Annotated in this window: 50 protein-coding genes (1 of these 50 only partly in view); 25 read left to right on the top strand and 25 right to left on the bottom strand. The window is 60.2% G+C overall.

The genetic code is table 11. The features are described 5' to 3' along the window. The 4 genes from LGH70_RS10810 to LGH70_RS10795 all read right to left on the bottom strand — a co-directional run. Nucleotides 1-704: the 5' portion of a ferritin-like domain-containing protein gene (locus tag LGH70_RS10810; RefSeq protein ID WP_226185399.1), read on the bottom strand. Its footprint begins 103 nt before the window's first position; only the first 704 of its 807 coding nucleotides appear in the window; it begins with the start codon at nt 702-704; its stop codon lies beyond the left edge, outside the window. 13 nt (nt 705-717) lie between these two features. Further along, nucleotides 718-2,334, bottom strand: coding sequence for a DUF4153 domain-containing protein (locus LGH70_RS10805; protein ID WP_226185397.1), 1,617 nt, complete (start codon nt 2,332-2,334; stop codon nt 718-720). 82 nt (nt 2,335-2,416) lie between these two features. Continuing rightward, a complete protein-coding gene (locus tag LGH70_RS10800; protein WP_226185396.1) occupies nt 2,417-2,710 on the bottom strand; it encodes a winged helix-turn-helix domain-containing protein in 294 nt (97 codons plus the stop codon). After that, entirely contained in the window at nt 2,707-3,360 is a 654-nt protein-coding gene (locus tag LGH70_RS10795) for a hypothetical protein (protein ID WP_226185395.1), read from the bottom strand. Before LGH70_RS10795 ends, LGH70_RS10800 begins: the two co-directional genes overlap by 4 nt. Before the next feature lie 188 nt (nt 3,361-3,548). Between LGH70_RS10795 and LGH70_RS10790 the strand changes: the two genes are divergently transcribed. The 4 genes from LGH70_RS10790 to LGH70_RS10775 all read left to right on the top strand — a co-directional run bounded on the left by LGH70_RS10790 (nt 3,549) and on the right by LGH70_RS10775 (nt 6,372). After that, entirely contained in the window at nt 3,549-3,956 is a 408-nt protein-coding gene (locus LGH70_RS10790) for a hypothetical protein (protein WP_226185394.1), read from the top strand. A 14-nt stretch (nt 3,957-3,970) separates the two neighbouring features. After that, nucleotides 3,971-4,765 (top strand): class I SAM-dependent methyltransferase, encoded by a 795-nt coding sequence (locus LGH70_RS10785; RefSeq protein WP_226185392.1) that lies wholly within the window; start codon nt 3,971-3,973, stop codon nt 4,763-4,765. Nucleotides 4,766-4,798: 33 nt separating this feature from the next. Continuing rightward, nucleotides 4,799-5,677 carry a UbiA family prenyltransferase gene (locus LGH70_RS10780; protein ID WP_226185390.1) on the top strand — a complete coding sequence of 293 codons (879 nt, stop codon included), beginning with the start codon at nt 4,799-4,801 and terminating at the stop codon, nt 5,675-5,677. A gap of 62 nt (nt 5,678-5,739) precedes the next feature. After that, on the top strand, nt 5,740-6,372 hold the full coding sequence (locus tag LGH70_RS10775; RefSeq protein ID WP_226185388.1) for a hypothetical protein: 633 nt from the start codon (nt 5,740-5,742) through the stop codon (nt 6,370-6,372). A 10-nt stretch (nt 6,373-6,382) separates the two neighbouring features. On the opposite strand, the gene LGH70_RS10770 is transcribed toward LGH70_RS10775, so the two are convergent. Both LGH70_RS10770 and rho read right to left on the bottom strand, forming a co-directional pair. Further along, on the bottom strand, nt 6,383-7,051 hold the full coding sequence (locus LGH70_RS10770; protein ID WP_226185387.1) for a DsbA family protein: 669 nt from the start codon (nt 7,049-7,051) through the stop codon (nt 6,383-6,385). A 116-nt stretch (nt 7,052-7,167) separates the two neighbouring features. Further along, nucleotides 7,168-9,309: a transcription termination factor Rho gene (rho, locus tag LGH70_RS10765; protein ID WP_226185386.1), complete on the bottom strand. Its 2,142-nt coding sequence runs from the start codon at nt 9,307-9,309 to the stop codon at nt 7,168-7,170. A gap of 470 nt (nt 9,310-9,779) precedes the next feature. Here rho and serS point away from each other — a divergent pair, with 470 nt between their 5' ends. After that, complete coding sequence (gene serS, locus LGH70_RS10760) at nt 9,780-11,054, top strand: serine--tRNA ligase (RefSeq protein ID WP_226185385.1); 1,275 nt, start codon at nt 9,780-9,782, stop codon at nt 11,052-11,054. 79 nt (nt 11,055-11,133) lie between these two features. Here serS and LGH70_RS10755 read toward each other — a convergent pair whose 3' ends face one another. The 4 genes from LGH70_RS10755 to LGH70_RS10740 form a co-directional block, all read right to left on the bottom strand. Continuing rightward, nucleotides 11,134-11,397, bottom strand: coding sequence for a UBP-type zinc finger domain-containing protein (locus LGH70_RS10755; protein ID WP_226185384.1), 264 nt, complete (start codon nt 11,395-11,397; stop codon nt 11,134-11,136). 10 nt (nt 11,398-11,407) lie between these two features. Next, complete coding sequence (locus LGH70_RS10750) at nt 11,408-11,863, bottom strand: OsmC family protein (protein WP_226185383.1); 456 nt, start codon at nt 11,861-11,863, stop codon at nt 11,408-11,410. A gap of 93 nt (nt 11,864-11,956) precedes the next feature. Continuing rightward, nucleotides 11,957-12,940 (bottom strand): glycosyltransferase family 9 protein, encoded by a 984-nt coding sequence (locus tag LGH70_RS10745; protein WP_226185382.1) that lies wholly within the window; start codon nt 12,938-12,940, stop codon nt 11,957-11,959. Next, complete coding sequence (locus tag LGH70_RS10740; RefSeq protein WP_226185380.1) at nt 12,940-14,682, bottom strand: DNA polymerase/3'-5' exonuclease PolX; 1,743 nt, start codon at nt 14,680-14,682, stop codon at nt 12,940-12,942. Before LGH70_RS10740 ends, LGH70_RS10745 begins: the two co-directional genes overlap by 1 nt. A 207-nt stretch (nt 14,683-14,889) precedes the next feature. Between LGH70_RS10740 and LGH70_RS10735 the strand changes: the two genes are divergently transcribed. The 5 genes from LGH70_RS10735 (at nt 14,890) to LGH70_RS10715 (ending at nt 18,655) form a co-directional block, all read left to right on the top strand. Then, nucleotides 14,890-15,285, top strand: coding sequence for a hypothetical protein (locus LGH70_RS10735; RefSeq protein ID WP_226185379.1), 396 nt, complete (start codon nt 14,890-14,892; stop codon nt 15,283-15,285). An 80-nt stretch (nt 15,286-15,365) separates the two neighbouring features. Then, nucleotides 15,366-15,779, top strand: a complete 414-nt coding sequence (locus LGH70_RS10730) for a hypothetical protein (protein ID WP_226185378.1) — start codon at nt 15,366-15,368, stop codon at nt 15,777-15,779. Between the two features lie 115 nt (nt 15,780-15,894). Further along, entirely contained in the window at nt 15,895-16,302 is a 408-nt protein-coding gene (locus LGH70_RS10725; RefSeq protein ID WP_226185377.1) for an EVE domain-containing protein, read from the top strand. A gap of 197 nt (nt 16,303-16,499) precedes the next feature. Then, complete coding sequence (locus LGH70_RS10720; RefSeq protein ID WP_226185376.1) at nt 16,500-18,026, top strand: hypothetical protein; 1,527 nt, start codon at nt 16,500-16,502, stop codon at nt 18,024-18,026. A gap of 68 nt (nt 18,027-18,094) precedes the next feature. Beyond that, nucleotides 18,095-18,655 carry a DUF4252 domain-containing protein gene (locus LGH70_RS10715; RefSeq protein WP_226185374.1) on the top strand — a complete coding sequence of 187 codons (561 nt, stop codon included), beginning with the start codon at nt 18,095-18,097 and terminating at the stop codon, nt 18,653-18,655. A 397-nt stretch (nt 18,656-19,052) separates the two neighbouring features. Here the strand turns inward: LGH70_RS10715 and LGH70_RS10710 are convergent, their stop codons facing one another. Next, the gene (locus LGH70_RS10710; RefSeq protein ID WP_226185372.1) at nt 19,053-20,507 is read right to left on the bottom strand and encodes an OmpA family protein; all 1,455 of its coding nucleotides are present in this window, start codon (nt 20,505-20,507) and stop codon (nt 19,053-19,055) included. 298 nt (nt 20,508-20,805) lie between these two features. Beyond that, nucleotides 20,806-22,104: an aminopeptidase P N-terminal domain-containing protein gene (locus LGH70_RS10705; protein ID WP_226185369.1), complete on the bottom strand. Its 1,299-nt coding sequence runs from the start codon at nt 22,102-22,104 to the stop codon at nt 20,806-20,808. A gap of 174 nt (nt 22,105-22,278) precedes the next feature. Here LGH70_RS10705 and LGH70_RS10700 point away from each other — a divergent pair, with 174 nt between their 5' ends. The 8 genes from LGH70_RS10700 (at nt 22,279) to LGH70_RS10665 (ending at nt 33,521) form a co-directional block, all read left to right on the top strand. Further along, the gene (locus LGH70_RS10700; RefSeq protein WP_226185364.1) at nt 22,279-23,322 is read left to right on the top strand and encodes a glycosyltransferase family 9 protein; all 1,044 of its coding nucleotides are present in this window, start codon (nt 22,279-22,281) and stop codon (nt 23,320-23,322) included. Between the two features lie 253 nt (nt 23,323-23,575). Further along, nucleotides 23,576-24,808 (top strand): M16 family metallopeptidase, encoded by a 1,233-nt coding sequence (locus tag LGH70_RS10695; protein WP_226185363.1) that lies wholly within the window; start codon nt 23,576-23,578, stop codon nt 24,806-24,808. A gap of 7 nt (nt 24,809-24,815) precedes the next feature. Then, nucleotides 24,816-25,733, top strand: a complete 918-nt coding sequence (locus LGH70_RS10690) for a YDG/SRA domain-containing protein (protein WP_226185362.1) — start codon at nt 24,816-24,818, stop codon at nt 25,731-25,733. Nucleotides 25,734-25,743: 10 nt separating this feature from the next. After that, a complete protein-coding gene (locus LGH70_RS10685; RefSeq protein ID WP_226185361.1) occupies nt 25,744-26,505 on the top strand; it encodes a DUF4184 family protein in 762 nt (253 codons plus the stop codon). Between the two features lie 25 nt (nt 26,506-26,530). Continuing rightward, a complete protein-coding gene (locus LGH70_RS10680) occupies nt 26,531-27,172 on the top strand; it encodes an O-methyltransferase (RefSeq protein WP_226185359.1) in 642 nt (213 codons plus the stop codon). Nucleotides 27,173-27,263: 91 nt separating this feature from the next. Further along, complete coding sequence (locus tag LGH70_RS10675) at nt 27,264-30,194, top strand: TonB-dependent receptor (protein ID WP_226185357.1); 2,931 nt, start codon at nt 27,264-27,266, stop codon at nt 30,192-30,194. Between the two features lie 242 nt (nt 30,195-30,436). Continuing rightward, the gene (locus tag LGH70_RS10670; RefSeq protein ID WP_226185353.1) at nt 30,437-32,626 is read left to right on the top strand and encodes a lytic transglycosylase domain-containing protein; all 2,190 of its coding nucleotides are present in this window, start codon (nt 30,437-30,439) and stop codon (nt 32,624-32,626) included. Nucleotides 32,627-32,681: 55 nt separating this feature from the next. Beyond that, entirely contained in the window at nt 32,682-33,521 is an 840-nt protein-coding gene (locus tag LGH70_RS10665) for a LysM peptidoglycan-binding domain-containing protein (RefSeq protein ID WP_226185351.1), read from the top strand. A 72-nt stretch (nt 33,522-33,593) separates the two neighbouring features. On the opposite strand, the gene LGH70_RS10660 is transcribed toward LGH70_RS10665, so the two are convergent. Continuing rightward, nucleotides 33,594-34,664: a fatty acid desaturase family protein gene (locus LGH70_RS10660; RefSeq protein WP_226185349.1), complete on the bottom strand. Its 1,071-nt coding sequence runs from the start codon at nt 34,662-34,664 to the stop codon at nt 33,594-33,596. Between the two features lie 397 nt (nt 34,665-35,061). Between LGH70_RS10660 and LGH70_RS10655 the strand changes: the two genes are divergently transcribed. After that, entirely contained in the window at nt 35,062-35,511 is a 450-nt protein-coding gene (locus tag LGH70_RS10655; RefSeq protein WP_226185347.1) for a hypothetical protein, read from the top strand. Nucleotides 35,512-35,704: 193 nt separating this feature from the next. After that, on the top strand, nt 35,705-39,391 hold the full coding sequence (dnaE, locus tag LGH70_RS10650; protein ID WP_226185345.1) for a DNA polymerase III subunit alpha: 3,687 nt from the start codon (nt 35,705-35,707) through the stop codon (nt 39,389-39,391). A gap of 72 nt (nt 39,392-39,463) precedes the next feature. Here the strand turns inward: dnaE and LGH70_RS10645 are convergent, their stop codons facing one another. Both LGH70_RS10645 and LGH70_RS10640 read right to left on the bottom strand, forming a co-directional pair. Beyond that, nucleotides 39,464-40,342: a YsnF/AvaK domain-containing protein gene (locus LGH70_RS10645; RefSeq protein ID WP_226185344.1), complete on the bottom strand. Its 879-nt coding sequence runs from the start codon at nt 40,340-40,342 to the stop codon at nt 39,464-39,466. 44 nt (nt 40,343-40,386) lie between these two features. Continuing rightward, nucleotides 40,387-40,866 carry a YsnF/AvaK domain-containing protein gene (locus LGH70_RS10640; protein WP_226185343.1) on the bottom strand — a complete coding sequence of 160 codons (480 nt, stop codon included), beginning with the start codon at nt 40,864-40,866 and terminating at the stop codon, nt 40,387-40,389. A gap of 441 nt (nt 40,867-41,307) precedes the next feature. Here LGH70_RS10640 and trxA point away from each other — a divergent pair, with 441 nt between their 5' ends. Beyond that, nucleotides 41,308-41,637: a thioredoxin gene (trxA, locus tag LGH70_RS10635; RefSeq protein ID WP_135464677.1), complete on the top strand. Its 330-nt coding sequence runs from the start codon at nt 41,308-41,310 to the stop codon at nt 41,635-41,637. A gap of 88 nt (nt 41,638-41,725) precedes the next feature. Here trxA and LGH70_RS10630 read toward each other — a convergent pair whose 3' ends face one another. From LGH70_RS10630 to LGH70_RS10620, 3 genes are all read right to left on the bottom strand, one after another. Continuing rightward, a complete protein-coding gene (locus LGH70_RS10630; RefSeq protein ID WP_226185340.1) occupies nt 41,726-42,685 on the bottom strand; it encodes an energy transducer TonB in 960 nt (319 codons plus the stop codon). Nucleotides 42,686-42,983: 298 nt separating this feature from the next. Further along, nucleotides 42,984-43,448: an Lrp/AsnC ligand binding domain-containing protein gene (locus LGH70_RS10625; RefSeq protein ID WP_226185338.1), complete on the bottom strand. Its 465-nt coding sequence runs from the start codon at nt 43,446-43,448 to the stop codon at nt 42,984-42,986. A gap of 625 nt (nt 43,449-44,073) precedes the next feature. Continuing rightward, on the bottom strand, nt 44,074-46,269 hold the full coding sequence (locus LGH70_RS10620; RefSeq protein WP_226185336.1) for a protein-disulfide reductase DsbD family protein: 2,196 nt from the start codon (nt 46,267-46,269) through the stop codon (nt 44,074-44,076). Nucleotides 46,270-46,496: 227 nt separating this feature from the next. Here LGH70_RS10620 and LGH70_RS10615 point away from each other — a divergent pair, with 227 nt between their 5' ends. After that, nucleotides 46,497-47,825, top strand: coding sequence for a hemolysin family protein (locus tag LGH70_RS10615; protein WP_226185328.1), 1,329 nt, complete (start codon nt 46,497-46,499; stop codon nt 47,823-47,825). A 77-nt stretch (nt 47,826-47,902) separates the two neighbouring features. Here LGH70_RS10615 and LGH70_RS10610 read toward each other — a convergent pair whose 3' ends face one another. Next, a complete protein-coding gene (locus tag LGH70_RS10610) occupies nt 47,903-48,421 on the bottom strand; it encodes a gamma carbonic anhydrase family protein (RefSeq protein ID WP_226185326.1) in 519 nt (172 codons plus the stop codon). A gap of 105 nt (nt 48,422-48,526) precedes the next feature. Beyond that, nucleotides 48,527-49,510, bottom strand: coding sequence for a radical SAM protein (locus tag LGH70_RS10605; protein ID WP_226185324.1), 984 nt, complete (start codon nt 49,508-49,510; stop codon nt 48,527-48,529). A 127-nt stretch (nt 49,511-49,637) separates the two neighbouring features. On the opposite strand from LGH70_RS10605, the gene LGH70_RS10600 reads away from it, so the two are divergent. Continuing rightward, nucleotides 49,638-50,135: a hypothetical protein gene (locus LGH70_RS10600; RefSeq protein ID WP_226185321.1), complete on the top strand. Its 498-nt coding sequence runs from the start codon at nt 49,638-49,640 to the stop codon at nt 50,133-50,135. A 3-nt stretch (nt 50,136-50,138) separates the two neighbouring features. Here LGH70_RS10600 and LGH70_RS10595 read toward each other — a convergent pair whose 3' ends face one another. The 5 genes from LGH70_RS10595 to LGH70_RS10575 form a co-directional block, all read right to left on the bottom strand. Continuing rightward, nucleotides 50,139-50,897 (bottom strand): endonuclease III domain-containing protein, encoded by a 759-nt coding sequence (locus LGH70_RS10595; protein WP_226185320.1) that lies wholly within the window; start codon nt 50,895-50,897, stop codon nt 50,139-50,141. A gap of 134 nt (nt 50,898-51,031) precedes the next feature. Next, complete coding sequence (locus LGH70_RS10590; RefSeq protein ID WP_226185316.1) at nt 51,032-51,739, bottom strand: YiaD family glycine zipper/OmpA-like lipoprotein; 708 nt, start codon at nt 51,737-51,739, stop codon at nt 51,032-51,034. A gap of 483 nt (nt 51,740-52,222) precedes the next feature. Further along, the gene (locus LGH70_RS10585; protein ID WP_226185313.1) at nt 52,223-52,963 is read right to left on the bottom strand and encodes a YiaD family glycine zipper/OmpA-like lipoprotein; all 741 of its coding nucleotides are present in this window, start codon (nt 52,961-52,963) and stop codon (nt 52,223-52,225) included. A 223-nt stretch (nt 52,964-53,186) separates the two neighbouring features. Continuing rightward, the gene (accD, locus tag LGH70_RS10580) at nt 53,187-54,071 is read right to left on the bottom strand and encodes an acetyl-CoA carboxylase, carboxyltransferase subunit beta (RefSeq protein ID WP_226185311.1); all 885 of its coding nucleotides are present in this window, start codon (nt 54,069-54,071) and stop codon (nt 53,187-53,189) included. 152 nt (nt 54,072-54,223) lie between these two features. Continuing rightward, nucleotides 54,224-55,273, bottom strand: coding sequence for a class I fructose-bisphosphate aldolase (locus tag LGH70_RS10575; protein ID WP_226185308.1), 1,050 nt, complete (start codon nt 55,271-55,273; stop codon nt 54,224-54,226). Nucleotides 55,274-55,448: 175 nt separating this feature from the next. Between LGH70_RS10575 and LGH70_RS10570 the strand changes: the two genes are divergently transcribed. Together LGH70_RS10570 and LGH70_RS10565 are read left to right on the top strand one after the other, a co-directional pair. After that, complete coding sequence (locus LGH70_RS10570; protein WP_226185306.1) at nt 55,449-56,465, top strand: OmpA/MotB family protein; 1,017 nt, start codon at nt 55,449-55,451, stop codon at nt 56,463-56,465. 618 nt (nt 56,466-57,083) lie between these two features. Next, nucleotides 57,084-57,273, top strand: a 190-nt coding sequence (locus LGH70_RS10565) for a hypothetical protein (protein ID WP_226185305.1), incomplete at its 3' end; no start/stop codon positions are given.

The raw sequence follows: 57,273 nt of genomic DNA, 5'->3' as shown, positions 1-57,273 counted from the left end.
ATGGGTTCCGAGCCCGTCAGCAGGCGCTGGGCGCGGTCAAACTCGTCCCAGACGGCATCGGCAAAGGCCAGCAGCCCGAAGCCCCCGGCGCGCAGGGCGCGGTGGTAGGTCAGCCAGACGACCAGCGTGGTGCCCACCATCAGGCCCCGGTAGGCCAGCCGGATCAGCCAGTTGATCAGGCCCGAGCGATTTTGCTCCAGATGGCGCAGCGCAAAGCACTGGAAGTTGATGTGCATCTCCTCATCCTGAATAATGCGGCGGCAAATCTGCTGGAGCAAACCCGAAAACGTGGCTTGGTACAAGGCTTTGTAGTAGACGGCGGCAATGATTTCGGCCGTGAGCAGCACCCGGATGGTGTGCTCCAGCGTGGCCCACTGGCGCATACCGCGGAAGATTTCATCGAGCCAGTGGGTGCGCAGCTTCGGTATTTTCTGGCCCGCCATGTAGTCGCCCAGCACGCGGGCGTGGTCCTGCTCCTCCTTGATGAAGGAGCGGATGGCAGCCGTGTAGTCGGCGTTGCCGAAATCCTTCACCCGCTGGTAGAGGTGCTTGCCTTCCGAGCTTTCGCCCTTCTGGAAATGCTGCAGCGAGTGGCCTACCTGCCGCTTTTCACGGTCGGTGAGGCGGTAGGTATCGTCCCAGCTAAGCTGGTCGAGGTGGTTCTGATTCTGGCGAAAATACGTGGCCCAGTCCTGAAAAGTCATCGGTGAGAATTGGTTAGCGGTGAGCAAGGGAAGTAGTGGCGGCAGCAGGCGCGGCCGTGGCGGTTTGGGTGGGTTCGAGGCCAATAATGGCGTGGTAGGCGCGGCTGTCGAGGTAGGTGCGGCTTTGCCAGTGACGGCGCTGCTCCAGCTGCCGGAAAGCCCGCAGGCGCTCCTGCAGCCGGGCGTGGGCATCGGGCCAGGAAATGTCAATCCAGCGCCCGTTTACCTCACTGATCAGCTGGCGGCCGGGCATGGAGCCGGCGCGGGCGGCCAGCTCGGGCAGTACCCGGTCGGGCATAGCCAGCAGAAAGCCGTAGTCGACGCGCCGGAAGCGGGGCTGCAGGTTGTAGCGCGTCATCCAGCTTTCCCAATTGCCGGCGGCCAGCACCAGCAGCAGGCCGTAGGCGGCCAGGGCGTTGAGGCGCACCAGAGCGTAGGCCGAGCGGCGCTGCCAGATCTTGAGCAGAATAGTAGCCAATCCGAAGAAGGTCAGCAGCAGGAAGCCATACACGCCGATGCGCTTGTAAGCCAGGCCCGTGTGCAGAATGTAGTAGTAGTTGCGCAGCGCCACCGACACTGCCAGCACGCCGTTCTGCACCACCCACACCGTAGCCCCGATGCGCAGCCACCGCAAACCCGGCGCGTAGAAATTCAGGTTGCGGCGAAAAAACCAGAGCACGATGCCCATAGCCACCAGAATACTCAGAATCAGCACGTAGGTGCCTTCGTGCACAAACTGCGTGAGGTCGAAGCCGGGCGCGGGCGTGAAGCCGAACCAGATCCACTGAATGTCGATGAGGTTCACGACCAGCAGCAAGGCATTTACCAGCCCGAACAACCCCAGGGCCACGAGGTATTCCTTGCGCAAATCCAGGGCCCGGAAACTCTGAGGCTGGAAGTTGGGCCGGCGCACCGCAAACGACGCGACCCGGTCGCGCTGCCGACGCACAAACTCCCCGAAGCGCGACTCCTGGTCGGCGAAGAAATGCACGGGCACTACCAGCAGCGCCCCGGCTGTAAGCACCAGACCCAGCAAGAAAAACAGCAGGTGGGGCACCGATATATTGGGCAGCAGGGCCGCCAGCCACTCCTCTACCGCCACCCAGGCCCGCTGCGCATACTCGGCATAGCGTGGGTTGGCCAGGGCAAACAGCAGGTGAAACACGCCCAGTGCCACCACGGGCAGTACGAGCAGGCGGGCGTAAAAGCGGATACGCTGAGCTTTGGCTCCTACCTGCCGGGGCGCGCGCAGCATACGAGCCAGCACCGGCACCACGCGCAGCTGGTTGCCGAGGGCCGTCAGCAGGGCGTAGCCCACCAGCTTGAGGTGAGGCTGATTGACGTAGCCCAGCACCAGCGCCAACGACACCACGCAGGTCAAGTAGGCGGCAAACGAGCCGTACACGGCCACCATCAGGCCGCTGAAGATGGCGCCCAAAAACGCCGCCCGGAAATAGCCTGAGCGGAGCACCAATGATGTTTTAGGCAGCGTGGCCACTACAGCCGCCAGCACAAAGACGGTGTAGAGCAGCATGTTCAGCCCGGCCCGCTCCTGCCAGAACAGAAAGTCGAAGAGCACCGCGCCCAGGGGCAACAGCAGTTTTTGGAGAGAAGTAAGAGGAAAGCGCATGATGGGTACTGGTTAAAACGAACGAAACGTATTTTCTGAAAGTACTTTGCATTTCAAAGTTTAAGGGCAAAAAAAAGGCGGTTTACCCACGCAGTAATTTTTCCAGCGCATTCAGGTGCTCCTGGAAGGCTTGCTTGCCGCTGGCCGAGGCCGCATAGGTGGTGTTAGGCTTCTTGCCCAGAAACTGCTTGCTGACGTCCACGTAGCCCGCTTTTTCCAGGGCCGCCACGTGGCTGGCCAGGTTGCCATCGGTCAAGTCGAGGGCCTCCTTCAGCTCCGTGAAGCTTACCGAATCGTTGGCCAGCAGCACGGCCATCACGCCCAGCCGCACCCGGTGGTCAAAGGCCTTGTTGAGGGTATGAATGACGTGCTTCACAGTTGGGGCCGCGCGGTGCGTTCGTAGCGGTTGTACATCAGCAGGCCATATGCAATGTGGCCCAGCCCAAAACCCAGCGCGAAAAACAGCAGTCCGTAGCCGGGCAGCAGCAAAGCCACCAGCCCGAGCCCAAGCTGGGTGAGGCCCAGCAGGCGAATCTCGTCGAGCGTGTATTTGCTGGCATTGAGCAAAGCGACGCCGTAGAACAGCAGCATGCCCGGTACCACGAGGCTAGCCGCCCCGCGCAGGTAGAGCGCCAGACAAAACAAGCCGCCCGCCACCAAGGGAATAGCCAGGCTCAGGGCCAACCGCCGACCCAGGGCCGTCCAGACGGCCTGGCCCTGGCTGCGGGCCCGGCGCAGGGTGAAGTAGGTGGCAATAAGCAGCGCGGCGGCAATGGTGCCGGCGGCCAGCGCCAGCAGAAACGGCAGGGCTGCCTGCTGCTCTCCGGCCGAGCCTTCAACCAGCCGTAGGAAGCCGCCTTCCCCGTAATTTTCGCGCAGGTACCAGTGCCCGATACCAGCCCCCAGCAGGGCTACCACGCCTGCCCCTACCCCGGACAGCCCGCTAAGCGACAAAAAACGCGACGAGCGCTCCATAATGGCGCGAATCTCGGTAAGCTGAGCAAGTGGATCGGTAGCGGGCTTCATAGTCTCAGAGCACTTTGTGTGGCAAAGCTACTAAACGCGGGTTACAAACCAAGTGTTGTGTGATTAATGGCTGAGGCCCGGTCGGGCCATTTTCAGCGACTCTGCTCATGTCTGCTTTGTTTTCTCTGATGTCACCGCAGCTGCGGGAGTGGTGCCGCACCGTAGCAGCGGCCGGGTTGCAATGGCTCTTGGTGCTGACGCTGGGCAGCTGCGTATTTGCCTGCTTCTATTCGGAAATAGACTACGGGCTTTTTGCCACCAGCCTGCGCGGCGGCAACCTTCCATCCGGTTTATTCTTCCTGACGGCTATGGCCTTTTTTTCTTCAGTGCCCGCTTTCTTGCTATTCACAATTGTGCTGTGGTACCTGCGGTTGAGAGCTGCTGCTTTGCCCGCTGCAATCCGCTGGGGCGGACTACTGGCTGCCATAACGGTATGTGTGCTGCTTTCCCTTTCGAACGTTGGCTTCGATTTGCCGGACTTTGCCAACATCCAACTGCTGTGGCCGCTCGACGCAAGCTGGCCCTGGATTCTGGCCGCCTACGCAGCTATTCCGTGGGCCAACCGTAAGTACCTGCATATTGCCTCTCCTGCCTAGCTTAGCCCACCCCAATGCGCCTGCGCCTCCAGCTGTTCGAATTTGAAGACCTGCCCTGGTTTCCGGCCGTTATCCGGGCGGGCATGATGGACTACCTGCGCTTTATGATCAGTGGGCTCAACACCTACCAGCCCATTGTGCCGCTGCTGCGGGAGGCACTGCTGGCTACCGGGCAGCAGCAGGTGCTGGAGGTGTGCGCCGGCGCCGGCGGGGGCACCGAGGGCGTGGCCCTGGCCTTGCGCCGCTTCCCCGAGCTGGCCCAGCTGCGCGTTACCCTCACCGACCTTTACCCCCAGCCCGCCGCCTGGCAGCTGCTGAGCAACCAAACTTCCGGAGTCATTGGCTTCGAGCCGGAGCCCGTCGATGCGCTGGCCGTGCCACCCCACCTGCCCGGATTCCGGACGGTGTTTTCGGCCTTCCATCACTTCCCACCCGCGGCGGCCGAGGCGCTGCTACGGGATGCCGTGCGGCAGGGCGTGGGCATTGGCGTGTTTGAGGGCGCGGGCAAGCACTGGCTGGAAATCTTGCTGGCCTGGACGGTGCTGCCCGTGGCCCAGCTGCTGATTACGCCCTTTATTCGGCCCTTTCGCCTGAGCCGGCTGTTTTTCACCTACATCGTGCCCCTGATTCCGCTGTTCACCATCTGGGACGGCACCGTGTCGATTCTGCGCATGTACCCGCCCGAGCAGCTGCTGGCCCTGGCCCACCGCGCCGACCCCGAACAGCATTTCCAGTGGCAGGCGGGCAAGGTGCGCCACGCCTGGGGCCCGGAGGTAACCTACCTGACTGGGCGGCCCCGAACGGCTTAGCCGCCGTTAGCCCCGAACGTCTACATTTGCTCTATGCTGCTTGCTTACCGCCGGGCGCTGCCGTTGCTGCGCATTCCGTTCTCCATTTACCTGATGCCCGTGTACTGGTTTGGGCTCAGCGCCCTGCGCGGCCCCATCGACGTAGCGCGGGCCGTCGGCGTGTTCGTGGTGCTGCACCTGCTGGCCTACCCGGCTTCCAATGGCTACAATTCCTACTACGACCGGGACGAAGGCAGCATCGGTGGGCTGAAGCGGCCTCCCAAAGTTTCCGAGGAGCTGATTCATCTGGTCTGGCTTTTTGATACGCTGGCCGTGGTGGGCGCGGCGCTGCTGTCCCCGCTTTTTGCCGTGCTGGTGGCCGTGTACCTGCTCGTTTCCAAAGCCTACAGCTACGAGGGCATCCGGCTGAAAAAATACCCGTTTCTGAGCACGGCAGTGGTGGTCGTGTTCCAGGGCGCCTTTACGTTTCTGATGACGCAGGTAGGCGTATGCGCTTCCCAGGCCACTATTCTGGAGCCTACCAATCTGTTGCTGGCCCTGGTCAGCACGCTGTTTTTGTGCGGCTCCTACCCGCTCACGCAGGTGTATCAGCACCAGGAAGACCGGCAGCGCGGCGACCAGACGCTGAGCCTCTGGCTGGGAATCCGGGGCACGTTCGTTTTTGCGGCCGTGGGCTTGCTGTCGGGTGCCGTGCTGATGGGGGTGGCGTACTGGCTGCGGGACGAAATCCGGAATCTGCTGATTTTCCTGGTGGCTACCGGGCCGGTAGTGTTCCTGTTCACGCGCTGGGCCTGGGCCGCGTGGCACCACCCGGCCGCCGCCGACTACGAGCGCACGATGCGCATGAACCAGGTGTCGTCCTTGTGCCTGAGCGCCGCTTTTGCCCTGATGCTGTTGCTGGCACATCTGTAGGCCTGAACCTAACAGAATGCCTCGCAGCTGCGTATTCTGCAGCGTTAAACCGCCAGTATCCTATGATCCGCCTTCCCGCCTTAGTTACCCTGCTGGCCCTTGCCAGCGCCTGCTCCTCCACCGATTCGCCCCAGAATAGCGGCACGGCCACCTCGGGTGCCGACTCGGCCGCCGCGGCGCCCCTCGAACCCATGGATACCACCCGGGCCCGCACCGTCACGGCCCAGACCGACACGCTGAAAGTAGTGCGGCAGCGCCACCGGTTTTCCGCGCCCGGCACGCCCGATCTGTTTACCGTCGTGCTGCGCGGCCAGTCGGTGCTGACGGGGGAAGTGACCTTTACCATCACCGATGCAGCGGGCCAGACTATTTTCCGCGAACTGCTGACGCCCGCCGATTTGGAAGCCTCGATGGTGTATGAGATGAAGACGCCGACGGCCACCCAGGCCGAGCGCGAAGCCTTCGTGCGCCGCCGCCTCGACACTTTCTTTGCCGAAGCCAACTTTCACCAGCCCGCCCTGGGCCCGAAGGAAACTTACGCGCCCGGCGAGCTGGACCGCGCCACCTGGGACGACCTGCGCCAGCGCCCCGACGCGGTGAGCTTTCATTATTTGGTGGGTAAGGAAGACCGGCGGCGCATCGTGTGGGCCCCGCTGAAAAAGCAGGTCGTGCGCCTGCCCGGCCTCGGCGGCTAACGGCGACTGTTTACTTCGTACCCTCTTCAGTGGCCTGCTGCAAGGCCTGCTCGATGCTGGTGGCAAAGGCGTCGTAGGGCATGAAGCCACGCGCCAGCAAGTAGCCTTGGTTCCCAACCCGCAGGATGGTTGTTGGGAAGCCCTGGACGCCGATTTTAGCTACGGCCGCAAACTCGTGCCGGGTCGCCTGGGCGGTTTCGGGCAGCTCCAGACGCCGGGTAAACTCCGCTACGTTCAGGCCAAAGTCAGCGGCCAGCACCTGGTAGGTAGCCGGGTCGTTCAGGTCCTGACCATTCAGGAAGTAGGCCTGTTGCAGGGCGTGGGCAAAGCTGGCGGTCTGGTTGTAGGGGTCGAGCTGGCGGAAAACGGTCAGGGCCCGGCACGGCGGCTCCGAATCCTGAATGTAGCTCCCTTCGGCGCCCAGCTCCCGAAACGCCGCGCCAAACGTGACACCGGCCACTTTCTCTACCTGCTCCAGCGCCCCGCTGATGTACTCCCAGTCATTGCGAATCGGCCCCACGTTCACGCCCGTCACCATGCCCCCGCTCAGGACTGATACGGTAAGGCGGCCCGCAAATTCGCTTTGCACCTGCTCCACCACCGGGCTCATGCCGTAGCACCAGCCACACAGCGGGTCGAAAATGTACAGCAGCTCGGGCAGGTCGGGAGTTTGTTCCATGGTGTTTCGGCAAAGCGTTAAGACCGGCAAAGAACTTAAAAGTTTGGCCGGCATAAAACGAAAAAGCCAGTGAAACGTGGTTTCACTGGCTCTTTCGATACAAAAGCGAACTGGCCCTAGCCGTTCATCGACATCAGGAACTCCTCGTTGTCCTTGGTGCCTTTCATGCGGTCCTTCAGGAACTCCATGGCCTCCGAGGCGGTCATGTCGGCCATGAACTTGCGCAACACCCAGATACGGTTCAGTTCGTCCTTGCTCATGAGCAGGTCTTCGCGCCGCGTACCGGAAGCCGGCACATCGATGGCCGGGAAGATGCGCTTGTTGGCCAGCTTGCGGTCCAGCTGCAGTTCCATGTTGCCGGTGCCTTTGAATTCCTCGAAGATAACCTCGTCCATTTTGGAGCCGGTTTCGATGAGGGCCGTGGCAATAATGGTCAGCGAGCCGCCATTCTCCACGTTGCGGGCCGCGCCGAAGAAGCGCTTGGGCTTGTGCAGGGCGTTGGCGTCTACACCACCCGACAGAATCTTGCCCGAAGCCGGCTGCACCGTGTTGTAGGCGCGGGCCAGGCGGGTAATTGAATCGAGCAGAATCACCACGTCGTGCCCACACTCTACGAGGCGCTTGGCTTTTTCCAGCGCAATGCTGGCAATTTTCACGTGGCGGTCGGCCGTTTCGTCGAAGGTGGAACTCAGCACCTCGGCTTTCACCGAGCGGGCCATGTCCGTTACTTCTTCCGGGCGCTCATCAATCAGCAGAATGATGAGGTAGACCTCGGGATGGTTTTCGGAAATCGAGTTGGCAATTTCCTGCAGCAGCACCGTTTTACCGGTTTTGGGCTGGGCCACAATCAGGCCTCGCTGGCCCTTACCGATGGGGGCAAACAGATCCAGAATGCGGGTGCTCAGTTGGCTCGACTTGGTCGAGAGCTTCAGGCGCTCCTCAGCAAACAGCGGCGTGAGGTTCGTGAACGGGATACGGTCCCGGGCTTCCTCCAGCGTACGGCCGTTAATGCCTTCCACACCGACTAGGGCGAAGTACTTCTCACCTTCGCGGGGCGGACGAATTGTGCACTTTACCGTGTCGCCGGCTTTCAGGCCAAACTGCTTAACCTGCTGGGGGGCTACGTAAATATCGTCGGGTGAGGCGAGGTAGTTATAGAAAGGGGAGCGAAGGAAGCCGTAGCCACCGTCGGGCATCATTTCCAAAGTGCCTTCACTGGGAATTACAATGTCGAAATCGTTGCGAGGGCGCTGCTGGGCCTGGTCGCCCTGGCGGGACTCACCCTGCGGCCGGGCTTCGCCACCCTGGCGTAGCTGCCGCTGCTGGTCGCGGGCAGCAAAACGGTCTTCGCGGCGACCTTCGCGGCCTTCGCGCTCGGGGCGGGGCTCGCGCTGCTCACGGGGCGAATCGCGTAAGGAGCGCGGCTCGCGCAGTTCGCGGGGCACGTCGTTGCGGTATTCACGGGGGGCGTCGGCCCGCTGCTCCCGGGGTTCCCGCTGCTCACGGGGTTCCCGATTGTCGCGGTTTTCGCGGGGCTCCCGATTTTCACGGAGGTCACGCGGCTCGCGGCCTTCGCGCGGCTCACGGGGGTGGCCATTGAGCTGTTCGGGGCGCGGCTCGCGGATAATTGCGGGGGCTACAGCCGTTTCAGGAGATACTACAGCTTCGGTGGGGGCTGCTGGTGTTACCTCCGCAATAGTAGGATTATTCTGACCATCGGCCTCGGGAGCTGGTGCTTCCGCCGGGGCTTCTTCCGTGCGGCCCCGGCCTTCCGAGCGGGTGCGGCGCTCCGGGCGCTGGTAGGGCTTGATTGGGCGGGCAACGGCCTCAGCGGGAGCAGCTTGCTCAACGGCAACCTCAGCGGCTACCGGCTCAGCTACTGCCACGGGAGCCTCCGCAACGGCGGCAATGGCGGCGGCGGCCACCGGAGCGGCCGTATTACGGCGGGGTGGCGTGGTGCGCGGGGCCCGCGAGTTAGGACGCGGCGGGGCCGGTGCAACGGTGACGGCCGCAGGCAGTTCGGAGGGTACCGCAGCCACGGCAACGTCGGAAAAAGCCAGCGGTGCGGCCACAGGCTGCTCGTCGGCTGGTTTGATTTTTTTGGGGAGCTTGTCGGCTGGCGTGATGGCCTGCTGATCCAGAATCTTGTAAATCAGATCCTGCTTGCTGAGTTTCTTGAAGTTACCGACATTCAGCTCTTCCGCAATTTCCTTCAGTTCGGAAAGTAGACGGTCCTTCAACTCTTCAATATTGTACATACACTAAAACTGGGAGAAAAACGGGCGGGGCGAAACCGACACAAAGCAACACAGGCCAATCCGGGCAATGAAAGCAGCCGCAAAGCGGCGCGAACCACAGTAGTACGGAATGAAACGGGGGGTAATTACGAGGGGGAGGCGCTGGGGATAAATCGGGCCGTGCGCAATAGAGAATGGCTGCGGACCCGGCATCAGCGGCCGGCTTGCTTACGCAATGTTAGCGTAATACGCCCGAACCGCCAAATGAGATACATTTTTTTTAGATGAATAGTGCAAAGCCATTGTCGCTGCACCACCCACAGCTATTTCCAGCGGCCAATTGGTGCGCTAAGCCTTTGATGACTAACCAGTAGCAAACCACCTACCCGATTCAGCACTTCCTTTCCCGGGCGGCTTTATCGTGCTTTTATCCGAAAGCCTATTCAAAAAAACCTACTTTTGCCCTTGTTCAAAACCGCGTTTTCTGCCTTATGCTGCAAGTTTCTGTTCTGCGAGATAATACCGAGCTGGTCCTGGCGGGGCTGGCCAAAAAACACTATAAAACGGCGGAGGCGGATGTAGCCGCTATTCTGCAGCTCGACCAGCGCCGCAAGCAGCTGCAAACCGAGCACGACCAGGCCCAGGCCGAAGCCAACGACCTAGCCCGCCAGATCGGGGGCCTGATGAAAAGCGGCGACAAAGCCGGGGCCGAGACCCTGAAGGCGCGCACCGCCGAGTTGAAGCAGCAAACCAAAGCCCACTCCGATGAGTTGGTGCAGGTGGAAGAAGCCCTGCAGCAAACCCTGTACAAGCTGCCCAACCTGCCCCACAGCAGCGTACCGGCAGGCCGCACCGCCCAGGACAATGAGGTAGTGCGCGAAGGCGGAGTGAAGCCCGAGCTATCCGCCGGTGCCCTCCCCCACTGGGACCTGATTAAGAAGTACGACATCATCGACTTCGAGCTGGGCAACAAGATTTCCGGCGCGGGCTTCCCAGTATACAAGCGCCAGGGCGCCCGGCTGCAGCGCGCCCTGATCAACTTCTTCCTGGACCAGGCCCGCGACGCGGGCTACGATGAAGTACAGCCCCCGATTCTGGTAAACGAGGCCAGCGGCTACGGCACGGGCCAGCTGCCCGACAAGGAAGGTCAGATGTACCACGACGCCCAGGACAACCTCTACCTAATTCCGACCTCGGAGGTGCCGATTACCAATCTGTACCGCGACGAAATCGTGGCTACCGACCAGCTGCCTATTCGCAACACGGGCTACACGCCCTGCTTCCGCCGCGAGGCCGGCTCCTGGGGTGCCGACGTGCGGGGCCTCAACCGCCTGCACCAGTTCGATAAGGTGGAAATCGTGCAGATAACCCAGCCCGAGCACAGCTACGCCGCCCTGGATGGGATGGTGGCCCACATCGAAGGCCTGCTGCAGAAGCTGGAGCTGCCCTACCGCATTCTGCGCCTCTGCGGCGGCGACATGGGTTTCACCTCAGCCCTGACCTTCGACCTGGAGGTGTGGAGCGCCGCCCAGGGCCGCTGGCTGGAAGTAAGCTCGGCGTCGAACTTCGAAACATACCAGGCCAACCGCCTGAAGCTGCGCTACCGCGGGGAAAACAACAAAACCCAGCTGCTGCACACGCTCAACGGCTCGGCCCTGGCCCTGCCCCGCATCGTGGCGGCCCTGCTGGAAAACAACCAGACCGAGGACGGGATTCGGCTGCCGGAGGTGCTGCACAGCTACTGCGGCTTCAGCAAAATCGGCTGAGCCTAGCTTAGCCTAGGGCAAAACGCCCCGCTGTCGGCCGACAGCGGGGCGTTTTGCTTTTGCTGTTGAGCAAGGCTTCCTAGTACTCGGCCAGTTGGTTGTCGGCGTAGCACCAGGCCCACTGCTCGCCGGGTTCAGCAGATAGCACCACCGGGTGCTGGGTGGCCCGAAAGTGCTTGGTGGCGTGCCTGTTCGGGGAAGAGTCGCAGCAGCCGACGTGGCCGCAGCTCTGGCACACGCGCAGGTGCACCCAGGTGTCGCTCAGGGCCACGCACTCGGCACAACTGTAGTCGGCGGCAAGAATTAAAGTTTCCAGCGCCGCCAGGTGTTCACAAAGAGCCATAGAATATGGGTTAGGAATCCAGGAATTCGGTTTCGGCCACCAGCCGGGTGGTAATGCGCAGCCCGCTCGTCAGAGTTTTCTGCACGGGGCACTTCTGGGAAATAGCCTCCAGCCGCTGGCGCTGCTCCTCGGTAAGCGGGCCGATGAGGCGCAGCTCTTTGCGTACTTCCTCCAGCATCTGGCCGGCCTGCTCGCACATTTCGCAGTCCTGCTCATGCACGCGCTGGTGGCTCAGGCGCACTTCTATGCCTTCGAGGGGCCACTTTTTGCGGGTCGCATACAGGCGCAGGGTAATGGCGGTGCAGGCTCCCAGCGCGCTGAGCAGCAGGTCGTAGGGTGTAGGGCCGCGGTCCTGGCCCCCTACTTCGGTGGGCTCGTCGATGATATAGGTGTGGCGGCCAGCCTGCACATCAGCCTGCAGAGCTTCGGGGCCGACGCGCACGAGCACATGCTTATCTGGTAGCATACGGTTTGCTTAAAGCCCGGGCACTGGTTGCCTACGGGCAAACTAAAATAGTCATTTGCTTATCCATGTTCCAGCGCCCGGCAATAGTTCCGCCTAGCGTCCGTCGAGGGTAGGCGGCAGACCCAGGTCAAACTGGATGTCGCGCATGCACTTGAAGTGGCCCTGGGGGCACTTGCCATACCCGATTTTAGAGCAGGGCCGGCACGGCAGGTCGCGCACTTCCAGCACCCGAAACTCGGTGCGGTAAGGGTACATGCCAAACTCGGGTACGGTGTTGCCCCACACGCTGAAAATCTCCTTACGAAAGGCCGCCGCAATGTGCATCAGGCCCGTATCGTGGCTGACGACTAGCTGGGCCTGCCGCACCAGAGAGGCCGACTGATTCAGGGAGTAGTGCCCGCAGGCATTGTAAATGAGGACGCCGGGCTCGGCTTCCAGGGCTTGCTCCACGATGTGGCCGGTGCTTTCGTCCTCAGGGCCGCCGAGCAGCACGATGGGACGCTTGAGTTGGGCGCACAGCTCGATGATTCGTTCGGTGGGCAGGCGCTTGGTGGCGTGCTGGGCCCCGATGGCAAAGGCCACGTAGCCCCGCTGAAACCCGCTGGGCAGCGTGTGAAGGTCTACTTCCTGGTCGGGCGGGATGAAGTAGTCGAGGCCCTGCCGGTCGTCGTGCACGCCCAGGGCGGCGGCGGCGGCCAGGTAGCGCTCCACGATGTGGACCCGCGGCAGCAGATCCACTTTGGCATTCACCAGCAGCCACTTCTGCCAGTTCAGCTTGTCGAAGCTGGCCGACTTTACGCCCAGCCGCAGCTTGAGCAGGCTGGTGCGCAGGTTGTTATGCAGGTCCACGATGAAGTCGAACTGCTCAGCCTTCAGCTCGGCCACCAGCTCGCCGAGCGTGCCCGTGAGGTAATGCGCCTTGTCGACGTAAGGATTGGGCTCGATGATGCTGCGGTAGGCCGGCTTGGTGCAGAAATGTACCTGCGCGCCGGGCACCTGCTGCTTCAGGGCCCGCACCACGGGCGTGGTCAGCACGATGTCGCCGATGGAAGAAAAGCGCAGAACCAGAATCTTCATTACCCGAACAGCGAGTCTTTGTATTCCAGCGGCGGCTTGATGCTGGCCTTGCGCCCGGCAAAGTAAGCGGCCATTTCCTCGGCGCCCAGGGCGTTGAAGGTCATGTCCTTGGTCAGGCCGCCCTTGCGGCCCATCATCACACCGTAGCGCATGTCGGCGTAGCCGTTGGTGTGGTGGGCGTCAGGATTGATGCTGAGCTTCACGCCCTGGTCGAGGGCGTAGCGCACCCAGCGCCAGTCGAGGTCGAGGCGCCAGGGGTTGGAGTTGATTTCGATGATGACGTTGTGCTGGGCGCAGGCGTCGATAATGGCTTTGTGGTTGATGGGGTAGCCCTCCCGGCGCAGCAGCAGCCGGCCCGTGGGGTGGCCCAGCATGGTGGTATATGGGTTGGCAATGGCGCGCAAGAGCCGCTCGGTGGCTTTGCGCTCATCCATGCGCAGGTTGCTGTGCACCGAAGCCACGATGAAGTCGAAGCTGGCCAACATCTCGTTTGAGTAGTCGAGGCTGCCGTCGCCGAGAATGTCGCTCTCGATGCCCTTGAAAATGCGGAACGGCGCCAGCTCCTGGTTGAGCTGGTCGATTTCGCGCTGCTGCTGCCGCACCCGCTCGGGGCTCAGGCCATTGGCGTAGTGGGCGGCCTGCGAATGGTCGCAGATGCCCAGGTACTCGTAGCCGTTGTCGCGCAGGAACTCGGCCATCTGGCGCAGGGTGTGGGCCCCGTCGGAGTAGGTGCTGTGGTTGTGCAAAGAGCCGCGCAGGTCCGCATCTACGAGCAGTTCGGGCAGTTTTTTCGCCTCGGCCAGGGCTATTTCGCCCAGACCTTCACGCAGCTCGGGCTCCACGTATTGCAGGCCGGCCTTTTCGTAGATAGCCGTTTCCTGATAGAACTTCTCCCGCTTCACCAGTTGGCGTAGCGAGCCGGCCCGGCCGGTGGTCAGCGGCTCGGAGAGGTGAGCCTCAGCGGCCGAAAGCAGGAACAGCTGGTTCACGTAGTTTTCCTTGCTGGCCAGGTGCACCTCCACTTTCACGCCCGAAGCCGTGGCCGTACCGCGCCAGGCAAACGGCCCCGAGTGTTGCGCATCAGCCGTTAATCCTTCTAGGCTGTTCAGCAGCTCGTGGGCCTGCCAGGGCTGGGCAGTGGCGGCTACCAGCACAATGGTTTCCACGATTTCGAGGCGGCGGCGCACTTCCCCGGCCACGGCCACCGACTCGGTGCGCAACGCGGCCCGCAGGCGGCCCGTCAGGTCTTCGGCCAATTCTTCGGCCTGCGGATACAGCAGCTTGCCGCGGCTTTCCTGGTTGAACTCCAGGGCAGCCAGCAGCATATCCTGAGTTTTCTTACCGAAGCCTTTGAGCTTGCTCACTTCATCCCGCTCGGCGGCCTCGCGCAGCTGCTCGGGGCTTTCGATGCCCAGCTCCCGCCACAGCACCCGGATTTTTTTGGGCCCAATGCCCTTGATATTGAGCATTTCCACCACGCCGGGCGGCGTAATCTCCAGCAGCTTGCGCAGCTCCTCAAAGGTGCCCGTGTCGAGCATTTCGGCCACTTTGCCGGCCGCCGTCTTGCTCAGGCCGGTGCGGTCGGGCAGGCCGGTGCGGTCCATGTCGGCCACGGGCAGCTCCAGGCGCTCCAGCGTGGCGGCCGTGCCTTCGTACGCACGGATTTTGAACGGATTCTCGTCGTGCAGCTCCATGAGCGACGCGGCGAGGCGGAAAGCACGAATCAGGGCGCGGTTGTCCACGAGCAAGGCGGTTAGTGGTTTTTAGTTGGTGATTTTCAGAGGTGGTTTTGGGAGGTTGGCACGTAGCGAAACAGCCAAAAACGAAAAACCACCCGCCAAAAACCGGGAAGCGGCGGTGGGCCAAAGGTACGGGCCAAAGTTGTACATTCGCTCCTACGGCCCTCTGCGGGGTTCCGGCTACGTTTTCTTCCTTTTTCGTTTGTCTGTATGCGCTTACTCGTTCTGTTGGCTTCCATGAGTTTATTTCTGCTGGCTAGCACCTGCAATTCCGATTCGCGCGCCTCTTCGCCCAAGCTCAAGCAGCTGGAAGGCACCTGGCTGCACGCCCACGAGGAAGACCAGGGCGACGTGCAGGTGTACCGCCCCAACACCTACGCCTTTCCGCCTTCCCGCGGCCGCACCGGCTTTCAGTTCGACCACAACGGCCTGTTTACCCAGTACGACATTGCCCCTACCGATGGGCTGGAAGGCCATAAAGGCCAGTGGAAAACCGAAAACGGCTCCACCCTGCTCATCAGCCTCGACGACAAGAAGGAGCCCGACTACAAGCTCGAAATCGTGTCATTGGAAAACGGCCTGCTGAAGGTGCGCCGCGTTCAGTAAGAAAGTAGCGGCCCCTGGGTGCAACCTTTGGCGCAGGAATACTATCTGGCTTATATATCTGATGCCACATACTTGCCCCTATGCGCTTTTTCCTTTTCCTGGCTTCGGCCGCGCTGTTGCTCAGCAGCTGCAAAAAAGAGTCTGATTCGGCCAGCCCGGTTGTAACCCAGGCCACTTTCGAAGCCCAGGTACAGGGCCGCAACTGGCTTGAATCGTGGGAGGAAGAGCAGGCGGGCAGCGACGTGAAAATCTACCGGCCCGACACGTTTGCCTTTCCGACGGCCTGGCCCCGCAATGGCCTGCGCTTCGACCCCGACGGCGTGTTTGTGGGCCGTGGGCCCTCCCCTACCGACGGCATAGCCATCTACCCTGGCCTCTGGACTACGCAGGACCACCGCACCTACCGCATCACGCCCAGCGGGCAAAGCAGCAGCTACGGCCTGCAGCTGCTCTCCCTGCAAAACGACGTGCTGCAGGTGCGCCGGGTCGAGTAAAGCACGGCCGCGAACAACTATCGGAATTTCGGGTTAACAGCCCGGCAAAGGTGGAACTGAACATTTTTCAGTTTTCTTTTGCCGGGCTGTTCTTTGGCTTACCCTTTTGCTTTTTATGAATTACTGGCTTGTAAAATCTGAACCCAGCGCCTACTCCTGGGACGACTTCACCCGCGACGGCCACACCGACTGGACCGGTGTACGCAACTTCCAGGCCCGCAACTACCTGCAGCAGATGCAGCCCGGCGACCTGGTGCTGTTCTACCACAGCGTGACCAGCAAAACGGTGGTGGGCATTGCCGAAGTGGGGCAGGCCGCCGCGCCCGATGCCACGGCCGAAGCCGGCAGCGGCTGGGTGGCCGTGCAGCTGCGTCCCCAGCAGGCCCTGGCCCGCCCCGTGGCCCTGGCACAGATCAAGCAGGACCAGCGCCTGAACCAGATCGGGCTGCTGCGCCAGTCGCGCCTGAGCGTGATGCCCCTGCGGGCCGAGGAATTTGACGTGCTGCTGGAGCTGGGCAGCTAATACTTCTGGCCTACCCGAAAGCCCGGCACCACCTCAGGCGCCGGGCTTTTTTGCGTTTTGTAGCGCTGTTTGTCAGTGGTCTTGTGTGGAAACTCGCGCGTTGCTGCATCTGTTTAGCATCGGCCAGTGACTATCTGTTGGCTTCATCGTATCTTCCTTGGTCCGATGACGTTACGGCCGAGCTGACTTACCCCGCTATGAAACCAACCCTACTCAGCTTCTTTGTGCTCTTGGCCTGGGGCGTTTTTTGTCCGGGCCGAAGCTGCGCCCAGAGCCTGCCGCCGCAGGCTCCCACTCAAACGGCGCGGGTCGAGCTGGATTTGCAGTCCTCCTCGAGCGACGTGCAGGTGCTGGCCGTGCCCGAAGACAGCAGCGTGGTGCTGCTGGTGGAGCGAGAGCCCAAGTTCACGGGCAGAAGCTCCTTCACCTTTCAGAAGCTGGATCATCAGCTTGCCACCCGCTGGATTAAGCCCGTGGAGGTTCCCGACCGGTATTATCTGGCCCAGATGGCGGGTGAGGGCACGATGGTGTACGCCCTGTTTCACGACGACTTCCTGAGCAACAAGCTGTGGGTAGCGGCCCTGAACAGCCGCACGGGCGAAGTTCGCACTACCACCTACGACACCAAGCTGGAGCACGAAATCTACAGCATGAAGGCCTTGGACGGCAACTTGTTCGTGACGGTGCAGATAGAGCAGCACCTGACTGTGCTGCTGCTCAACCTGCGCTCGGGCGAGTTTACGTTTCTGCCGGCCGTGTACGAGCCCCTGGAAAGTCAGCTCACGTTTCTGGCCGATTCGGTTGCCAACCAGGTAAAGTTCGTGGTAAGCCAGACCAACGGGCTCAAGTCGCGCCTGCAGGTCAAGCAGATTTCGCCCCAGGGCAAGCTGGTGCACAGCGAGTTTGTGCAGGCCGAAAGCAACCGCAGCCTGCTCACGGCCCAGCTCAGCCCCGGCGACTCCTCACGCCTGATGACGGGCACCTACACCCTGCGCGACAACCGCTATTCCCAGGGCCTGTTTGCCACCAACCTCACCCAGGGCCTGACCACCACGGGCACCCGGCCACCGCTGCGCTTCTACGATTTTCTGCACCTGAAGCACTTTTTCGACTTTATGAGCCCCAACCGTCAGGCCCGGCTGCGGCAGCGCAGTGCCCGGCGGCAGGCCGCCGCCCGCGAGATGCGTCTGCACTACCGCCTGCTCATGCACGATTTGATACCCAGCCCCGAGGGCTACGTGCTGGTGGCCGAGGTGTATTATCCGCAGTACCGCTACAACAGCTACGGCTTCGGCATGATGGCCAGCATGCGCAACTTCGACGGCTACCGCACCACCCACGCCATTGTCTGCGGCTTCGACCGGTACGGCACCCTGCTCTGGGACAATACCTTTGTGCTGAAGAATGCCGAACGGTACCAACTGGAAGAAACCGTGCGCATCCGGCCCTTGGCCGACAACCGGCGCTACGCCCTCACCTACCTTGATGAGCACCGCATCTACTACAAAGTCATTGACCGCACCGCGGCCTCGCCCAACGATTTGCAGGTGCCCGTGCTGACCACGCTGACCCCGGGCGTGAAGGAAAAATCGACCAGCACCTCCCACACCGACATGCAGGCCTGGTACGGCAGCCGCTTCCTGGCCTTCGGCTACCAGCACGTGCGCGGTGCCAACTGGAACGGGCGGGACGTGTTCTTTATCAACACCGTGGATTTCAACTAAGCCCCAACGGCGGGCCCGGCCCTGCGTATGGAAAGAGCAGTTTGATCTTTTTGCTCTTTTTTTACGCTATGAAAAACAGAATCCTGACTCTCTGGGTGCTCGTTGTGCTGCTGGCTGCCAGCAGCTGCCGCACCAGTGGCCCCGGCACCCCCGCCCGCACTGTGGCCGAATTCTTCAGCAAGTATGAAAACCGCTCCGGCTTCAAAGCCACCGACTGGTCGGCGGGCCTCACCACCCGGCTGCTGCTCCTGAAGCTGGGCAACCTGGGCGGCGACAACGAGCTGAGCCAGGCCATATCCTCGGTGCGTAGCGTGAAAGTGCTGACCTTCTCGCCTACTTCCAACAGTGCCCGGGAGCTGGTAGCCGAGGGCCTGAACAAGGAGCTGGACGGCCTGCTGGCCAACGAGCGGTACACGCCTCTGCCCGTCACGAGCGAAGCCGGCACCACCGTGATGCGCTACTCCACCCGCCAATCGGGCGACAAAGTGAAGGAAGTAGTAGCCGCCGGCAACGTGCAGGGCGCCCCCGAATCGTTTATGCTCGTGGCCATTTCCGGCGACTTCACCCAAGGTCAGGTGGAGAAGCTGGTGAAGTTTCTGCCCAACGTAAGCGGCGAGCTGGCTAAGTAAGGCTCCGTTTACCTCTGAGCCGCAAAAGGCCGGTCCATAGCTATGGACCGGCCTTTTTTGTCTTCATACTCCTTGGCAAAGTACCTGCCCGGCCCCTCTTTCTCACAAGCTTTCTGCTCATGGCAGCAGGGCTATTTCAGAATATAAGATGAGTCCTGCGTGGCTGCCAGGCACTATTCCGGGTGCTGGCACGGTGCCCGGCCGCCGTTTCCCAATCCTCCAAAGTCCAGAGCATCTTCTGCCACGTGCAAGCGGCTGTTTCGGCCTCCGGAATAGGACGCGAAAGGCGCTGAAGCCACCGACTGCGGGCCTTCCCGCGGGTTTGCCTTCTCATAACCACAAAAAAAGCGTCTCCCCAGACCGGGGAGACGCTTTCATGTGTACCGACAACTACGATTTACATCGTGGGCGCGGGCGTTACGACGAACTCAAACTTGAACTCGACGCGGCGGTTTTTCGACATGCCGGCGGCCGACGTGTTCGGCGCGGCGGGCTCACCTTCGCCTCGGCCTTCGGTGATGACACGGGTAGCGTCGACCTGCTTGCCGGTGAAGTAGCGCTTCACCGATTCGGCGCGGCGCTCCGAGAGGCCCTGGTTGTACTCATCGGTACCACGGCTGTCGGCGTGGCCGATGATGCGCAGGCTATACTCGGGGTGGTCTTTCAGAGCCTGGGCAATACGGTTCATGGCCGGGTACGAGCTGCGCTCAATCACGGTGCTGTTGGTTTTGAAGCGCACGGGCACTTCCAGACGCTTGATGGCGGGGTCAACGACGAGAGGGCAGCCGTTCGAGTCGACGCGGGTACCAGCGGGGGTGTCGGGGCACTTATCCACGTTGTCGAGGATGCCGTCATTGTCTTTATCGAGCACCAGGGGGCAGCCGCTGGCATCTACCTGCGTACCGGCAGGGGTGTCGGGGCACTTATCGTCCTGGTCGCGCACGCCGTCGTTATCGGCGTCGGGGCAGCCTTTCAGTTCCGCTTTGCCGGCCGTATCAGGGCACTGGTCGTCGCCATCGCGCACGCCGTCGTTGTCACGGTCGGGGCAGCCTTCCAGGTTGGCCAGGCCTTTTTCGGTGGGGCACTTATCCTGGTAGTCCGGCACGCCGTCCTGGTCGCCATCAAGGGGGCAGCCGTTCTCATCCACGGCCACGCCGGTGGGCGTGTCGGGACACTTGTCTTTGCGGTCAGGCACTCCGTCGCCATCCGTGTCTTTGGCTTTGCCAAAAGCAATGGTCAGGCCCGCGGTGTGCTGCAGGTAGCGGTCATCAATCTTGTCGTCGTCGCGGTTCGGCTCGCCGTCGATGTTGGCGTTCAGCGGAATGTGCTGGCCGGTTTGCACGAACAGGCCTACCGCGTCGCTAATACGGAAGTTAATACCGGCCGCGCCGAAGGCATCGAAGTAGGTTTTGTCCTCGTCAATCCGCTGGCCGCGCACCGAGCCTTCGCGGCTGGTGTAGGCAATGCCGGGCGCCAGCAGCAGGTAGGGCTGCACCACGGCATCTTCCTTCAGGGCCCAGCCGTTGTTGAGCTTCAGCTTCAGGGCCAGGTTTACGTTTACCACGTTGGTATTAAAGAACGTGGCGGGGCTCTGGCTGTCTTTCAGCTCCACGTAGGCGCCCTGCAACCCCAGGTCGAGGCCGGGCGTGAGGTAGCGGTTGATGCTGATGCCGGGGCCGAAATGGTTGTTGCCGCTCTTAAAAAAGTCGGAGCCAAGGCTGCCTTTATACTGGTAGACGCTACCGTAGAGGCTCACCGCCGTCTTGCGGTCGGCCGTCTGGGCGTGCCCACGCGGGGCCGCCGCCAGCAGCGTCAGTCCCAGGGCCAGAGAATAGGTTAGAGAACGTTTCATAAGAACGGAATTAGGATGGAAAATCAGCCCCGTTGTGGATATAACGAAGACAGCCATGCGCAAACATAGCTACCCGCCTATACTTTTTAGCCCGCAGAAGGTTGCCCCTACATAGCGAAACTGCACTTTAGGAGGGGCTTACCCGATGCTTTCTGCCTGCTTTACAGGTAGTCGCGGGGCCTAAAAAAATTTGTAAAGAATCCGGAATATTTAACTCTACCCGGAACAGGCACAAACGAAAAGAGCCGCCCGGTACACGGGCGGCTCTTTGGATATTGGCAGGCATCAACCAGGACGATCAGCCCCGGTTCTGGCCCATCAGCTGCTCGATGTCGGCGGCTTCCAGCGGGATATTTTTCATCAGATCCTCATTGCCGGTTTGGGTAATGAGAATGTCATTTTCGAGGCGGATGCCCAGGCCCTCTTCCCGGATGTAGATACCCGGCTCGCAGGTATACACCATGCCCGGCTCGAACACGCGGTACTTGAAGCCCACGTCGTGCACGTCGAGACCCAGGTAGTGGCTGGTGCCGTGCATGAAGTACTTCTTATAGAGCGGCGCGGCCGGGTCCTGGTTCAGCACGTCGTTGGCATTCAGCAAATCGAGCTTGATGAGCTCCTGCTCCATGCTGCGGCCCACCTCGGCGTGGTAATCCTCGATGTTGTTGCCGGCCACCAGGCGGGAAGTAGCGAACTTCATGACGCGCAGCACGGCTTCATACACGTCGCGCTGGCGCTTGGTGAAGGTGCCGTTCACGGGGATGGAGCGCGACAGGTCGGCGGCGTAGTTGCCGAACTCGGCCCCGAAGTCCATCAGCAGCACGTCGCCGTCCTTGCACTCCCGGTCGTTGCTGACGTAGTGCAGAATGCAGGCGTTGGCGCCCGAGGCAATGATGCTGCCATAGGCCGGGCCGCGGCTGCGGTTGCGCACGAACTCGTGCAGGATTTCGGCCTCAATATCATATTCCCACACGCCGGGCTTGATGAAGCCCAGCAGGCGGCGGAAGGCTTTCTCGGTAATGTTGGCCGCCTCGCGCATCAGGCGGATTTCCTCCTCGCTCTTGATGGCGCGCAGCTGGTGCATGATGGGAGCCACGCGGCGGTACTGGTGCAGCGGGTAGGCGGCGCGCAGCTTTTTGCCCAGGCGGGCGTCGCGCGTTTCAACCTCCACCACGGCCCGGATGTGCTCGTTGGAGTTCAGATACACGTTTTCGGCCTCGTTCATCAGGGCCGGCAGCACCGACTCGAACGAGTCGACCCACATGATGGTGGCTACCCCGGACTGGGCGCGGGCCTCGGCCTTGGTGAGCTTGTAGCCTTCCCACACCAGAATATGGTCGCTGGTTTCCTTCAGAAACAGGATTTCGCGGTGCTGGGGCAGCTTGGCATCGGGGAAAATCACCAGCACGCTTTCCTCCTGGTCCACGCCCGAGAGGTAGAACAAATCGTTGTTCTGGCGGAAAGCCATGGTCCCGTCCGCGTTGGTGGGCATGGTATCGTTGGAGTGGAAGATGGCCAGCGAAGCCGGGGGCAGCTGCTGAACGAAATTGCGCCGATTCTGAATAAACAGCTGCGGATCGATGGGACCGTAACGCATAGAAGAAAGGTTGTTGGGCGAGAAAGACGCGCGGCAGGCGGGTCGGCTGCAAGTTAAATAGATTGGCCACACCCGCTGAACCGGCGCCCGGCAATCTGCGCGGCCCGCGCGCTTTATGACTCCCGGCTTGAACCTGGGCCGCAAGGCGGTATCTTTGCAAACTGCTACTCGTCTATGCCCACTCCTGTTGCCCGCCGCGCCGTTCTGCTGATTCAAACCGCCTTTATCGGCGACGTTATCCTGGCTACGGCTCTGCTGGAGCACCTGCACCAGACCGAGCCCGATACGCCGGTAGACTTTCTGGTGCGCAAGGGCAATGAGGGCCTGGTGCAAAATCACCCGCATGTGCGGCAGGTGCTAGTCTGGGACAAGAAGCAGGATAAGTACCGCGGGCTGTGGCACCTGCTGCAGCGCATTCGGGAGGCCGACTACCAGCGCGTCGTGACCCTGCAGCGCTTTGCCTCCACGGGCTTCCTGACGGCTTTTTCGGGGGCACCCGAACGCATGGGCTTCGACAAGAACCCGTTTTCCTTCCGCTTCACCCGCGCCATTCCCCACGTGATTGGGCCGGGCGTACACGAGGTGTCGCGCAACCTGCACCTGCTCGACCCGGCCTACGACGGGCCCCTGACCATGCCGCGCCTCTACCCCAGCGCCACCGACGAAGCTGCCGCGGCCCAGGCGGCGCAGCTGGCACAGGGCGGACCGTATCTGTGCATCGCGCCCACATCAGTGTGGTTTACCAAGCAGTTTCCGCGGGAACAGTGGCTGAAGCTGTTGGCCGCGCTGCCCCGAAAATACACCGTATTCCTGCTGGGTGGCCCGCCCGATGTGGCCGAGTGCGAAGCACTGCTGAAAGCCAGCAACCGGCCCGGCGTGGTAAATCTGGCGGGCAAACTGTCGTTGCTGGCCTCGGCGGCCCTAATGCGCGGGGCGGTGCTCAACTACGTCAACGACTCGGCGCCCATGCACCTGTGCTCGGCCCAGGGCGCGCCCACCTGCGCTATCTACTGCTCCACAGTGCCGTTTTTCGGCTTTGGTCCGCTTAGCCCGTTTTCCCGGGTAGTCGAGCTGCCGGAAGAGTTGGCCTGCAAGCCCTGCGGCCTGCACGGCTACCGCAAGTGCCCGCTGAACCACTTCCACTGCGCCCACGGCATCGAAACCAGCCAGCTGCTCAGCGCCCTGGCCGAAGCAGAAATGGAAATGGTGAAATTGTGAGACGGTGAATAATGTGCTGATGTACTAATTTTTAATGTGGTAAATGTGAAAAATATGACCAATGTGTCAGGGCCTCGTTCTTCGCCATAACACATCAAACTCATTTCACACATTCCTCACATTCGCACCTTCGCACATTAACCATCCCTACCTTTGCCGGGGATGAAACCCACGGCTGGACTAGCTGGTTATTATCTTTTAGGGCCGGGCAAAGTCCGCGCCCTTATGCCCTACGTTTCCAAGACCCCAACTAATGTCTGATTACGACCTCTACGAGTTGCCCAACGGCATTCGGGTTCTGCATAAACAAGTACTGCACACCAAAATTGCCCATTGCGGCTTCCTGCTGGATATTGGCTCACGCGACGAGAAGCTGCACCAGCTGGGCCTGGCTCACTTCTGGGAGCATATGGCTTTCAAGGGCACCGAAAAGCGCAAGAGCTTCCATATTCTGAACCGCCTCGAAACTGTGGGCGGCGAGCTGAACGCCTACACGACCAAGGAGAAAATCTGCTTTTACGCCTCCTTGCTCAGCACGCACTTCGAGCGGGCCTTCGAGCTGCTCACCGATTTGACCTTCCACTCGGTGTTTCCCGAAAAGGAAATCGAGAAGGAGCGCGGCGTGATTCTGGAGGAAATGAGCATGTACCAGGACGCCCCGGAAGACGCCATTGTGGACGATTTCGACGGCGTGATTTTCCCAAACCATTCCCTGGGCCACAACATTCTGGGAACCCGCGAGAGTGTGTCGGGCTTTCAGCAGCAGGACTTCTTCCAGTTCCTCACCGACAACGTGCGCACCGACCGGCTGGCCTTCAGCTCGGTGAGCAACTTGCCGTTCAAGGAAGTAAAGCGCCTGGCCGATAAGTATCTGGCCCCGCTGCCGGCCAAGCTGGGCGCGCGGCCCCGCACGCCGTTCACGGCCTTCCAGCGTGTGGAGCAAACCGAGCGGAAGCCCATCAACCAAGCCCACTGCATCATCGGCGGGCCAGCCTACGCCATTAGTGACAAGCGCCGGATTCCGTTTTTCATGCTGAACAACCTGCTCGGCGGGCCCGGTATGAACTCGCGCCTGAACCTGGCCGTGCGCGAAAAGTACGGCCTGGTCTACACCATCGACTCGACCTACAGCCCCTACACCGACACGGGCTTGTTTGGCATTTACTTCGGCACCGAGAAAAAGCAGGTGGCCCGCACCATTTCCCTGGTCAACAAGGAGTTGAAGCTGCTGCGCGAAAAGACGCTGACCACCACTCAGCTGCACGTAGTGAAAGAGCAGCTGATGGGCCAGCTGGCCATGTCGGAGGAAAGCAACAGCGGCATGATGCAGTTGCTGGGTAAAAGCACCTTGGACCTGAACCGCGTGGAATCTATCAACGAGGTCTTCGCCCAGATCAGGCAGATTACGGCTCAGGAGTTGCGCGACCTGGCCAATGACGTGCTGCGCGAAGACAACCTGAGCGTGCTGCAGTATTTGCCGGAGTAAGGACGTTATGCCGCAGCAACCAGCTAGGTTTGGGGAAATTACGGGAATAAGGCCCGGCCACGAGTTTCGCAACCGTTTGGAGCTGTGGAGTGCCGGTGTACATCGGCAAACACAGGCCGGGATTAGTGCCCGGCAGGGCCAGGGCGCCGAATCAATAGTAGTATCTGGTGGCTATGAGGATGACCTTGATCAAGGTACGTGGCTCCTGTATACTGGCAAAGGTGGGCGCAGTGCGGAAACAGGTAAACAGGTAGCTGACCAAACTCTAACAGGCTCAAACCTGGAATTGGCCCGCAATCAAGTACTGGGATTGCCAATACGCGTTACCCGCAAAGTCACTGAAAATGGCCTGACATTCTATCGATACGGTGGGCTATACCGGGTGAGCAGCTATTGGCAGGAGCAAGGCCGCTCGGGGTATAAAATCTGGCGTTTTCGGCTGGAAATGCTACCTGATGAGCTCTTTTCGGAAGCAGAGGTGGCAGTTACCGCTACGCCTGACCTATTTCAGGCCGAGGAGCCTGTGGCAGCTTACAATCCGGCCCCCCGGCGGCTAATTACAACATTGCGGATTGTGCGCGACACAGCTGTGAGCCGCCAAGTAAAGCAGTTGTATTCTTATCAGTGCCAGGTGTGCGCTACAAGGCTCAATAGCGCTGCTGGTCCGTATGCTGAAGCGGCCCATGTTCAGCCGTTGGGAGCCCCACACCACGGCCCTGATGTGTTGAGCAATGTGCTGTGCTTATGTCCCAATCACCATATTTTGTTTGATCTGGGCAGCTTCGCGGTCCGTAACGATTTCAGTCTGTTGGGGCTAGATGGCCGCCTCACACTCCATCGTCAGCATAGATTGGAGCCATTGTTCCTGAAGTATCACCGGGAACATTACTTTCGGGCCACCGAAGCTACATCTGCGGCTGAATAATCTGCCTCGCATGCCCTTTACGCCCGCCCATCCTGCTCTGGTGCTGCCCCTGCTGCGCCCCCTGCACCGCCGGCTTTCCGCCACGGCGCTGGTGCTGGGCGCCATGGCTCCCGACTTCGAATATTTCCTGCGCTTGCGGCCCGACGGCATCTACGGGCACACGCTGGCCGGCATCTTCTGGCTCGACCTACCCTTGATTCTGGCCTTTGCCTGGCTGTTTCATCGCCTGGTGAAGCTGCCGCTGGTGCAGAGCCTACCCGACGTGCTGCGCAAACGCCTGCTGCCGCTGGTCGGGGCGCCGTGGCCGGGGCGGCGCCTGGTGTCGGGGCCGGTGCTGGCGGGTGCCCTGCTGGGCTGCATTTCCCATATTGGCTGGGACTGGTTTACCCACGACGACGGCCTGGTGGTGATGAGTTGGCCGTTGCTGCGGCAGGTGCTACCGGGCTTTGGGCTGGGCTGGCCTCTATACAAGTTTCTGCAGTACGTAAGCACCTTCATTGGCCTGGGCAGCATTCTGTGGTACCTGCTTCGGCTGCCAACGCAGCGCACGCCGCCCCCGCCGCCCACCCGCACCCGGTTTACGTTCTGGCTGGCTACCGGCGCGGTACTGCTGCTGCTCTGGGGCCCATTTATGGTGTACTCGGCCCGGATCTGGCCCTTCGATGCCAACTCGGTGCTGGTGACGGGCATGAGCGCTGGCGTGGTGGGCATGCTGGTGGCCGCCGGCACGCTGCGCCGCCGTCTGGCCGCGCCTGCCCCGGTTCTTTCCTGATTCATTTCCCTTCTTCCTTTCCTCTGTGCACCCCGACGACCTGCAGGCCTACGCCGAAAACCACACTTCTCCCGAGCCCGACCTGCTGCGCCGCCTCAACCGCGAAACCCACGTGCAGGTGCTGGCTCCGCGCATGCTGTCGGGCCACCTGCAGGGGCGCGTGCTGAGCATGCTCAGCCATATGGTGCGGCCCCGGCGCGTGCTGGAGCTGGGCACCTTCACGGGCTACTCGGCCTTGTGCCTGGCCGAGGGGCTGACGCCCGACGGGGAACTGCACACCGTGGAGCAAAACCCCGAGCTAGAAGCCCGCATCCGGCGCTACGTCGAGGAAGCCGGGCTGGCCGAACGCATTCACCTGCACATCGGCGACGCAGCGGCCGTCCTGGCTACGCTCACCGAAGCCTGGGATTTGGTGTTCATCGACGCCGACAAGATCAACAATGCCCGCTACTACGAGCTGGTGCTGCCCCAGGTGCGGCCCGGCGGTTTTATTTTAATCGACAACGTACTGTGGAGCGGCAAGGCCCTGCCTTCTTACCCGTTGAAGCCGGCCGACAAGGATGCCCACGCCGTGCGCGCTTTCAACGATTTTGTGCAGCACGACGAGCGGGTGGAAAACGTGTTCCTGCCCCTGCGCGACGGCCTGTTGATGGTACGCAAACGATAATTAAAATTGCTTCGGTTAAACATTTAAGCTGATGCCGCGTCTATTGGGCTTCAGGCCCAATAGTATCATGAGAAAAGTAGTTCTATTCCTTTTGTTTTTGCTAATTACGGCTCCCGTATTCGCCCAAACCTATCCTATTTCCGGACGCGTAGTTGATATCACCGATCAGTCGCCCCTGATTGGGGCCAACGTGCTGCTCACGCGCGTGCCCGACTCGGTGAAAACCGGGGCCACCGTAGACCCCACCGGCCGCTTTGAGCTGACGGCCGCACCCGGCCGCTACGTGCTAACCGTCTCGTTTCTGGGCTACCAAACGCTGCGCCGCCCGGTTGAAGTGACCTCGGCGCCCGTCGTGCTGGGCTCTTTGGCCCTGGCTACCAGCCAGGTCAAGCTCAACGGGGTGGAAGTAGTGGGCCAGGCGGCGGCGGCCGTGCAGAAGGGCGACACCACGCAGTACGACTCGCGGGCATTCAAAACCAACCCCGACGCCAACGCCCAGGATCTGATTACCAAGATGCCCGGCGTAGTAGTGACCGACGGCAAAGTGCAGGCCCAGGGCGAGCAGGTGCAGCGCATCCTGGTCGATGGCAAGGAGTTCTTTGGCAGTGACCCCGACGCGGTGCTCAAAAACCTGCCGGCCGAGGCCATCGACAAGATTCAGGTGTATGACCGCCGCAGCGACCAGTCGGCCTTCACGGGCTTCAACGACGGCAACACCGAGAAAACCATCAACATCACGACCAAGCCCTCGTTCCGCAACGGGCAGTTTGGGCGCATCGTAGCCGGCTATGGCCCCGACAATGGCAACGACAAATACCGCGTGAGCGGCAACCTCAACTCGTTTAAGGGTGCCCGTCGCTTTTCCATCGTGGCGCAGTCCAACAACGTGAACGAGCAGAACTTCGGTACCGACGACTTGTTGGGCGTCATCGGCACCTCGGCCCAGGGCGGCGGTGGCGCGCGTGGCGGCCAGGGACGGCCAGGTGGTAACCAGGGCGGCGGCAACCGTGGCGGCGGGGGCAATGCCGGCAATTTTCTGGTAAACCAGGCCAGCGGCATCTCTACCACCCACGCCGTGGGGTTGAACTACTCCGACAACTGGGGCAAGAAAACCGAGGTGCAGGCCAGCTACTTTTTCAACCTGAGCGACAACGTAGCCAGCTCCACCACCAACCGCCTCTATAACGTGCAGACGCGGGGCCGCACACTGGGCTACGACGAGGAGTCAGTGGGCTCGGCCCGCAACACCAACAACCGTTTCAGTCTGCGCCTGGAGCATAAGTTCGACTCGCTGAACTCCCTGCTCTGGCAGCCCCGCCTGACGATGCAGAACAACTCGAGCGACAGTAACCTGGACGGGCGTACTTTCCTGGGCGCTTTCTCGGAGCAGGGCGACAGCACCCAGAGCACCAACCTGAGCCGATACAACTCGGCCCAGACTGGCATTACCTTCAGCAACCAGCTGCTCTACCGCCACCGCTTTGCCAAGCGCGGCCGCACTTTCTCGCTGAGCCTGAACACGACTTTCAACGACCGCAACGCCGATAACTACCTCTACTCCGAAAACTTCGACTTTACCTCCCGGCCCGAGGCGACCACCTCGTTTACCAACCAGTACTCGCGCCTCGACCAGATTGGCTGGACCTGGAACGGCACGGCCAACTATACCGAGCCGCTGAGCCTGAAAAGCCAGCTGCAGCTAAACTACACGATCAACTACTCGCCCAACGACTCGGACAAGAAGACCTACGAGCTGCTGCCCAACGAAGCCCGCGACCTGAACGAGCAGCTCAGCAACGTGTTTACCAGCCGCTACGTCACCAACTCCGGGGGCCTGACCTACCGCTACCAGTTCGAGAAGCTGGAGTGGTCGGTGGGCGGCTCGCTGCAGTACGCGCAGCTGCACAACGAGCAGGAGTTTCCGAGCACCGTCACCACCGACCGGCCGTTCTGGAGCGTGCTGCCCAATGCCCAGCTGCAGTACAAGTTTACGCGCCAGCAGAACCTGCGCATCAACTACCAGGCCCGCACCCAGAACCCCAGCATCAGTCAGCTGCAGGACGTGGTGAACAACTCCAACCAGCTCCAGATTCGCACCGGCAACCCCAATCTGGCCCAGGAATACACCCACAACCTGTTTATGCGCTACTCGGCCACCCAGCCCGAAACGTCGCGCTCCTTCTTCGCCCTGCTGGGCGGCTCCTACACCGACAACTCCATTGCCAACAGCACGGTAGTCGTGCGCGAGCCGACCCGCATTGAGGGCACTTCGGTGGTCGTGCCGGCCGGTGGTACCATTATCCGGCCCATCAACCTGAACAACCAGTACTCGCTGCGCTCTTTTGCCAACTACACCCTGCCGCTGAAGGTCATCAAGTCGAACCTGAACCTGAACGCTTCGGCTACTTTCTCCCAGACGCCGGGCTTCGTGAACTCCCGCCTGAACTACAACCGCTCGCCCAACTTCAGCCTGGGCGCCGTGCTGAGCAGCAACATCAGCCCCGAGCTGGACTTCACGCTCTCCTCGAATTCCTCGCAGACCTATGCCCGCAACACGGTGCAGAGCCAGAGCAACAGCGAGTATTTTCGCCAGAACACGAGCCTGCGCCTGAACTGGATTGTGGTGAAGGGCGTCACCGTGCAGTCGGAGGTGAACCACGTGGCCTACCGCGGCCTGACGGCCGGCTTCAACCAGAACTTCGTGCTCTGGAATGCCAGCCTGGGCAAGAAGTTCCTGCCCAAGCAGCAGGCTGAAATCCGGCTTTACGCCTTCGATTTGCTGGCCCAGAACAACAGCATCCAACGCAACATCAACGAGGCCTACACCGAAGATGTGCGCACCAACATCCTGCAGCGCTACTTCATGGTGATGTTCACCTACAACCTGCGCAACTTCAGCGGCGCCAGCCCCGCCGACACGCCCCGCGACGGGAACCGGCAGTTTGGTCCTCCCGGCGGCGCACCCGGCGGCCGTCCTCCCGGGGGTGGCGGTGGCCCCGGCGGCGGGGGTTTCGGCGGATAAGCCAGCAAACAGCAGCACCCACGCGGGGCATCGACTCAGAGCAAGTCGGTGCCCCGCGTTGTTTTGCTGGGCTAGGTTTTGCACCGGATGCCCGCGGCCTTGGGTCAGCACGGGCCGGGCAAGCCCTAAAATTGAGTGATTTCAGGGCTTTTGCTGCCTCATCCAGCGTTTTTTCGCCTACTTTGTACAGGTGAAATCTGGCACGCATTAGGATAGAAGCCAGAACGCCCGCTTTGCTTTCTATGAAACGACTTGTACTCACCCTGCTTTGCCTGCTGCCCCTGCTGGCTGCCGCCCAAAGCGTGGCCGTTCCCTCCGACCTGTATTTTGCCGGCCTGCACCTGCGGCTCACGGAAGGAGGCCGCGTGGCCATTCAGCAGAAAGTAGACGCCATCCGGCGCTACCAGCCCTCGTTTCAGGCCCGCGTAAATCTGGCGGATGCCTACTTCCCCATCATCGACCGGGTGTTTCAGACCGAGGGCGTCCCGCAGGAGTTCCGCTACCTGGTGCTGCAGGAAAGCGGCCTGCAGGGCGAAGCCCAGTCCATCCACGATGCGGTGGGCTACTGGCAGTTCAAGCGTGAGTCGGCTACGGAGCTGGGTGTGGTCATAAACGACGTGGTGGATGAGCGCAAGCACATCGTGGCCTCGTCGCGGGCAGCAGCCCGGTATTTTCTGCGCAACAACAACACGTTTCACAACTGGGTCAACACCCTGCTGAGCTACAACCTGGGCCTGACCGGCGCCAAGCCCTACACGTTGCCCACCGACGCGAATGCCACGGAAATGGAGATTTCCGAGCAGACGCACACCTACGTTCTCACGTTTCTGGCGCATAAAGTGGCTTTTGAAACCGCCTGCGGCCAGAATCCCAAGCCACCGATGCTGCTTCAGGAGTTTCCGGCCATGCCCGGCCAGCAGCTTTCGGCCATGGCCGCACCCTTGCAAACCAGCCCCGAGGAACTGGCCAAGCACAACCGCTGGCTCCTGAACAATGCGGCTGTGCCCCAGGACAAGGCCTACACCATTCTGGTGCCCGTCACGGACCCGCTGCAACTCACGGCCATGGCGGCCCAGCAGAAAACGGCCGCCGCCGGCCAGCTGCTGCACGAGCCCACCCCCGACCCGCAGAACGCCGAGTTTGTGCAGGTGAACGGGCTGCGGGCCATCATTGCCCTGCCCGGCGACACGAAAGAGAGCCTGGCTCAGCGTGCGGGGCTGAAGATGCGCAAGTTCATGCAGTTCAACGACCTGTTTGCCTTCGACAATATTGTGATTGGCCAGCCCTATTTCGTGCAGAAGAAGAAGGATAAGGCCGCCGTGGAATACCACGTAGCCCAGCCCGGCGAGAGTGTGGCCATCGTGTCGCAGAAGTATGGGGTGCGGGCCAAATCCATCTGGAGCAAGAACCGCATGCCGCGCAACGAGGAGCTGCGGGCCGGCCGCATTCTGTGGCTGCAGCACACGCGCCCCAAGGAAGTAGCCATTGAGTACGCCAACAGCGACAATGCCGCCGCCGTGGCCGCTTTCGAGCGCAGCGCGCCGCCAGTAGCTGCTACCCCAGCAGCGGCCAAACCGGCCAAGAAAAAGGAGAAGGTAAAGGATGAAGCCGAGCCCTACACGGGTGCTACGGCCGCGGCTAACCGGATTCTGGAGGACGCCACGGAAACCGATACGGTGGCCGTCAGCCCCGACAAAAACACGGTTACCCAGGCCGACAGCGCGACGGATGACCACATGGAAAATCTGAACGAGCTGCCCCAGGCCGCCAAACCCACCGTGCAAGCCCCGAAGGCCCCAACGGAAAAGCCAGTGGCCCAGACGCCCAGAAAGCCCCTACCCACGGCCGCTCCCGTTGCCGACGAGCCCCAGGACGAACCAGTAGCTTCAGCCCCGGCCCCTGTAACCCCGGCCCCGGCTCCGGTGCGGACAGTTCCGGCCGCCACGCCGGCCCCGGCAGCGGCCAAACCCGCACCTGCTTCGGCTCCGGCTGCCCAGCCCCAGCCGCCAGTATATGTGGCGGCTACGGTTGTAGAGCCCGTACCGGCATCCGGCCTGCATACCGTGCAGAAGGGTGAGACGTTGTATGCCGTGGCCCGCCGGTTTGCCCTGCGCCCTGCCGACCTGATTGCTTGGAATAACCTGCCCGCCAGCCCTTCGCTGCGGCTGGGCCAGGTGCTGCGCGTAGTGGCGCCGGCCGCTTCAGCCCAAGCTCCGGCGGCTACTCCAGCTACCGCCGGTACGCCAGCGGCTGCCCCGGCGCCGGCTTTGGCCACTGCTGAAACGGTGCGCCATAAGGTGGCAACGGGCGAGTCGATGTACGGCATTGCCCGCAAATACAACGTGAGCATCAAGCAGGTGATGGAGTGGAATAACAAGGCCGACTCCAACGTGAAACTGGGCGAAGTTCTCGTTATCAACCCCACCAAATAGCCAGCCGCCGCGTTTCGCGCCCCTGGTTTTCGATTTTTATTTAGCTGTTTTCCGAATGCGTCCTCTCTTTCAAGCCCTTCTGTTCTCCGGTCTGCTGTCGGCTCCCGTGGCCGCACAGGCCCAGCAGCCGACCCCGGCCCCTACCCTCTCCGACGATTCCGTGCGGGTGATGTCGGGATTAGTACAAACCAGCGTGCGGCAGCTGCGCGACATCTATTTTGAACCCAGTGATGCCCGCGCCGTGCAGCTCATCGACAAGGCCCTGCTGGAAATTCCGGTGCTGAATCAGCGCCTGAGCCGCTACACGGCCAGCCTGCCCCGCGAGCAGCAGCAGCTCCTGGCCCAGCGCCTGCGCCAGCACCCCTGGCAGATTGAGCTGCAGACGTTGATGCGCAGCCCCCAGTTCCGAAGCTTTGATGCCCGCGCCGCCAAAAACGCCGAGCTGAAAGTAGCGACTGAGCGCCTGCACGCCTCCGGCTTCGTGGGCACGGCCAAAGTAGCCCCGCCCGTGGCCGCTACGCCCGCCCCTGAGCCGATGGGCACGATTTCGTTGCCGCCAGCCAAGTCGGGCCCCGTCAAGGCAGCGCGGACCAAGCCCGCCGCCAATGCCCTGGCTTCGGCTAAACCGGGTGCGGCAAGCAAGAGCGGCACAGGCTTCAGCGTGCCGTCGTTGGGCGCGCCGGCCAAAACGGCTCCGGTAGCCAGCGCGGCTCCGGCTCCGGCTGCTACGGCGGCTTCCACGGCAACTGCCCAGCACACCGTGCAGAAAGGCGAAACGCTGTTCAGCATATCCCGCCGCTATGGCGTGACGCCGGCCCAGCTGCAGGAATGGAACAACAAAGCCAGCGGCGCCGTGAAAATCGGTGAGGTGCTGGTCGTGAATCAGGGCAAGTAGCCTGACCTGCTTTCCAACCAAAAAGGGCGCTGATACAGCGCCCTTTTTGGTTGGCACCTATGTATTTGCCGATTACGCGGCCACCGATACTGGCGGCGCCAGCCGGGCAATGCGGCTGGTGCGCGACTTGAGGAAGGCAATGATTTCGGCATCGGAGCCGTACTGCCCGCCCAGGTTCACGAAGTTTTTGGCCAGCAGATCGTAGCGCCGGGTCATGAGGAAGGCGAAGATGTGCAGGAAGTGAATGCCGTCGAAAACTACGGCCTGCTGCTGCGTGTACTGGTCCAGGTTTTTCTGGAAGTGGGCCGGGTGCTCGGTCCAGTGCATGGCGGGCTTGAGGTGGTGGCTGATGTGGTAGCCATCATTCCAGCACTTATGGTTATACTTAGTATTGATGCACGTCACGCTATTGGTGTAGCAGTTGCCGGGGTCGTTGGCATCGATAAAGGCGTGCTGGCTCCAGTTGCCCAGCATCATGATGGCACGCGTCACCAGCACGGGCAGCACCAGCACGGCCAGCACGGCCGGCAGATTCACGAAGGCTAACGCCAGGCAGGTGACCAGGTAAGCCACCTCACCGCGCAACAGCCGGTGGCGAAACGTGACCTTGTTGGTGCGCCCCAGATACCGCACCAGCTTCGGAATACCCAGCAGGAAAAAGTCGGCGAGGTAGCGGCCAAAGCTGGCAATGGAGTCGCGCTGATAGAACATGGTGGAGCTTTCGTCGTCGGGCAGGTTGTTCTCCGGGTGGTGCATGCCCATATGGTGGGTGAAGTAGGTTTCTGGCGTTTGACCAAACAGCGGCCCGATAACCCAGGGAATGTAGCTGTTTAGCCGCCCGTACTTCTTCTTGAATAGGATGCGGTGGCTGGTGCAGTGCAGCATCAGCCCAAACGGCCCTTTGAAATAAAACGTGGTCAGGAACATGTAGACCGCGAAAATGCCCCACCACCACGCGCCGGGCAGACCGGGCACGAAGAGCAGGCCGGCCAGGGGCAGCAGCGTGGCCGATATTTCCAGGATCAGGTGCACAAAAGGCAAATCCCGCTTGTCCTGGATGAATTGGAGAAGAAAGGAATCCAGGCGGGAAACACGGGCCGTCGGGTCGTAGACCGGATCAGTGAGGGCAACTAAATACTTCATGAGCAGATACTGACCAAACCGCTTGGCCGGGAATGAAGACAACAACTAGATAGTTGACACCAGGAAATAAGGATGCTAAAGCGCCGCCCGCCAGGCGGCTTAGTACGCTTAAAACAGATAGGATAAATAGCAAGCGTAGCGCCGGGACAAGGCCGGCAAGCAGAAGCACAACCCCGCGCAAGGCGAAATGATTACGGCAGCGTCAGGCAAGATAGCCAGATTGTAACGGATGAGCTGCGGCTCGAATGTATGGCACGGCGGCATCACCGGCGGATTCCTGCTTTTCCGGCCAGTATGGGCCAGTTTCCAGTCGACCCGGCAAAAAACAACAGCTTCTGCTCTGCCGTAAGAAAAAGATGGTCAGTGTTTACTTTTCTCACCCTTTGTCACGCTGCGCATGAACTATCTGGTGCTCACGGCTTTGCTACTCATTCTTGCTTCGCCCCTGGCGGCCCAGCGCAAACCAGCCGCGATGCCCACGGCCGCGGAGCAAGCCGCCACTGCCCTGAGTGCCCACGTGCAGCAGTACTACACCGACCTTGCCCAGCGCCTGCGCGAGGTTTACTTCGCCCCCAGCGACGGCCGCGCCATTGCCTTGCTCAGCACCACCATCACCGAATTTACGGCCCGCAAAAAAGCTTTGCTGGCCGAAGCGGCAGCCGTGGCCAAGCCGCCCGTAGCCAGCCCCACCTGGGCCCAGCATCAGCAGGCGTTGCTGAGCAGCACGGCCGCGGCCAAGATGCCGGCCCGGCGGCAGCGCAACCCGGCCCTGGACAATGCCTTCAAGCGCTTCAACGCAGCCCAGCTCAGCAGTCTGGAAGCAGCCCCGGCGGCCACCGGCGAGTAACGGCCCCGGCCTGGGCTGCGCCGGGCAGAGGGGTATTGAGGATGGTTGAGTTAGTGCGCAAAGTCCGGCACGCAAAGCCGGGCTTTTTCTGTTAGTACGCAAAAAGCACTTGCCGCGCAATCTTTTCCGGCCCCGCTTTTGGCGGTAACTTTACCTACGCTTTGCGCCCTAATGGTGCCGAGCTTGTTTGCCCATGCCCGTATTCTCGCACCTGCACTGCCATACCCAATATTCCCTGCTCGACGGCCAGGCTAGCATCGGGGCCCTGATGAAAAAGGCCCAGGCCGACGGTATGCCCGCCGTAGCCCTCACCGACCATGGTAACATGTTCGGGGCCTTCAACTTCGTGGCCGAAGCCAATAAGTACAACGTGAAGCCCATCGTGGGCTGCGAGTTTTACCTGGTGGAAGACCGGCACAAGAAGAGCTTCAGCCGGGAAAAAGGCGAGCGGGACGTGCGCCACCACCAGCTGCTGCTGGCCAAGGACCAGGCCGGCTACCAGAACCTGGCCAAGCTCTGCTCCATGAGCTTTATCGAGGGCGTCTACAGCAAATATCCGCGGATTGATAAGGAGCTGCTGCTCCAGTACCACGAGGGTCTGATTGCTACTTCCTGCTGCATTGGCGCCGAAATTCCGCAGGCGTTGCTGTGGAAAACCGAAGAGGAGGCCGAGAAGCAGCTCAAGTGGTGGCTCGACGTGTTTGGCGACGACTACTACATCGAAATTCAGCGCCACGGCATCGAGAACATCGATAATACGGGCAAAAGCCAGGAGGACCTGAACCAAGTACTGCTCAAGTGGGCGCACAAGTATAACGTCAAGGTTATCTGCACCAACGACTCTCACTACGTCGACCAAACCGATTTCGCGCCCCACGACATTCTGCTGTGCGTGAATACCGGCGAGGAGCACAGCATCCCGGTCGGCGACTTCCAGACCAAGTACTTCCGCTTGATGTCGCAGGATAAGAAGGTGCTCTACGACCATCTCGACAACCTGCGCCCCCTGGCCGCCTCCGACGACCAAGTGCGCCGCCAGCTGATGCGCATCGACGAGGAGTTCCAGATGCCCAAGCCCCGCTCCCGCTTCGGCTTCCCCAACGACCAGTTCTACTTCAAGAGCCAAGAGGAAATGAACCGGCTGTTCAGCGACGTGCCGGAAAGCGTGGACAACACGAACGAAATCGTGGATAAAATCACGCCGCCTAAGCTGCAGCGTGATATTCTGCTGCCCAACTTCCCCCTGCCGCCCGAGCACCCCACCGCCGACGCCTTCCTGCGCCACCTCACCTTCAAGGGCGCCTTCGAAGGGCCCAAGCCGCGCTATTCGGTGCGCACGCCCGAAATTGAGGAGCGCCTCGACTACGAGCTGCGCGTGATTGAGACGATGGGCTTTGCCGGCTACTTCCTCATCACCCAGGACTTTATCAATCACGGCCGCAACATTGGGGTAGCCGTAGGTCCGGGCCGGGGCTCGGCGGCGGGTTCGGCTGTGGCTTACTGCATCGGTATCACCAACATCGACCCGATTAAGTACTCCCTGCTGTTCGAGCGTTTCCTAAACCCGGAGCGCGTATCCATGCCCGATATCGACATTGACTTTGACGACGTGAACCGTCAGAAAGTCATTGACTACGTGGTGGATAAGTACGGCAAAACCCAGGTAGCCCAGATTATCACCTTCGGTACCATGGCCGCCAAGAGCAGCATCAAGGATGTAGCCCGCGCCATGGACCTGCCCCTGCCCCAGGCTAACGACCTGGTGAAAATGGTGCCCGACCAGGTAGGCACAACGCTGACCAAGGCCTTTGCCGAAAACCAGGAGCTGGACCTGATCCGGCGTGACGAGGCACCCGACAACCTGCGCGGTCAGATTTTGCGCCTGGCTACCCAGCTCGAAGGCTCGGTGCGCAACACCGGCATTCACGCGGCCGGCGTCATCATTGCCCCCGACGACATCACCAAGTACATTCCGGTTTCGACCTCCAAGGACTCGGACCTGCTGGTAACGCAGTTCGACGGCAAGGTGATTGAGAGTGCCGGCATGCTCAAAATGGACTTTCTGGGTCTGAAGACATTGACCATCATTGTCGATGCCATCAACCTGATTGAGCAGAACCACGGCGTCAAAATCGACATCGACGAGATTCCGATTGACGACCAGAAAACCTACGAGCTCTACCAGCGCGGCGACACCATCGGCACGTTCCAGTTTGAATCCGAGGGCATGCGCATGTACCTCAAGGACCTCAAGCCCACCAACATCGAGGACTTGATTGCCATGAACGCCCTGTACCGGCCCGGCCCGATGCAGTTCATTCCGAACTTCATCAACCGCAAGCACGGCCGCGAGACGGTAGACTACCCCCACGAGTTGCTGGAGCCCATTCTGAACTACTCCCAGGGCATCATGGTGTACCAGGAGCAGATCATGCAGACGGCCCAGATTCTGGCCGGCTACTCGCTGGGCGGCGCCGACTTGCTGCGCCGGGCCATGGGTAAGAAGGACATGAAGAAAATGGCTCTGGAGCGGGAGAAATTCTGCGAGGGCGCCGAGAAGCTACACGGCATCAAGGCCAAAAAGGCCAACGAGGTGTTCGACGTAATGGAGAAGTTTGCGGCCTACGGCTTCAACCGCTCCCACTCGGCCGCCTACTCGGTGGTAGCATACCAGACTGGCTACCTCAAGGCCCACTACCCGGCCGAGTACATGGCCGCCGTGCTCACCAACAACATGGGCGACATCAAGAAGGTGACGTTCTTTATCGAGGAAGCCCGCAAGCAAGGCGTGGCGGTACTAGGTCCCGACGTGAACGAATCCATCCTGAAGTTCAACGTGAACAAGCAGGGCCAGATTCGCTTCGGTATGGCCGCCGTGAAGGGCGCGGGGGAAGCTGCCATTGAGAACATTGTGGAGGAGCGCGGCAAAAAAGGCCCCTTTACCGACATTTTCGACTTCTCGAAGCGCGTCAACCTGCGGGCCGTCAACAAGAAAACGTTCGAAAGCCTGGCTTTGTCTGGGGCCTTCGACTCGTTTGAGCGCTACCACCGCCGCCAGTTTGTGGAAGCCCCCAGCGGTGACCAGAACCTCATCGACAAGGCCGTGAAGATGGGCCAGCAGTACCAGGCCGACCAGGATTCGGCTCAGCAGAGTTTGTTTGGCGGCGGGGCATTCGGCGCCGTGGCCATGCCTTTGCCCAAAGTGGCCGACATGGAACCCTGGCCCGCCGTGGAACAGCTGCGCCGCGAGAAGGAAGTGGTGGGCTTCTACCTTTCGGGCCACCCGCTCGACGACTTCAAACTCGAAATCGACTCGTATTGCACCTGCGGCCTCGACAAGGTGGAGAGCTACAAAAACCGTGAGGTGACCGTAGCCGGCCTGATTACGAACGTGCTGTTCAAGACCACCAAGACTGGCCAGCCCTTCGTATCGTTTAGCGTGGAAGACTACGAGTCGAGCCTGAACTTGGCTTTGTTCCGCGACGACTACTCGCGCTTCTCGGCTCTGATTAACCCGCGCAACTACGACAAGGAGCAGGTGCCGCCCATGTACATCCGGGGCAAGTACGCCCAGCGTTTCCGCGACTCCGACCAGTTCGAATTCAAGATTCTGACCATGGAGCCCCTGTTCAACGTGGCCGAAAAGCTGGCTAACGGCGTGCGAGTTCAACTGGATTTGCGCACCATCACCGAGCCCTTCATGGACCGCTTTATGGAAGCCGTGGAAGGCTGCGCGGGCTCCAAAAAGCTCGAAATCAAGTTTGCCGAGCCCCACGAGCACTTGGCCGTCGACACCTATTCGCGGCGCTACCGCATCGAGCCCAAGGAGTTTATTCGCCGGATGCGTGAAATGGAAATAGAGGCCTGTCAGTTGATTTAAACCCGAAGAATAAGCACAAAAAAGGGAGCCAAGATCTGGCTCCCTTTTTCGTTTCAGCTAGTAAGCCAACCACTACGAGCGACGCTGGTCATCGTCGGTGGTGTAGCCGCTGCGTTGCGTATTGGTAGTCGTGTCGTTGATGCGCTCCACGTCTACTTCGGTTTTGCGCACCGTGTCGCGGATGGTTTCCTCCCGCTCGGTTACTTCCTTACCCAGCGTTACTTCTTCTATTACACGGGCCTCTTTGCCCACTACGGCCCGCTCGGCGCTTTCGGTAATCTCGATTTCACCTTCCTTGAAAGCATTGAAATCGGCTTCCGTAGCGGGGCGATTCACGGCGTGGCGCTCCACGTTCACGTGCTCTTCCCGCAGCCGCACGCTGGCTTCCACAGGGCGCTCCACGATGCGGCTGCGCAGGCGGGCCCCACCGGTTTGCTCCACGCGCTTGCCTACCTGCAGATTCTCTTCGATTACCTGCGCCGACATACCTGCCTGACCGGCGGCAGCGCTGGCCTGTAGGTTGTTGGCCCCGGCATAGCCCGTCTGGGCGGCGCGCTCATCTACATCCACGGCCCCGGCCCGGTCCAGGATTTCGGCGGCCTGGCGGGCATGCTCAGCGCTCTGGCAATGTACTGTCACGATGGAATGCCCCTGCCGGGCTACGTGCGAGTAGCGGCGCGCATCCTCGGTATCGTCGCCCCCGAACAGGTTGCTGAAGAAGTTGCTGATGCCGTCGCCGGTGCGGCCGGCAGCATCTCCTACGGCTTCCGTCGTGGTGCCGCTGGTATTCTGGTAATTACTGCTGTTGCTGGTATTGCTGCCTGTAGCGCCCGAGGCTCCACCGGATGAAATGTCTACGTTTTCCTGAGTGAAACCGGCCGCGGCAAGTTGGCTGGCGGCTTGTTGGGCTTCCTGGGCATTATCGAAAAATCCTACTACGGTCTGGCTCATGGCGAGAGAATCTAGGGTTTGGGAATAGGTTAAAGGGCAATAAGCTATTCTGAGGGAGTTGGCTGAGTGGCAGTACCCGTCGGCGCGGAACCTGCCGCCGGCTGCCGCTCCACGTGCAGTTCTTCGTGGCGCAGCACAATGGGCTGGGTGTGCGTGGTGCTTTGGGTGCGCTTAGTCACCCGGATTTCCTCCACTACCAACAGCCGGGTCACGACAACCTCGCGCAGCACCGGGATGATGGTCGTGTCGCCGTCGTAGCGCAGGCCGGGGGTGGGGGCGCCATCGGCCACGAACTGGTTGACGGGCACCCGCTCAACCAGCACTTCTTCGTGCTGCAGCGGTATTTCCAGCATTTCTTCCCGCTCGTGCACCGTTTTGGCAATGCGCACCCGGCCGCTTTCTACCACCTCCCGGGTAATCACGGCCTGTTCCTCGATAACAGGAATAACCGAGGGGGCGCCGGTAGCAGCATAGTGCTGCTGGTGTGGTTGCGAAGACGGAGCAGAGGTGTGATTGGGGTCCATGCCCAAATCTTACGGCCCCCTTTTCCGATGGTTCCTATTGCCGAGCTACCGAGCACCACCATATTTTCGGCTCGTTTAGGACGAAACCTATGCCTCTAATACATCTTGATATTTAGATACATGAGCTTAAAACCAACCCAGAATAATCGTAACTAAACTGTAAGGCAAAACGAAAAGTAGAAAAAATCAACCTAATGATCCGTTGAACTTAACCATGATTTTTTGGTAAAATAATTTATCCGTAAGCTGGTACTGCCGTTGAAACTGTCTATTGACCCTTCTCACCAAAGCAACTCGGCACGCTTACTCTCCTTACCCAACCTGACATACTGGCGGCATGAAACTTTCCGGCGCGGGACTTGTTGAACTCGCAATCTGCTACCTTGCGGCCCCAAGTTTCGTAAGAAGCATTTTCATTGTCACCACAAACCCCCTATTGTCATGGGACATAAAGCCATCGAAATTACCGATGCTAACTTCGACCAGATCATCAACTCCGATAAACCCGTGCTCGTGGATTTCTGGGCCGAGTGGTGCGGTCCGTGCCGCATGGTCGGTCCGGTAGTTGAGGAGCTGGCCGGTGAATACGAAGGCCGCGCCGTAATTGGCAAAGTTGACGTGGATTCTAATCCCCAGACCTCGGCTAAGTTTGGCATTCGCAGCATCCCAACGCTGCTCGTGTTCAAGAACGGCCAGATCGTGGATAAGCAAGTAGGTGCCGTGCCCAAGCACGTACTGGCCCAAAAGCTCGACGCCCAGGTAACGGCCTAAGCTGCTTCGCAGTAAATACCATAGAAAAAGCCCTGCTTTCCATGTGAGAGCAGGGCTTTTCTGTGGGTATTCCGTACCCCCACGCGATTTAGTAGCTCTCGTCAGGGTTGCCTACCCGCGCCTCCGTCGGCGGCGACTGGGTAGCTTTCACGCCGCCAAACAGCTTGAAGTTGGGCGCAAACATGATAGGCAGCGTGTAGGTCATGGCCGTAGGCACGTTATATTCGCGGCCAGGCCGAAAGGCAGGCAAGGCGGCTATAACGCGCCGGGCTTCAATGTCGACTTCGGGCGCCAGCCCCCGTACTACGCGCACCTGGCTGATGCGGCCATCTTCTCCTACCGTGTAGGACACGTACACCTTGCCGGTAATATTCTTGCGCCGGGCCGCCTTCGAATACACCGTGTTGCGGGCCAAATACTGCATCAGGGCTGCCTGCCCACCCGGAAACTCGGGAGCCTGTCGGCGCCGAGGCGCCCCGGCGTACAACTCCCCATCCAGGTTGAAGAACTTCAGGTTGGTGCTGCGGCCGTTGTCCAGCTTTTCGATGGCACTGAGCTGGCCGGTATCGTAGTAGTAACGCCACTCGCCGTGGGGCCGGCTGGCCACGTAGGTACCTTCGGAGCGCTTCTGCCCGTTGCGGTGCACGCTAATCCACTTGCCCACGCGCATTCCATCCGAGTACTCACCCCGCTGGCTTACTTTCCCGTCTTCGTACCACGACACGTACACGCCGTCGGCTTCGTCGTTATGGTAGTGCACCTGCCCGGCCTTATTGCCATTAGGATGATACCAAGTGAAAAGGCCGTTGCGCACTGTTGGTTCCTGGCCCGTGAGCGTACCGCGCAACAGTAGGGTACCGTTTAAGGAATAGTCGCGCATGGCGTAGCCGCTTTCTCCCTTCTTACGGTCGACGACGCGGTAGTGCGTGGCGCTGTCGGGCACTGTTTCTTCGTCGCGGGCATTGAGGTATACGGCCGGCAGGCTTTGGGCCCGGGCGGCCGGCACCAGGGTAGCAGCGGCTAATAATGCAAAGAGAAGTGCTTTCATAGACACCCGGATAAAAAACAGTGTAGGCAAGATACTTACTTACTCGTTTATCCCCAAGTACCGGTGAACCAGACGTTATCTGTGGCTCCTATCCCGGCTCGGGCACTAGGCTATACTGAGAATCCGGTAACACAGTTTCCAGGAAAAATACAGAAGTGCCGGCCGGGCATCCAAAGTTCGTAGAGGGCTGCGTTGCCGCCACAGGCACTGGCCCAATATGCTGCAATGCGTAAAAGGGCAGTCAGCCAGAAATACGTCTGGTTGACTGCCCTTCAAGCAAAGCCGCCTGGGTAATAAGCTAATCGAGCTGAATAGCGCGGTTCAGGTTTTCCTCCAGGGAAATCAGCGTTTCGGTACGCTCAATGCCGTCGATGAGCTGCACCCGGTCGTGGAGCACGTCGCGCAGGTGCTGGGTGTCGCGGCACACGAGGCGGGCAAACACGCCGTAAGCCCCGGTGGTGAAGTGAATGCTGACTACTTCGGGTATTTCCCGCAGCTGCTCAACGACGCTGGCGTAGACGGAGCTTTTGAGCAGGTAGATGCCCAGAAACGCGCTTACGCCATACCCCAGCTTCTGGTAATCAATCTTTAAGGTTGCGCCTTTCACAATGCCCAACTCCTCGAGTCGAGCCATACGCACGTGTACTGTGCCCCCGGAAACATGCACTTTACGAGCAATTTCGGTGTAGGGAATCTTAGCATCTTCGATAAGAAGAGACAATATCTTGCGGTCGGTGTCGTCAAGTTCGTAATTACGGGCCATTTTTCAGCGGGTTGATTGCCTATTTCGCAAACCTTGTTGATTAATTATAAAAACTATGTAAATTTTACGCCATAAGCCTGCCATTATTTTATTTATTCAACCCAAACACTAAATTTGTTACAATCCAACGCAGAAGGTGTTGGCCTATTGTAGAATGATGAAATTGGCAGACATGCCCCCCTCTCTCGGGGGTGGTGAACTGGGAGAAACTGGTCCGGCGGCCGGCTAACTACACCGTGGAGGTTCGAACCCTTCTTCTACAGCTGATTAGTTGGATAATGTGAGGAGGGAAAAACCGGGACGTATCTGGGTGGGTACGTCCTCATTCAAGAGGCTGCATCTGGGTGGGTGCAGCCTTTTCTGTGTTTAACAGGCTGTTACAGAAGCATTGTATGCTGGACTCTCGTGCTCTAATCGGGTGCAAAGAAAACTAAAAAACCCTACAAGTAAGTAGCCCGACCATAAAAACCCCGTTGCCATGCGTATTGCGGCAGGGTTCTTATGGTCGGGCTTGGCTTCAAGAACGGGCGCGACAACCGCGTCGTAAGACGGGTTAAGATGCCGGCTTTTTGCGGGTGACCCGGGTACCAATACAACTCTGTAGTACGGGGTGGGGCCACTGGGCCTACCGCTGCGCTACCGGCTGACGGTGGCGGGCAAGGCCGGTTTCCAAAAACTGAATAAACTTATTAACGTCCGACTCATAGGCTACGGCCGGAGCCAGCAAAACCGGCTTTTCCATAGTGCTGGCCGGGTCGAGCAGCACGTAGTAGGGCTGGGCATTCATGTTGAAGCGGCTGATCTGAAAGTCCAGGTTTTGCTCCCCCAATGTTTTCTTGACGCGCTGGTCACGGGCCGAAGTATACCACTGGCTGGCCGGCAGCTCCGTCTTGTCATCGGCGTAGAGGGCCACAATAATAAAGTCGTCCTGCAGGTGCTTCAGCACGCGGGAGTCGCTCCACACGGAGGCTTCCATCACGCGGCAGTTGCCGCAGTTGTGCCCCGTGAAGTCGACGAACACGGGCTTATTTTGCTGGCGGGCACAGGCCAGAGCCTCCTGCAGCGTGAAGTAGCCCGTCAGGTTGTGCGGCAGCTCCAGCTGGTCGGCGAAGCGCGGCGTGCTGCATAGCTCGGTGCCGACACCAGCAGTAGAAGCGGCCGGAGCCGGGTTCTGCCAGGCAAAATCCTGGCGGGTAGCGGGTGGGGCCAGCGCCGAGAGACCATTGAGCGGCGCTCCAAACAAGCCAGGCACCATGTAGACCATAAACGACAGAGCCACGGCCGCCAGCAGCAGATGGGGCACGCTCACGCGGGTACTTTCACTGTCGTGGGGCAGCCGGATCTTACCCAGCAGATACAGGCCCAGCAAGCCGGCCAGCACTATCCAGATGGCCAGGAAAATTGGCCGCGGCAACAGGCCCCAGTGGTAAGATAAATCGGCTGAGCTCAGAAACTTGAAAGCCATGGCCAGCTCCACGAAGCCCAGCACGACTTTAAGCGTATTGAGCCAGCCCCCGGAGCGCGGCATGGATTTCAGCCAGGTGGGGAACAGCGCAAACAGTACGAAAGGCAAGGCAAAGGCCGTGGAAAAGGCCAGCATGCCCAGCGTGGGGCGCAGCAGTTCGCCGTTGGCGGCGGCTATGGCCACCGAGCCCACAATGGGTACGGTGCAGGAAAATGAAACGAGCACCAGCGTGGCTGCCATGAAAAACAACCCCGACCAGCCGCCTTTATCGGCCTGGGCATCCACTTTGTTAACCAGGCTGCTGGGCGCGTTGATTTCGAACATGCCCAGAAACGACATGCCGAACACCAAAAATATCACGAAGGACAGCAGATTGGGTAGCCAGTGGGAGCTGATAACGTTGGCCGCATCGGCGCCAAACAGCAGGCTGACCACCACCCCGACACCGGTGTAGATGCTGATAATCGACAGGCCGTACACCAGGGCTTTGCTGATGGCCTCGCCCCGGCTCCGGCTGTTATTGGTGAAGTACGAAACCGTCATGGGTAGCATCGGGTACACGCAGGGCATGAGTACGGCAACCAGACCGGCTCCGAAAGCCAGCAGCAGGTACTTCCACAGGCTCAGAGTGGTGCCGGCCGGCTGGGCGTCGGTGGCCGCCGCCAGCGTGGCACCTGGCGCGGCTGAGCTAGCCTGGGCCGACGCTACAGTTTCGGGCACAGCAGAAGCGGTAGTAGCGCTGTCGGTGCTGGCCGGAACTGCCGGATCGGGTGCGGCGGTAGCTGCAGGAGTTGTGGCAGGCCCGGCAACGGCGGCGGGCGGGGTGGCGGAAATAGCCGGCGCGGCTGCCGCCGGAGCTGTGCTGGCCGTGCCCGTTACCTCGATGGGGCCGAAGCTCAGGGTTTCATTGCCGGGAATACAGCGGCCGTCGACGTCGGTGCAGCTTTGGTATTCCACCTCGGCCGTGATGGTAAGCGGGCCGGGCTGTAGCACCCGGATGCGCTGGCGGATCTGGCCGGTTTTTTCGAAGTAGGTAACGTCTCCCTTAAACACCTCGTCAAACGCCTTTTTCGCGCCGATTGACTTGGGCTTGCCCACCAGTACGTAGGCCGGGCTTTTGGCAAAGCTGAACGCAAACACCGTGGGGCCCAGGTCGGGGTCGAAGTCGGTGGCGTAGAGGTGCCAGGTGTTTTCGATGCGGGCATTCACAATTACCTCTAGCTCCTCTCCTACTTTGGCGGTGGGCTGGCTAAGGGCAGTGCTGAGCTTGGCCGGCGTAAGGACCTGAGCAGTGGCGCTGCCCACCCAGAGCAGCAGAAACCAGAGCGGCAGCACTATTTTTTTACTAAAAAGCATGAAGCAGAGTTAGGGCAACGACAACGTTGGAGAATAAACAAAGTACGGCAGGAAGTGTCACAATCTTGTTATCAAGGCTGCTTGGGCCCGGCGGCGAGGCGGCCGGTATTGGGGTTTGGCGCCCACCGCCGGGCCCGAATAGCAACTGGGCCGGAACCGCTTGGACAGAATCTCGTACTTTTGTGATACCAAGGGAGCTGGGCCGCGTGAGCCCGACCCCCGGATCTATGGCCTTAAATATCCTTTTTACCGTTCTGCTTGTGTTGCTGAACGGCTTTTTTGTGGCGGCAGAGTTTGCCTTCGTCAAAGTCCGCATCTCCCAAATCGAGATTAAAGCGCAGGGCGGCAACCGCCTGGCCAAGCTCGTGCAAAGCATGCTGCACGATTTGAACTTCTACTTATCGGCTACCCAGCTGGGCATTACCTTGGCCTCGCTGGCTCTGGGCTGGATTGGGGAAAGCGTGGTGGCGGAAGTCGTGCTGGCCATCATTCACCAGTTCGGCATTACCCTCTCCGACGCGACCGTGCACAAAATTGCGCTGGCCACGTCGTTCACCCTGATTACGGTGCTCCACATCGTGCTGGGCGAGCAGGCGCCCAAGGTGCTGGCCATTCAGAAGCCCGAAACCACCTCGATGGCCATTGCCATTCCCCTGCGGGCCTTCGCCTTTGTTACCTTTCCCCTGATCTGGCTGCTCGACTGGCTTTCGAACATGGTAGCCGGCTTGTTTGGCGGCACCGCTACCCACGGCACCGAAGTACACACCTCGGAGGAGCTGCGCCTGCTGCTGGACCAAAGCAAGCAGAGCGGCGAGATTCAGGACTCGGAGCACGAGCTGATCGAAAACGTGTTTGAGTTCAACGACCGGATGGTGAAGCAGATCATGGTACCCCGCACCAAGCTCTCGGCCATCGACGTGAATACGGCCCAGGATGCCGTACTCGAAATCGTGTACAACGAAGGCTATTCGCGCATTCCGGTGTTTGAAGACAACATCGACAACATCGTGGGCGTGCTCTACGTGAAGGACTTGCTGCAGATTATTCGCCGCAACGAGCCCATCGTCTTGTCGAAGATTATGCGTCCGGCCTACTTCGTGCCCGAAACCAAGAAGATAAACCGGCTGCTACGCCAGTTTCAGCGCAAGCACACGCACATGGCCATCGTCTCAGACGAATTCGGCGGCGTGTCGGGCATCGTGACCATCGAGGACATCATGGAGGAGCTGGTCGGCGAAATCCAGGACGAGTACGATAACGAGGTGCCGGTGGTGGAGAAGGTGTCAGAAACGGATTACCGCGTCAACACCTCCACGCCCATCTCCGACGCCAACGAGTACCTGCCCTTTCCCCTGCCCGAAGGCGACGACTACGAAACGGTGGGTGGTCTGCTCAACGTTATCTACGGCAACATTCCGGAAGTCGGCGACGTGGCCGTGCTCGACAATTACGAGTTCCGGGTGCTTCAGCGCTCCAAGCGCGCCGTAGAGCTGGTGCAGCTGCGCGTCACGACTCGCGAGGAGCGCGAGGCCACCGACGAAGCAATGAGTCTGTAGCTTGTAAAGACGACTAAGCAAACTGAAAAGGCCCGATTGGTACGCAGTCGGGCCTTTTCGTTTGCTCCATGCCAGTGCTACTCCGGCTTCAGCCAGCTGGCGTAGAGCACATAGTTGTCGGCCGTGCGGCTCAGGTTGGCGCGCTGCTCGTCGGTCACGGGCTTGATTTTGCGGGCCGGAATGCCGGCGTACAGGTAGCCCGGTTCGCACTGGGTGTTTTCCAGCACCACGGCCCCGGCCGCAATAATGCAGCCCCGCCCTACCACGGCCTGGTCCATCACAATGGCGCCCATCCCGATGAGCACGTCATCTTCGATAGTGCAGCCGTGCACAATGGCTTTGTGGCCGATACTGACGCGGGAGCCCACCGTCGTGGCTGCTTTCTGGTAGGTGCAGTGCAGCACGGCCCCATCCTGGATATTGGTTTTATCGCCGATGCGGATGCTGTTCACGTCGCCGCGAATTACGGCGTTGAACCACACGGTGCAGTCGGCGCCCAGCGTCACGTCGCCAAGGATAGTGGCATTTTCGGCCACAAAGCAGTTGGCTCCCAGCGTGGGCAAAATACCGTGAACCGGCAGAATCAGAGCGGGCATAGAGGGAGAGGTAAGGTGGCGGAATGGTGAGCTGACGTTCTTATGGCGCAATCTGCACGGTTAGAACAACAAACTCACTATTTCACCAGCTCACCAGTTCACCTCTTACCGGGTCAGCATGCGTTTCCAGGTGCCTTTCTGCACGTTGTATTTCAGCGTGCTGGGCAGGGCCTGCCAGAAGTATTTGTTGACCTCCACGGCAAAGCTGGGCTGCATGTAGCAGTTGATGGTGCAGCCCTCACATTGTGGCAGACGGCCTTCCAGGGCAATCATGCGGCCCACCTCGGGCGAGTGGTACAGCTCGTGGAGCCGGCCCTGGATGGGGAATTTTTGCTCGCCCAGGTGGTAGCACGGCACGACCAGCTCGTTGCTGGGCGAAATAACCAGCGTGGTGCTGGCTGCTTTGCACACCGGCGCCGCCACGTGGTTGCCGCCGTCCTTGCGCAGCTGAATAAACGCCTCGTTCAGGTACACGCCCCGCTTTTTGCCGAAAGCCGACAGGTAATCCAGCTCGGCGGCACTGAGCTGCTCCCCGGTTTCGACGCTGTTGTACTCAAAGGCAGGGTTAATAATGAGCATCAGGCCGTTGGGCTGGGCAATGTCGCGGTACACGGCCTCCAGATCGGGCAGGTTCTCGCGGAAGACGGTGAACAGAATATCGGGCCGCTCACCCAGCTCCTTGGCCACCCGGATGCTTTCGAGCACGAAGTCGTAGCAGGCCACGCCGCGGCCTTTGTCGTGCACTTCCTTCTCGGAAGCATCGAGCGAGAAGTGCAGCATGTCGACTTTGCCGCGCAGCTTTTCCGCGTACTTGGGGTAGAGTAGGCAGTTGGTCGTCAGGGTGGTAATAAAACCCATGTCGTGGGCCAGCCCCACAAACTCGTGAATCTGACGGTGCAACAGCGGCTCCCCACCCGTGAAGTCGACCACACTGACGCCCAGCCGCTTCAGGTCCCGCAGGTTCTGCTCCACATCGGCCAGCTGGATGTAGGGCGAGGGTTTCTCCCAAATATCACAGAAGGAACAGCGCGCATTGCACCGGTAGGTAACGTAGTAATTGCACAGAACCGGATGACGAACTAGACGCATAATGAGGCTAAAGGTACGCAGTAACCGGCTGGGAGCCGAGTCGGGAAGATGGGGCGGCGGGCGGCATGCAACCAATTCCACTTAAGGCTGCTCATCCCCTAACACCACTTATAGTTACCTTTTACCCATGAAAGTCTCTACTTTATTACTGCCGGGTCTTGCACTTACGATGCTGGGAATCAGCGCCTGTAGCAAGGAGAACGTGAATACTTCCCCCGATTTCGATAAGGACACTATCCTTTTTGGCTCCTTTTTCGGTGAGTGCGAAGGTGAATCCTGCGTTGATATTTACAGGCTCGACACAAAAAACCAAACGTTGGCCGAAGATACCCAGGACCAGTATCCCAATGGCGATACTCCCTACAACGGCACCTACGTAGCCCGCAGTCAGGCCGACTACACCCTGGTCAAGGACCTGATTCAGCAAGTGCCCGCCGAGCTGGTGAACGAGAGAAACCCTGTCATTGGCATGCCTGATTACACCGACGCCGGCGGTTATTATATCGAAGTTACGCAGGCTGGCAAGCGCCGCTACTGGCTGATTGACACCCAGAAAAACAACCTTCCCTCCTACCTACGCGCGTTTGCCGATACGCTGGACATACGCCTGGGCAAGCTGCGCTAAGCGTTAGTGCTGCAACGTGCCGCGCGCCACGTCCCATTGCTTGGGCGTGGCAGCCAGTGCTGCTTCGGTAGCGGCGCCGTAGTGCTCCAGGTAATAGTTGCAGAAGCCTTTCAGCGGACAATTCGGACAGTCGGGCTTGGTAAAAAAGCAGATGTGCTGCCCGTGCCAGTAGTTGTGCTTATGAAAGTTGAGCAGCACCAGCGCGTCTTTGGGTAGCTGGCTGAGCAGCACCTGGTGCGCCTTTTCCACCGATACTTTCGGCCCAATCATGCCCACGCGCTGGGCCACGCGGTGCACGTGCGTATCGACGGGCAGCACGGGCTTCTGATAGTTGAACAGCAGTACCAATGAAGCCGTTTTCAGGCCGATGCCAGGCATAGCGGTCAGCCACTCCAGGCCTTTTTCCGTGGGCCACTCCGCCAGGAAGTCCAGGGTAAAAGTGCCCTGCTCGGCTTTGATACGGCGCAGAATCTCCTGAATCCGGGGCGCCTGCGTGTCGGGCCAGCGGGTAGTGCGGATGGCGTGGGCCAAGTCGGCGGTGGGAGCTGCCAGCACGCCTTCCCAGTCGCCGAAAGCCTCCAGCATCCGGTCGTAAGCCAGCTCCTCGTCGCGGTGCGTAGTACGGTGCGACAGTAGCGTGCTGATCAGCTCGCGCATGGGCGTACGGCGCGGCGCGGGGTCGAGCGGGCCAAAGAACTGGTTCAGAATAACGTGGTTCTGCCAGGTTTTATCAGTGGGCGGTAACGAATAGGCATCGGTCATCTACGCGTGTACCGCCGCTACCAGTCTGGGGTTACAATCGCCCCAGTTAGCGCCTCGCCTATTTTCAGCTCCCGGGCGGGCACAAAAAAAAGCGGCACCCGGAGGTGCCGCCTTTTTTGTTGGTAGCGGGAAGCTTAGATAGTGCCTTTCTCGGCAGCTTTCTTCAGTTTCTCGTTGGCGAAGATGGCAACTTCCACCCGGCGGTTGGCAATACGGCCAGCCTCGGTCGAGTTGTCGGCTACGGGCTGCTTCGAGCCGTAACCCGATACCGTGAAGCGCGAAGCGTCTACACCTTGCTGCTGCGCGTAGTTAGCTACAGACTGAGCCCGGCGCTGCGACAGGGGGTCGTTGATGGCATCCGAACCGCTGGTGTCGGTGTGACCTTCTACAATAACGTTGGTGTCATTGTACTTAATCAGGGTCTTGGCCAACTCAGCAATGTTGTCTTGAGCCGTCGAGGTCAGAGCAGCCGAGTTCTTGGCGAACAACAGGCCCGAATCGAAGGTAATTTTGATGCCTTCACCCACACGCTCTACGCGGGCACCAGCCATTTCCTTTTTCAACTCAGCAGCCTGCTTGTCCATCCGACGGCCAATCAGGGCCCCGGCACCGCCACCTACGGCAGCACCAATGATAGCACCTTTGGCCGTACCCGACTTACCGCCGATTACGCGGCCCAGCACGGCACCACCGGCAGCACCACCCAAGCCACCAATGATAGCGCCTTTAGCCGTTTTGCTCCAGGGTTTCTTTTCGGTGGTCGTCGTTTGGGCCTGAGCATAGTTGGTGCCCAGCAGCAACACGGCCATCATCATTGCGATATACGAACGAAGGGTTTTCATTGTCTTGTGGTTTTGTGTTCTTGGTGTGATGTAAATATGCAGAGTTTTTCATTTTCAGCCGCCGCAAGAGAAGTTTTATCTCGCGTCTGACTGTCTGTTGCAAGGTAATTTGCAACCACCTTGCCAAAGTGAGTAAGCCAGAGAAAAAATTTAAAAAAAGCTCTTCAGCTAGTTTTCAAGCCGTTTTTCCAAGCCAGCCTATTTCTATAAACGCTGAAATATGGTCTGTATTGCCACTAAAAGTGCCGAGTATAAAGCTGCCACTGGGTCCTGGTATTTCACAACTAAATTCCTTGTTTCAGAATACTTGCTTTAAATTAATTTTAAGCCTTAGTGCACCCTTTTATTTAACTGATTGATTTAAAAAGCATTTGCTTTTGGGTCTATCCTAAATTAAACTACCTCCCAAAAGAAAGCCGGACATAAAAAAAGGCCGCACATAGCATGTGCGACCTTTTTTTGTTAAAGCGAGAAAGCAACAGCTTACAGAGTGCCGTTTTCGGCAGCTTTTTTCATTTTCTCGTTGGCGAAGATGGCAACTTCTACGCGGCGGTTAGCCTGCTTGCCTTCTACCGTAGTATTGTCGGCCACGGGCTGCGACGAGCCATAGCCTTTGGTCGTGATGCGCGAGGCGTCTACCCCTTGCGAGGTGGTGTAGTTGGCCACAGCCTGGGCCCGGCGCTCCGACAGTGGCTGGTTGATGGCATCCGAACCGGAGTTGTCGGTGTGGCCTTCCACAATGACGTTAGTGTCGGGGTACTTCTTCAGCACCTCAGCCATTTTGGTGATTTCCGACTGCGAGGCAGCCCGCAGGTCCGATTTGTTGGTATCAAACAGAATGCCCGAGTCGAAGGTGATTTTGATGCCTTCGCCTACCCGCTCCACGCGGGCGTTCTTCATGTCGCGCTGCAGCTCTTCGGCCTGCTTGTCCATTTTGCGGCCAATCAGAGCGCCACCCGTGCCGCCCACGGCAGCACCGATGATAGCACCGGCAGCCGTACCCGACTTGCCGCCAATTACGCGGCCCAGTACGGCGCCAGCGGCAGCGCCGGCACCGGCGCCAATGAGGCCACCTTTGGCCGTTTTGCTCATGCCGGTTTTACGCTCGCCGGTTCCATTGCTGGTCGAAAGATCGGGCTGGCTGGCGGGCTGCGATGAAGCGCAGGAGCCGAGGAACATGGTCAGAGCCATGAAAAGAGCCAGAAGGGATTTGGGAGATTTCATCAGTTAAGAATTGGTGGAAGGAAAAAAGAGCGGGTTTGCTTACCAGTCCGGATGTGCTTACTTGACTTGCCGGCAAAATGTTCGCCAAATATAGGCTGCTGGCTATACCCAGCTCAACTACAGATGGAAAATTTACTGCCGGGCAAATCAAAAGCCCGTTCAGCGCATCAGATATGCGCTGAACGGGCTTTTTCCAAAAAGCTTGCCGAAAATCCGCGTGTTTTTAGCGCAGCGTTGGCTGGGGCTGAGCCACAGCTACTTCCGCAGGGCGCAGCATCGTAATCAAATCGGCGAGGCGCTGCTTGAGGTCCTTGCGGTCCACGATGAAGTCCAGGAAGCCATGCTCCAGTACAAATTCGGAGCTCTGGAAATCCTTGGGCAAGTCCTTGCCGATCGTCTCCTTGATAACCCGCGGGCCGGCAAAGCCAATCAGGGCGCCGGGCTCAGCAATGTTGAAGTCGCCGAGCATGGCGAAGGAAGCGGTGACGCCGCCCGTAGTGGGGTCGGTCAGCATGGAAATGTAGGGCAGGCCGGCTTCGGAGAGCAGCGCCAGCTTGGCCGAAGTCTTGGCCATCTGCATCAGGGAGTAGCCGGCTTCCATCATGCGGGCCCCACCCGACTTGGAAATCATCAGGAAAGGCAGGCGGTTCCGGCGGGCATAATCGATGGCGCGGGCAATTTTCTCTCCTACCACCGAGCCCATCGAGCCGCCGATAAATTTGAAGTCCATGCAGGCTACCACCAGGTCGAGGCCGTGGAGGCGGCCGTGGGCCGTGCGCACGGCATCCTTCAGGCCGCTGCTCTTCTGGGTGGCGGCCAGGCGCTGCGGATACGCTTTGGTATCGACGAAGCGCAGCGGGTCGCCGGAAGTCAGGTTCTCATCCAGCTCCACGAACTGGTTGTTGTCGAACAGGATTTCGAAGTATTCGGCCGAGTCGACCCGGTCGTGGTGGTTGCACTTGGCGCAGGTATACAGCAGGCGCTTGTGCTCGGCCATGGAGGCCACCGTTTTACACTCGGGGCACTTATACCACAGGCCGTCGGGCGTCTCCTTCTTCTGCTCCGTCGGGGTGACGATGCCTTTCTCTACGCGCTTAAACCAAGACATTGAAGTCAATCTTAATAGTGGGAAGCTGCAAGGTAAGACTCGTAGCGGCGGGCAGCCAGCAGCGGGTCTACGTTCAGCAAATGTGTAGCAGGCAAAGGTAAGGCAGCCAGGGGGTAGTTTCCTATGCCCCCGCATGCCGACTTAGCGGGCTTTTACGCAAGCGTGATGGTTTGGTCGAGGTAAATGTCCTGAATAGCGTACAGCAGCTCCACACCCTCGGCAAAAGGCCGCTGAAACGCCTTGCGGCCTGAAATCAGGCCCTGGCCTCCGGCGCGCTTGTTGATGATGGCCGTCTGCACGGCTTCTTCCCGGTCGGTGGCGCCCTTGCTTTCCCCGCCCGAGTTGATCAGGCCGATGCGGCCCATGTAGCAGTTGGCCACCTGGTAGCGCGTCAGGTCAATGGGGTTATCAGACGAGAGGCTCTCATACATGGCCTTGTGGGTTTTGCCAAACTTCAGGGCCGAGAAGCCGCCGTTGTTTTCGGGCAGCTTCTGCTTGATGATATCGGCCTGAATAGTGACGCCGAGGTGGTTGGCCTGGGCCGTGAGGTCGGTGGCCACGTGGTAGTCTTGGTCGGCGGTTTTGAAGGCGTTGTTGCGCAGGTAGCACCAGAGCACCGTGGCCATACCCAGCTCGTGGGCCCGCTCGAAGGCCTGGCTGACCTCGATAATCTGGCGGTTGGACTCTTCGGAGCCGAAGTAGATGGTGGCGCCCACGGCCGTGGCACCCAGGTTCCAGGCTTCTTCCACCGAGCCGAACATTATCTGGTCGAACTTATTGGGGTAAGTCAGCAGCTCGTTGTGGTTGATTTTAACCAGAAACGGAATCTTGTGGGCGTATTTGCGGGCCACTGTGCCGAAGGTGCCAAAGGTGGTTGCCACGGCGTTGCAGCCGCCTTCCACAGCCAGCTTGATAATGTTTTCCGGGTCGAAGTACATTGGGTTGGGCCCGAATGAGGAGCCGGCCGTGTGCTCAATACCTTGGTCGACGGGCAGGATGCTCATGTAGCCGGTGCCGGCCAAGCGGCCGTGGTTGTAGAGCTGGCCCAGGCTGCGCAGCACCTGCGGCGTGCGGTTGCTGGGCACAAAGCAGCGGTCCAGAAAATCGGGGCCGGGCTGGTGAATCAGGTCCCGGCTGATGGTTTTGCACTCGTGCTGGAGCAGCGCCTCGGTTTCGGCGCTCAGGGGGGTAAGAGAAGCCATGGGTGGAAGTTGGGTGGAGAGAGGAAGAGCTAAAACGTGAACAAATATAAAGTGAAAATCAAACCACGGCCGGCTCCTGGCTGGCAGATGCGGGCTGGCCTCGCTACCTTGCTTCGGGGAATCGGCTTCGCTGCTGACCAGCCCCATTCAGTGCTTCTCACAAGATACTACCCGCGTGAAAAAATTCTCTTCCCTGCTCCTGGCTCTGGCCGTCGTGGCCGGCTCGACGCTGCCCGGCTGCGTGGCTTCCAAAAAGTATGATGACCTGCGGGCCCGCCAGACGGCTACCGAACAAGGCAAAGCCGAAGCCGAGCGCCAGCAGCGCCAGGCCGTGGCCGAGCTGAAAAAAACCACCGATGAGCTGACCGAAATGCGCCTGACCAACAAGCGCCTCACCGAAGACTCGGCCCAGACCGGCAACGCCCTGCGCCGCACCCGCTCCCTCTACACCCAGCTCACCGACAGCTACGACAAGCTACTCAAAAACAGTGACCGGGCCATGGCCGATAAGTCGGCTGACTATAACAAAGTGGCCAAGGACCTGGCCCGCCGCGAAGCCGAGCTGGGCGAGCTGGACACCAACCTGCGCCGCAGCAAGGCCGATATCGACAAGCTGAACGCCGACCTAAAAGTGCGCGAAGCCAAGCTGGCCGAGCTGACCCAGGCCCTGGCCGACAAGGACAAGGCCGTGAATGACCTGCGGGCCAGTGTGAGCAACGCCCTGCGCGGCTTTCAGGGCACCGACCTGCAGGTGAAGATGAAGGACGGCAAAGTATACGTGTCGTTGTCGGAGCAGCTCTTGTTCAAAACCGGCTCGACCAAAGTGGACCCCAAAGGTCAGGAGGCGCTGAAGCAGCTGGCCGCCGTGCTCAAAAACCAGCCCGACGTGAACGTGGTAGTGGAAGGTCACACCGACAACGTCGCCTTCAGCCGCCCCACGGCTGCCATGCAGGACAACTGGGACTTGAGCGTGCTGCGCGCCACCGAAATTGCCCGCCTCATCACCTCCGGCGGCGTGGCCCCACAGCGCATCACGGCCTCGGGCCGGAGCCAGTACATTCCGGTGGCCGCCAACGACTCGCCCGGCAACAAAGCCCTGAACCGGCGCACCGAAATCATCCTGACGCCCAAGCTCAACGAGCTACTCAAGATTCTGGACAGCAACTCCACTACTTCCACCACCGGCAAATAGGCTCTCCGCCGGTTGCTTTTGAACCGGCGGCGTGGCGTTTTAATGCAGATATTCTGACGGGGCAGCTTGCGGGCTGCCCCGTTTTTGTTACCCGATTTTTACTGTACGGTATCTGTTAATCCGCCTATTCGTGCTTCTGCTTAGTCCGCTCGGGCTCGGTGGTTGGCCCTCGGCCCAGGCCAGCTACACTCCGGGGGCGAACAGGCGTATAAGAATTAGCAGATGACCACGCTGCCAAACGTTTGCTGCGCGCCAGCACCGAGTAGTCCCCGACCTTCACGCTGCAACTGCTGTTGAGGAAGCCCCCAACGAAACCACAACGCCAGGCCCCACGGGCTGGCGTTTTTTTATTGCCCCTGTATTCTGGTCGTTACTGCTGGCACTATCAGTCTCAGCTGCTGCTCGGCGACCTTTTTATCCTGCCAATCGGGGTGTTGGTGTAATAAAGTTCAGCTCGGCTACTTCGGTGCTTACCTATGCTGCACGCCACGCCGGGGCGGAACAAACAAGAGCCTGGCTGCCGCTTCCTGCTTCTTGAGGTCCACTTTTGATGGGTACTCCTTCCTGCTTCTTGCCATTGCTTTTCCAGTATTATCTAACCCCATTTTCACTATTCGTATGCTTCGCAAACCGCTACTCCGCTTTCTGTTCGCTGCCACCGCCATTATGGGCGCCACCTCTGCCGCCCAGGCCCAGCAGGAACAGCAAACCTACGCCAACGGCTCGTTGAACTCGTTGGGTATTGGCTCGGCTTACTCCACCAACCTGTGGAGCAGCTCCTACGTGGGCTTCAACCTGAGCAAGCAGA

The sequence above is a fragment of the Hymenobacter nitidus genome (assembly GCF_020447315.1).
Classification (GTDB): Bacteria; Bacteroidota; Bacteroidia; order Cytophagales; family Hymenobacteraceae; genus Hymenobacter; species Hymenobacter nitidus.
Note: the sequence above shows the minus strand (reverse complement) of the source record. Positions and strands in the feature narration are given on the sequence as shown.

Bases quoted from the DNA above. Each gene is read 5' to 3' on its own strand.
- serS (WP_226185385.1), top strand. From the start codon at position 9,780: ATGCTGCAAGTTTCTGTTCTGCGAGATAATACCGAGCTGGTCCTGGCG.
- LGH70_RS10795 (WP_226185395.1), bottom strand. From the start codon at position 3,360: ATGAAGCCCGCTACCGATCCACTTGCTCAGCTTACCGAGATTCGCGCC.
- LGH70_RS10780 (WP_226185390.1), top strand. From the start codon at position 4,799: ATGCTGCTTGCTTACCGCCGGGCGCTGCCGTTGCTGCGCATTCCGTTC.
- LGH70_RS10735 (WP_226185379.1), top strand. From the start codon at position 14,890: ATGCGCTTACTCGTTCTGTTGGCTTCCATGAGTTTATTTCTGCTGGCT.
- LGH70_RS10600 (WP_226185321.1), top strand. From the start codon at position 49,638: ATGAAAGTCTCTACTTTATTACTGCCGGGTCTTGCACTTACGATGCTG.
- LGH70_RS10715 (WP_226185374.1), top strand. From the start codon at position 18,095: ATGAAAAACAGAATCCTGACTCTCTGGGTGCTCGTTGTGCTGCTGGCT.
- LGH70_RS10775 (WP_226185388.1), top strand. From the start codon at position 5,740: ATGATCCGCCTTCCCGCCTTAGTTACCCTGCTGGCCCTTGCCAGCGCC.
- LGH70_RS10705 (WP_226185369.1), bottom strand. From the start codon at position 22,104: ATGCGTTACGGTCCCATCGATCCGCAGCTGTTTATTCAGAATCGGCGC.
- LGH70_RS10730 (WP_226185378.1), top strand. From the start codon at position 15,366: ATGCGCTTTTTCCTTTTCCTGGCTTCGGCCGCGCTGTTGCTCAGCAGC.
- LGH70_RS10750 (WP_226185383.1), bottom strand. From the start codon at position 11,863: ATGCTACCAGATAAGCATGTGCTCGTGCGCGTCGGCCCCGAAGCTCTG.
- LGH70_RS10770 (WP_226185387.1), bottom strand. From the start codon at position 7,051: ATGGAACAAACTCCCGACCTGCCCGAGCTGCTGTACATTTTCGACCCG.
- LGH70_RS10585 (WP_226185313.1), bottom strand. From the start codon at position 52,963: ATGAAATCTCCCAAATCCCTTCTGGCTCTTTTCATGGCTCTGACCATG.
- LGH70_RS10590 (WP_226185316.1), bottom strand. From the start codon at position 51,739: ATGAAAACCCTTCGTTCGTATATCGCAATGATGATGGCCGTGTTGCTG.
- LGH70_RS10745 (WP_226185382.1), bottom strand. From the start codon at position 12,940: ATGAAGATTCTGGTTCTGCGCTTTTCTTCCATCGGCGACATCGTGCTG.
- LGH70_RS10655 (WP_226185347.1), top strand. From the start codon at position 35,062: ATGAACTATCTGGTGCTCACGGCTTTGCTACTCATTCTTGCTTCGCCC.
- LGH70_RS10755 (WP_226185384.1), bottom strand. From the start codon at position 11,397: ATGGCTCTTTGTGAACACCTGGCGGCGCTGGAAACTTTAATTCTTGCC.
- LGH70_RS10645 (WP_226185344.1), bottom strand. From the start codon at position 40,342: ATGAGCCAGACCGTAGTAGGATTTTTCGATAATGCCCAGGAAGCCCAA.
- LGH70_RS10620 (WP_226185336.1), bottom strand. From the start codon at position 46,269: ATGCTTTTTAGTAAAAAAATAGTGCTGCCGCTCTGGTTTCTGCTGCTC.
- dnaE (WP_226185345.1), top strand. From the start codon at position 35,705: ATGCCCGTATTCTCGCACCTGCACTGCCATACCCAATATTCCCTGCTC.
- LGH70_RS10665 (WP_226185351.1), top strand. From the start codon at position 32,682: ATGCGTCCTCTCTTTCAAGCCCTTCTGTTCTCCGGTCTGCTGTCGGCT.
- LGH70_RS10685 (WP_226185361.1), top strand. From the start codon at position 25,744: ATGCCCTTTACGCCCGCCCATCCTGCTCTGGTGCTGCCCCTGCTGCGC.
- LGH70_RS10660 (WP_226185349.1), bottom strand. From the start codon at position 34,664: ATGAAGTATTTAGTTGCCCTCACTGATCCGGTCTACGACCCGACGGCC.
- rho (WP_226185386.1), bottom strand. From the start codon at position 9,309: ATGTACAATATTGAAGAGTTGAAGGACCGTCTACTTTCCGAACTGAAG.
- LGH70_RS10700 (WP_226185364.1), top strand. From the start codon at position 22,279: ATGCCCACTCCTGTTGCCCGCCGCGCCGTTCTGCTGATTCAAACCGCC.
- trxA (WP_135464677.1), top strand. From the start codon at position 41,308: ATGGGACATAAAGCCATCGAAATTACCGATGCTAACTTCGACCAGATC.
- LGH70_RS10625 (WP_226185338.1), bottom strand. From the start codon at position 43,448: ATGGCCCGTAATTACGAACTTGACGACACCGACCGCAAGATATTGTCT.
- LGH70_RS10670 (WP_226185353.1), top strand. From the start codon at position 30,437: ATGAAACGACTTGTACTCACCCTGCTTTGCCTGCTGCCCCTGCTGGCT.
- LGH70_RS10640 (WP_226185343.1), bottom strand. From the start codon at position 40,866: ATGGACCCCAATCACACCTCTGCTCCGTCTTCGCAACCACACCAGCAG.
- LGH70_RS10610 (WP_226185326.1), bottom strand. From the start codon at position 48,421: ATGCCCGCTCTGATTCTGCCGGTTCACGGTATTTTGCCCACGCTGGGA.
- LGH70_RS10695 (WP_226185363.1), top strand. From the start codon at position 23,576: ATGTCTGATTACGACCTCTACGAGTTGCCCAACGGCATTCGGGTTCTG.
- LGH70_RS10595 (WP_226185320.1), bottom strand. From the start codon at position 50,897: ATGACCGATGCCTATTCGTTACCGCCCACTGATAAAACCTGGCAGAAC.
- LGH70_RS10805 (WP_226185397.1), bottom strand. From the start codon at position 2,334: ATGCGCTTTCCTCTTACTTCTCTCCAAAAACTGCTGTTGCCCCTGGGC.
- LGH70_RS10630 (WP_226185340.1), bottom strand. From the start codon at position 42,685: ATGAAAGCACTTCTCTTTGCATTATTAGCCGCTGCTACCCTGGTGCCG.
- accD (WP_226185311.1), bottom strand. From the start codon at position 54,071: ATGTCTTGGTTTAAGCGCGTAGAGAAAGGCATCGTCACCCCGACGGAG.
- LGH70_RS10575 (WP_226185308.1), bottom strand. From the start codon at position 55,273: ATGGCTTCTCTTACCCCCCTGAGCGCCGAAACCGAGGCGCTGCTCCAG.
- LGH70_RS10605 (WP_226185324.1), bottom strand. From the start codon at position 49,510: ATGCGTCTAGTTCGTCATCCGGTTCTGTGCAATTACTACGTTACCTAC.
- LGH70_RS10785 (WP_226185392.1), top strand. From the start codon at position 3,971: ATGCGCCTGCGCCTCCAGCTGTTCGAATTTGAAGACCTGCCCTGGTTT.
- LGH70_RS10725 (WP_226185377.1), top strand. From the start codon at position 15,895: ATGAATTACTGGCTTGTAAAATCTGAACCCAGCGCCTACTCCTGGGAC.
- LGH70_RS10720 (WP_226185376.1), top strand. From the start codon at position 16,500: ATGAAACCAACCCTACTCAGCTTCTTTGTGCTCTTGGCCTGGGGCGTT.
- LGH70_RS10615 (WP_226185328.1), top strand. From the start codon at position 46,497: ATGGCCTTAAATATCCTTTTTACCGTTCTGCTTGTGTTGCTGAACGGC.
- LGH70_RS10690 (WP_226185362.1), top strand. From the start codon at position 24,816: ATGCCGCAGCAACCAGCTAGGTTTGGGGAAATTACGGGAATAAGGCCC.
- LGH70_RS10710 (WP_226185372.1), bottom strand. From the start codon at position 20,507: ATGAAACGTTCTCTAACCTATTCTCTGGCCCTGGGACTGACGCTGCTG.